Genomic DNA, 48,480 nt, shown 5'->3' with positions numbered 1-48,480 from the left:
TATTAGGTGATCGGCTTAGATAGTATTAGGTGATCGCGATGCATGAGAATATGCAGGTGTAATTTTATAGATATAAAAATAATTGTATGGCGAGGTTTTAAGAAGAAAATTACGGGTGAATTTGAATTCATAATAAAAGCCAGCGGTCACGTAAGTAACGGCTGGCTTTTCTGCCCACCCTTTCCCGTATCACATGTTATATTTCGGCTGATCAGAAGTACCTTTGGCCTAGCTTCTTTCAAAGCAATAACAATGTGCTCCTAAAATGTTCGAATAGCGGTGTGCTAGCAAACTGGCTAGTCACATGGCTTTACCAAATTGGTGCTTCAAACAGTTGTGGTTTCCCACATGTTTTGGCGTTGAGGTGCCAACTTCCTATTTGGGTTTCTTAAACTTACCAAACAGCAGGGTATTCAACAACCCCATCAACAGCAAAGCCATGATTTAGCAAAGCCTGTCTAGTAATGAATGGTAGAGTATTCGCGTCACTTGGGTATTCAGCTAGGGATTTTTCCGCATAGTTATCCATAATGCTTAATAATTCAGATAACTCATACTGTTTTGAAATGGTTGAATCCCATATTGCATCTTCAACCATTGATTCTAACTCTACATTGGAATTTTGAAATGCTAGGCGACTCTGATAAACAATTCTAAACTTGTTTTCACCTTGATGATGAACTACAAGTTTTTGCTGCGGGATCTTCTTAATTAGTTTGTACCCTGATCTTCTAGGGTCATAAAATACTTGATTTAAAACAACCTTCCCTTCAACTTTATGGAAAGTCTTTTTCTTGGTTTCTGGATCAATGCACCAATAAACTCGAAAAGAATTTCGTCTTAATTTATGACCGTAAATTTCAAGCAAAGGTTTTAACTGCTGCTCAGTGCCTTGTTTAGAGCCACTCTTCCACCCACTCACAATTGATTGTTGAACCCTACAGGCATCTTTAATTTCATTTTGAGTCCAACCATCATTTAGTGCCAGTCTTATTAGCTGCTTGGTTTGTTTGAATTTTCTCTTATTCTTTTTTGAGTTTGTTGTTGCTTCCATAAATATCCTTAAAATGAAGCAGATGATTAATCACCTGCTTCTCCATTCCTAGTTACTTTTTCTGGTTTGGATTCATCTGCTTACCTCGGTTACCATGTACTTTAGCATTAGCAGGGTTATTTCCTGAAGTGCCTTTATTATTATTTGCTTGATTCGCTTTGTGATTACTATTTTGATTAGACATTATTTTCTCCTCATTGATTGTCTGCCTAAATCATATGAAATTAGGAAAAAACAAAAACTGATAGTTTAATGATAATTAGTGATAACCAATGATATTTTTAAATCATCACACAATGCTTGCTTACTGATTTCTTGTTATTTCCTCAATTTTCTCATATTGTAATTAGGTTCCTTTTTGAGATGGTCCAATGACAGACGAAATATTAACGATTCAAGAGGTTGCAGCATACCTAAAGTTGAATGAAAAAACGGCTTATCGTCTTGTAAGTAAAGGTAAGCTTCCCGGCTTCAAAGTGGGTGGTTCATGGCGGTTTAAGCGTGTCGATTTAGATAAATGGATTGAAGAACAAAAACAATAAATAAGGATATGGTGTGATCCCCAATTACCAACAATTTATGCGTCCATTCTTACAAATAGCAAATGACGCTAACGGCAATGAAGTAAAACTCCGTAATGTAATTAATCAATTAGCAGATCAATTCGGTCTAACTGATGAAGAAAGATCAGAAACGTTACCTAGTGGTCGGCAAAGCATACTAGATAACCGAGTTGGTTGGGCACGTACTTATTTAACAAAAGCTGGTCTGTTAGAAGCCACCCGCAGAGCGCATTTTGTGATTACTTCTCGTGGTAAAGAGGCTTTGTCTGAAGATGTTGACATTAACAACGAATACCTGAAAAAGTTTGATGAATTCATCGTTTTTAAACAAAAAAGTAATGATGGAGTAGGTACAGAAAATAATTCAGACAACATAGAGCATGAAGAATTATCAACACCAGATGAAATATTAAGAGCTGCTTATAAAAAAGTTAATGAAGCGCTAGCCCAAGATATACTAGAACGCACCCGTAAAGTTACCCCTGATTTTTTTGAAGATTTATTGATCGAGCTTTTAATTGCTATGGGTTACGGTGGCGCTGGTGAAGGTGCTGCTCATGCGCTAGGTAAATCAGGAGACAATGGTGTCGATGGTGTTATTGATCAAGACCCTCTAGGTGTAGATCAAATATATATTCAAGCTAAGCGTTATGCCGAAGGCAATAACGTTGGTGCTGGCGATATCAGAGACTTTTTTGGAGCACTAAACCTTAAACGTGCGCAAAAAGGTATTTTTATCACAACGTCAGATTTCACTTCATCAGCACAAGACACGGCAAATAATCTTGGTACACGCATTGTTTTAATTAATGGTAAAGAGCTAGCTAAGCTCATGCTTCGCTATAACATCGGTAGTCGAGACGAAGATGTATTACATATTAAAAAAATTGATGAAGACTTTTTTGAAGGATTTTAAAGGAAGATTATGGAACACATCAGTAATTTTGATTTTTTAAAAAAGCACCAAGATTGGTTATATAAATTAGCCGAAAGCGCTGAACTCAATTTTTCTTCAGATCCAAACACTTCACTTATAAAAATACGACAATTAGGTGAAGCTATCGCGCAATCAATAGCTGCTCGTATAGGTGTCGAATCAGGTAACAATGTTAAACAAATAGATCTTCTCAAAGAGCTTGATTATAACTTACGCTTAGATGATAACGTCAGAGACGCTTTTCATACTATTAGAAAGCTAGGTAACACAGCTACTCATAATTTTGATAGCACGAGCCACCGCGATGCGTTAAAAGCAATAATGGTTGGGCACGCATTAGCTATGTGGTTTCATGTCACTTTTGGTGGTAGTGCTGCCAAAGGGTTTAAAATAAAGAAATTTTTAAAACCGCAAGACCCTTCCGAATATGTTCGCTCACTTGAAGAGCAAGTTGAACAATTAAAAACCGAATCTCAACGTAGTTCTGAACGAATAAAAACCGCAGAAAAACTTAGTCATATTGAAGCCGAAAAAGCTAAAGCGGAGCGTGAAAGAGCTGAAAGAATGGCAGCAGACCGAGTTGTGTGGGAGCAAATTGCAGAAGAACATGAAGTAAAGCTAGCTGAATATAGAGCCAAAATGGACGCAGCTAATATTGAATATTTCATGACGTTCCAAGCTAAACCTAAAGAAGAACAAGCCGAAGAACTAAAGCGTATTGAAAAATCACTGTTTGAGATGGATGAAGCGGAAACTCGTGTAATCATAGATCAGCAATTAGTTGATGCTGGCTGGGAGGCCGATACCGTAAATATCAGGTTTGCTGATAGAATTATTCACGGTAAAAAAATACCGGGTTCTAGACCTGAGCCAAATAAAAACAAAGCAATTGCAGAATGGCCTACTGCTTCAGGCCCTGCTGATTACGCCTTATTTATTGGCATGACCATTGTGGGTGTTATCGAGGCAAAAAAAAATGCTAAAAATGTGTATGGAGCCATTGATCAAGCCAAACGCTATGCAAGAGGTATTGATAATCTTCCTGAAGATATAGAAATCACTCAATATGGAGAATTTAATGTTCCTCTTACTTTTGCAACTAATGGCCGTAGTTATTTAAAGCAATTAGAACAAGAAAGTGGTATCTGGTTCTTAGATGTTCGAGATAATACTAATCGCCGTAAAGCACTCAAAGGTTGGTATTCACCTCAAGAAATAAAAACCTATTTACGCCAAACACCACAGCAAGCGAATGCTGAACTTGATGAAATGGGCTTTGACTATGAATTAAAACTTCGTGATTACCAGCAAAAAGCTATCTTACAAGTTGAAAAAGCGATTAAAGATGGCAAAGAACGAGCAATGGTTGCGATGGCAACAGGCACAGGTAAAACTAAAACTTGTATCGCTCTTGTTTACCGTTTATTAAAAGCTGAAAGATTTCGCCGTATCCTATTTCTTGTTGACCGAAGTGCATTAGGTGAGCAAGCGACTGTCGATTTTGGCGAAGTAAAAATGGAAAGTATCACCAACTCCTTTGCTGATACATTCGAAGTGTTAGGTATTGAACCAGACAAATCAGCTATACCATTTCCAGAGGATGATACAAAAGTTCATATCGCAACCGTTCAAGGGCTTGTAAAACGTATCATGTACCCGTCAGATAATGATGCAAAGCCGGGTGTAGGCCAATATGATTGTATAGTTGTTGATGAATGTCATCGCGGCTATCTGCTTGACCGAGAACTAAGTGATACGGAAATTAAATTCCGCGATCAAAAAGACTATATGTCAAAATATCGGGCAGTTATTGAATATTTTGATGCGTTCAAAGTTGGATTAACGGCTACACCAGCATTACATACTAAAGATATTTTTGGTGATCCAGTTTTTACTTACACATATACAGAAGCAGTAATAGATGGGCATTTAGTTGATCACCTTCCGCCAATACGAATCCATACAAAACTCAACACAGATGGCATTAAATATGAGATCAACGAAGAAGTTCAAGTGTATGATCCTCAAACTCAGCAACTAGAGCTGATCAATACACCAGATGAATTAAACTTTGACGTTGCACAGTTTAATCGTAAAGTCATAGCACCAGAGTTTACTAAAGAAATATGTCGCTGGCTTATCGAAAGTGATTCTTTAAATCCATACTCTCAAGAAAAATCCTTAATATTCTGTGTTACCGATAAACACGCAGATGACGTAGTTGAAGCGTTAAAAGATGCGTGTGAAAACTATTTAGGTGAAGTTGATGATGATGCTATTCAAAAAATCACAGGAGCATCCGACAAGCCTCTTGAAAAAATACGCCGATATAAAAACGACAGACTCCCTAATATTGCCGTTACGGTAGACTTGCTCACCACTGGGGTCGATGTTCCAAAGATATGTAACTTAGTCTTCTTGCGTCGTGTCAACAGCCGTATTCTATTTGAACAAATGTTAGGTCGTGCAACTCGAAAGTGTGATGAAATATCTAAAGAACGTTTTCGTATTTTTGATGCGGTAGATATCTACAAACAGCTCGAAAAAGTTAACAGCATGAAGCCTGTTGTTACTAAGGTTGATATCACCTTTACTGAACTGGAAAGTGAAATCAAAGACAGTCCAGATCCAAAACTTCAGCAACTAGCTAAAGACCAGTTTCTAGCCAAATTACAAAGTAAAAAGAAATACCTTTCAACTAACCAACATTCAGACTTTGAACGAATTGTAGGTAAGCCTCCTCAAGAATTTGCACAAGAATTGAAAAACATGACAGTGCAAGACGTTGCAGATTGGTTTGTGAATAACCCCGGCTTAGGTGAATTGCTAGATATGAAAGTTAAAGGCACGGGTGGTAACAATAAAGTGGTTATTTCCACACATGACGATAAAGTTACTGGCACCTCAACTGGTTACGGTAGTGGTCAAAAGCCTGAAGACTACCTTTTATCTTTTAACAAATTTATTAATGCTAATAGTAACCGAATGGTCGCCATTCAAACTGTTATTCAACGCCCGTGGGAATTAACCCGCGATAGCCTTAAACAGCTTGCGCTAGAGTTAGAGAAAAATGAATTCCGAGAAGAAGACCTTAAGGTAGCTTGGAAAGAAGTCAAAAACGAAGATATTGCCGCCCGTATTATCGGTTTTATTCGTCAAGCTGCATTAGGTGAGGCTCTTGTCCCTTATGAGCAACGTGTAGATAATGCACTGGCTAAAATACTTAACAGTAAGCCTTGGAAAACACCACAGCGAGAATGGTTAGAAACCATTGCAGGACAAATAAAGGCCAACATTGTTGTTGATGAAACTAACCTAAATGAAGGCATATTTAAACAAATAGGCGGTATAAAGCGGGCCTCTAAATTATTTGAACAACCTATTACCGATATTTTGAACCAATTTAATAGATCTATCTGGTCTGAGGGTGAACAACAATCGGCTTAATCCGATATAATAGCGTTTTATTATTTAAATATAGTTTTGGCGGCAGGTGGCTAAGTCTTAAAGCTTTCTAAAAAGAGAAGCGAGCCTGTTTAAAGTTAAGTAAAGCTAAATACAAATTAACGAATTTATAAGTAGAAACTAATGAGCACACAAGACCTAATTAACAAACTCTGGAATTTATGTAACCTGTTGCGAGATGACGGTGTAACTTACCACGAGTACTTAAACGAATTAACCTACTTAATATTCTTAAAAATGGTTGAAGAAACAGGGCAAGAAGAGCTTATCCCTGAGGGTTTTCGTTGGTCTGACATTGAAGAGTTTAATGCGGTAACTCGTTTAGAAGAATATAAAAAGTTACTTATCCATCTAGGTTCACACGGCTCACTAATAACCAAAGCAATTTTTGCTGATGCCTCAACCTGTATCAGAAAGCCAGCTACCTTAAACAAGCTAGTGACTGAAATTGATAATCTTGATTGGTACTCTGCTAAAGCGGAAGGCTTAGGCGACATGTACGAAGGCTTATTAGAAATAAATGCTAGTGAGAAAAAGTCAGGTGCAGGTCAATACTTTACCCCGCGAGTACTCATCGAAGCTATGGTTGAATTAATGAAACCGAATTTAGATGACGTTATAGTAGACCCGACAGCCGGAACAGGCGGCTTCTTAATTGCTGCACATCATGAGCTTAAAAAGCACCACGACATTAAAACCCTTGATGAAAATGCTTACGATAAATACCAGCACGGTACATTCTTTGGCATGGAATTAGTACCCGACACTCGGCGCTTAGCCATGATGAATCTAATGTTGCACGACTTGGCGATAGACGATGATAACGCAGGAGTGCTATATGGCGACACGCTTTCTAATGAAGGTAAAAATTTACTCCCTAAAGCGAGTTTAATTCTTGCTAATCCACCTTTCGGCACCAAACAGGGAGGTGGTATACCTACCCGTGATGATTTAGTACATTACACTTCAAATAAGCAACTCGCCTTTTTACATACCATGTATCACAGTATGTTAAAACCCGGTGGGCGTGCGGCAGTGGTATTGCCAGACAACGTTTTGTTTGAAGGTTCAACAGGCCGTAAAATTCGTAACGATTTAATGGAAAAATGTAACCTTCATACGATTCTTAGGCTACCTACGGGAATCTTTTACGCCGCTGGTGTAAAAACCAACGTACTGTTTTTTGATAAACCTACAGATATAAATCAAGATAAAGGCAACACCAAAAAAGTCTGGGTATATGACCTTCGTGTAAACATGCCGCAATTTGGTAAACGAAACGTTTTAACCAAAGACCACTTTAAAGAATTTTATCAAGCTGTAGGTAGTGATTTAACCGAGGTAGATGATGCTAAACGGCAAGCTTTTATTGATAACCACCAAGACGGCAGTGAAATTGGGAATGTGGATACGTGCCGACTAAGAGCGTTTACCCGTGAAGAAGTTGCAGCTAAAGAAGACTCCCTCGATTTAGCATGGATACGTGATGACAGTATCGAAGATGCAGCTAACCTGCCAGAGCCAGATGTATTGATCAACGAAGCCATTGAAGAACTAGCGGCAGCAATTACTGACCTAAAATCTATTTTAGTGGAATTAGATGCAGCGGTAGATACTGAAGAGGTTTTAGTATGAGTCAGTTACCTAAAAACTGGAAACCTATTCAATTAAAAAACTTACTCTCCTTTGTATTAGGTGGCGATTGGGGTAAAGATCCTGATTATCAGGATGATGATTTTGATACTGTTTTTTGTATCCGAGGAACAGAGTTTAAGAACTGGTCTAGAGAAAAAGGTATAACCAGCGTAGAGCGTAAAGTAAAAAAAACTAGTGCTCAAAAGAGAGAGCTTCAGCTTGGCGATATTTTGATAGAAATATCAGGCGGTGGCCCAGATCAACCAGTTGGAAGAACTGTATTAATCGATGAGGATGCCCTAAAACATAGCCCAGATTACCCAAAAGTTTGTACCAATTTTATACGATTAGCTAGGCCAAATGACACGATAGATTCAAGATACCTCAATTATTATTTAAGAAGTTTTTATGCTTCTGGCGAAGTAGTTAATTACCAAGGTGGAAGTAATAACCTACGTAATTTGAAGTTCAAAGAATATGAAACTATCAAGGTGCCTGTTGCACCACGATCAGAACAAAAGGATATAGCAGATAAGCTGGATTCAGTATTAGCCAAAGTTGAAACAGCGCAAGCACGTCTCGATAAAATCCCAACCATTTTAAAGCACTTCCGCCAATCCGTCCTTACAGCAGCCACCTCAGGTGAACTCACCAAAGACTGGCGTGAAGGAAAAAGATTTTGTTTTGACGAAGTATCATTAAAAGAAGTTACAGGTATAGATATTGGACACGCATTCAAAAGTAAAGAGTTCGAAAGTGATGGAGTTAGGTTACTTAGAGGACAAAATATTGAACCCGGATCTTTAAGGTGGTCTGAAACTAAATACTTTCCAGAAGAGAAATTGGAAAAATATGCTCATTTATTTATAAATAAAGGGGATATTATTTTAGCTATGGATCGGCCAATTGTTAGCGCAGGTTTAAAGTTAGCTAAAGCCAAAGCTAGTGACCTACCATGTGTTTTAGTGCAGCGAGTCGCTAGGTTTAAACCTAGCAGCAAGATATTAAATGACTTTTTGTACTACTCCCTTTTAGCTCCAAGTTTTAGTAATTATTTACTGCCAAATCAGACTGGTAGTGACATACCACATATTAGTGGAAAACAAATATTAGAATACAAGATAAAGTTACCAAAAACAGAGGAACAAATTGAAATAGCTAGGCGACTAGAAGAATTCATGATTTACGCTGCTGCAATTGAAAAGCAATACAGAGCAGCAAAGCTTCGTGTCGATAAAGTGACTCAATCAATACTAGCAAGAGCATTTAGCGGAAAGTTATTTTCACCTATATCTGAAGATGAAAGAGAAGAAGTTGAAGTACAAGCGCAGAATTCAAAGTCAAAGCAGACAAAGACTGAAAGAACAGAAATAGCTCAGGAAAATACGAAAGCCCAAGCTGACAAAATTGCGTATAACCTTAGATCAAAAATCAAAGTAGATTCCACTCCCATTATTGAGGATAACCCAGAACAAACTGGCGAAGTCTTCACGCTTCTAAAAAGTAAAAGCAAAGGCATATCTGCTCAGGCATTATTTGATGAGTTATCTGACAATACTTTCAGCGCTATTGATGATCTTTTCAGTGAGTTAAAAAAGCTTATTGAACAAAAAATGGTTATTCAAGCTGGTGAAGGTGACAACAGTACTTTTAAGGTGACTAACAAGTGAAGGTAGATTTTTTAAAAATCAGGGATGGCTTTAAAAATATCCACAACTTAGCAATAGATTTTGACGATAAAGAGCTATTAACGGTTCTTATCGGTAGAAACGGCTCAGGAAAATCGAATGTTATTGAAGCCTTAGTTCGTATTTTCAGGGCATTAGATCTTGGAGAAGAACTAGCGCCTTTTAGCTATAAATTAATCTATTCATTAGGCGCTAATAATGAAAAGCGCATTGAAGTTGATGCCTCACCAGATTATGGCACTACTCCTCATCAACAACACAAAATAAAGGTTTCGATTAAGCAAGCAGATAATAGCTATTCGAAACTTGAAACAGTGGCTCTGTCAAAGGTCAAGCGAGATAAAAATGGGGCTTCCGAGTACTTACCTCAACACCTTTTCGCTTATTACTCGGGGCCAAGTGATAGGTTAGAAGATTTGTTTAAAACACATAGAAACAAGTTTTATCATAAGCTTTTGTATAACAAAGTAAAAATTGAAGATGAAGTTCGCCCTTTATTTTATGCAAAACCCTATCACAGTCAGTATGTATTGCTTGCATTCTTCTTAAACCAACAGCAGCGTGTTGGCCGTGAATTCTTAGCTGAACAATTGGGTATAAAAGATTTTCATTCTGTTCATTTTGTATTTCGCAGGCCTGAATGGGGGAAAAATAATAAGAGAGATATCTTTTGGGGCGCTCGTGGCGTAGTTCGTGACTTTTTAGACAGGTTACTTCCTTATAGTTATGGACCAGTAAAGTCGACAAGAGAAGAAGCAACATCGTTAACAGGTAAAGGCGTTGCAAATGAATTCGTACATTTGTTTTTACCCGATATATACGGTTTAAAAAAAGTAGCTAAAGGCCTAAAGCCGAAAGACTTTTTTAAAATGCTAGAAAGTACATTACTTTCTGAGCTTATTGATAGCGTAAATATCAAAGTTAAATTACATAACGATGAAATTGTCAGCTTTAGTGAATTAAGTGAAGGTGAGCAACAGTTATTAACCGTATTAGGTCTTTTAGAATTTACTGTTGAAGATGATTCATTGTTTTTATTGGATGAACCAGATACTCACTTAAATCCAGCATGGGCGGCCAAGTATCATACTTTTCTTAAACGCTTTATACCGAATCAAAAATTCTGCCATATCTTAATGGTAACCCATCACCCACTAGCGATTGCTGAATTAGATAAAAAGCAAATACAAGTAATACGTAATAATACCGATGGCTTGTCGATAGCTGAAGTACCTGCTGAAAGCCCAATAGGAATGGGCGTTAATGGCATACTAACCAGTGACATGTTTGGTATGGCAACAACGCTAGATAGACACACAAGCGGTGTTATTGAGAAACGTAGAACGTTACTTGAAAAAGAGACTTTAAGTGAAAATGAAACCAAAGAATTAAGAAAACTAAATGGTTCGTTAGAGCGGTTAGGATACGGCTATACCCACCCAGATGAAGATTATAGGCAGTTCCTTATCGCTAGAAAAAGAGCAATGGACGATTTAGACTCGAAAGGTATAGATGATACGCAGTATCGTTTGAATATTATTGAAAATATATTAAAGACAAAAGGACTGGCTTAATTGCGACATATAGACATTAATTTAATTGATGCATGCAAACCTGTTAACTGGGATGTGGATGCTAGACAATGGTTAACTGAAGTTAGGAATGCACAGGACAAGTCAGCAGAATTTACGCGGCTTGGTAGTAAATGGTCACCATTTAAGGACAACTTTATTAATCAATTTGGTGATAAATGTTGGTATTCAGAAGTACCAAGGATTAACACTGATTTCAATGTTGATCACTTTCGCCCCAAGGGTGCTGTGAAGAAAGCCAAAAAGACTTATGCCATGAGAGTGGTAGGTGGACAATCACAAAAACATTCTGGCTATTGGTGGTTAGCATTCGAGCCAAAAAATTATCGATATTCATGTCAATACGCCAATCAACCAAGAGATAATGGTGGAAAACATGATTACTTCCCACTTCAAGATGAAAGCACCAGAGTATGGAGTCAATGTTCGCTAACAAACCATAATGCTGAAGTTCCTGTTCTTATCGATCCATGCGTACTTGCCGATGTTCAATTATTCTCATTTGAAAAATCTCCCGGTATGGCACACTCAAGATTCGACCAAGCAACTGATAAAACAAAATACGAAAGAGTACGGACGAGCGCCAAATGCTATAACCTAAATCACAAAACGGTGAAAGGTAAACGACTAGAAGTAATCACATCTGTTCAGCAAGACTTAAAGCTACTAGAAAGCATTCATGGATTACCGCAGGCGAGTAAACAAGCTATGCAGGTCCATGTAAACAACGCTGAAAATAGACTGGTTGATGCTTGTGATAGAAAATCCCCATTTTCAGCCGCCGCAGTAGCTTTTGTTAAGCCTAAAAAAGTAGAGCCTTGGTTGGCTAATATTTTAAATAGGTTAGATCTCAGTGATTGAGATCTAATAACAGGAAATAAAGAACCCAATTTTTAGCCTTGTTTGATTTAATGCTTAGTTTAAGTTGTGCGCGCCTTACTGCATTTGAGAATTGTAACTTAGCAAAAAGAATGATTAATAACTGTGTGAAGCTGGCGTCAACCAAGAGATTCACCCATTTGGAAAAAAATTCACTGAATCTGAAACCTACAACGGCATATAAGGCATTAATTTATATTTGCGATTTTTAAATAACTGTATATACTCACAGTTAATTGTACTGTATGGAAAACCAGTTGTATGCGACCATTAACGAAACGCCAAGCGCAAATACTCGAACTCATTAAAGTGTTTATTAAAGACACTGGTATGCCTCCTACACGTGCCGAAATTGCACAAACACTGGGTTTTAAAAGTGCAAATGCTGCAGAAGAACACTTAAAAGCATTGGCCAAAAAAGGTGTTATTAAAATGAAGCCAGGCGCGAGTCGCGGAATTCAGCTTGTTGAAGAAGAGGAGCCAGAGCAGTTAGGCTTACCTTTAATTGGCAGGGTGGCTGCCGGTGAGCCAATATTGGCGCAACAGCATGTAGAAAGCCACTGTAAAATTGACCCTTTAATGTTTAAACCTGCGGCCGATTTTTTATTGCGTGTTAACGGTATGAGTATGAAAGACATTGGTATTATGGATGGTGATTTACTTGCTGTGCATAAAACCCAAGTTGCCGAAAATGGACAAGTTATTGTTGCCCGTGTTGACGACGATGTAACCGTGAAGCGTTTAGAAAAAGCGGGCAGAAAAGTACTCTTACATGCTGAAAATGATGAGTTTTCAGCTATTGAGGTTGATTTAGAAAATGAGTCGTTCAATATTGAAGGCTTAGCGGTAGGTGTTATTCGTAACGCTGACTGGATGTAGTATTAAAGCATAATTTAGCGCTTAATGGTGATTAGGCGCTGGGTTTGTTAGCAGCACAATGTCTAACTTATCAAATGTATGACTATATGTTGTTAAGTGCTCCCCCTATCATAAATAAAATCACTAAATACTTTATAAATAAACAAATTTACTCTGCTTTTTTAAGTTAACAATTTTTTATATTTCTATCCTGTAATTTCAATACACCCCTTACTAAACCTGACTCTTAGATTAATTGCCTGACTAGTTGCTATTTTTTTAGCTGCGCATTTTAAAAAATTCACCTTGTCTATTTTTCATACTCACCTTGCTTATTGTTTATTTTTTAACTAGTTATTAAAGAGCTGGAATAAAAATAACTCACAGCTTAGTCGTTTTGAGAACACACATTTACTAAATCCAGCACCCTTATAAAAAATAAAAATAACGAATAGGCGTTTAAGCCGTATGCCTCTTCGCTTTGCGTCAGCAATAGCATCAAAGGAGCCGTCACATGGGTAAGCTGAGTTCTTCCTTGTGGCTTATATTGTTTGTTTTTTCGCAGAATGTGCTTGCTAATAGCCAATATAATATGCGTAAAGGCGTAACCGATATAAGTAATAATGTATACCAACTGCACATGACTATTTTTTTAATATGTTGTGTGATTGGGGTGATCGTGTTTGCCATTATGTTTTGGGCACTCATTCATCATCGCAAATCTAAAGGGGCTGTCCCTGCCCAATTCCATGAAAGCACCAAAGTAGAAATACTGTGGACTGCGATCCCTTTTGTCATCTTAATTGTTATGGCCATTCCTGCGACTAAAACTTTAATTGCCATGGAGGATGCCAGCAAAGCTGATCTCACCATTAAAATTACAGGCTCACAGTGGAAGTGGCATTACGAATATATGGGAGAGGACGTTGAGTTTTATTCCATGCTAGCTACCCCTCAAAATGAAATAACTAATCTTGCTGATAAAAACCCGAATTATTTACTCGAGGTCGATAAACCGCTGGTACTACCAATTAATCAAAAAGTACGTTTTTTAATGACTTCAGATGATGTTATTCACTCATGGTGGATGCCTGACTTTGCCGTTAAAAAAGATGCAAACCCTGGGTTTATTAACGAAACATGGACCAATATTAATGAGGTTGGTACTTACCGTGGGCAGTGTGCAGAGCTTTGCGGTAAAGATCATGGTTTTATGCCTGTTGTAGTAGAAGCTAAAACAGAAGAAGACTTCAAAACGTGGTTAGCAGAGGCTAAACAAGCCAAGCAAAAAGCAGCTGAAGCAGACGCTGCGTTATTAGACCAAGTTGTACCAAAAGAAGAGCTGATGGCGCTTGGTGAGCAGGTTTATATGGCGAGCTGCGCGGCGTGCCATCAGCCAACAGGATTAGGCTTGCCGGGTGTTTTTCCGGCTCTTAAAGGCAGCCCAATAGTCATAGGTGATATCAAAGGGCATATAGATATTTTGCTCCACGGTAAACCGGGTACGGCTATGCAGTCTTTCGCAAAGCAATTATCAATCAAGCAAATAGCAGCTGTTATTACCTATAAACGCAACGCGTGGGGTAATGACACTGGTGATGTAATTCAACCGAGCGAGATACAAGCGGCACTGGATGCTGATGGGGAGGCTAAATAATGAGTAGCATTGCAGAACAACCTAATACCAATGAGGCTCATCATGCCCATCAACCTGCCACAGGCTTTAAGCGCTGGTTATTTACAACCAACCATAAAGATATAGGTAGCTTATATTTAATTTTTTCACTCACCATGTTTTTGATTGGTGGAGCAATGGCCATGGTTATTCGGGCTGAGTTATTTCAGCCGGGTTTACAATTGGTTGATCCTCACTTTTTTAATCAAATGACCACAGTGCACGGTTTAATCATGGTGTTTGGTGCAGTAATGCCTGCATTTACTGGATTGGCAAACTGGATGATTCCGTTAATGATTGGTGCGCCAGATATGGCATTACCGAGAATGAACAACTGGAGCTTCTGGATTTTACCATTTGCGTTTTTGATTTTGTTAGCGTCATTGTTTATGCCTGGTGGCGGTCCTGCATTTGGTTGGACCTTTTACGCGCCGCTTTCCACCACTTATAGTAACGACAACACAGCAATGTTTGTATTTGCTGTGCATATTATGGGTATTAGTTCGATTATGGGGGCCATTAATGTGGTGGTCACCATAGTAAATATGCGTGCTCCGGGTATGACGTGGATGAAGCTGCCGTTATTTGTGTGGACATGGTTGATCACGGCGTTTTTACTTATTGCAGTTATGCCGGTACTTGCTGGTGCAGTTACTATGGTGCTCACCGATAAATACTTCGCGACCAGTTTCTTTGATGCCGCTGGTGGTGGCGATCCGGTGATGTTCCAACATATTTTTTGGTTTTTTGGTCACCCTGAAGTTTATATTATGATTTTGCCTGCCTTTGGCATTATTTCTACGATTGTTCCCACCTTTTCACGTAAAAAACTATTTGGTTATGCCTCTATGGTGTATGCCACCTCCTCCATTGCCTTGTTGAGCTTTATTGTGTGGGCGCATCATATGTTTACCACTGGTATGCCCGTGGCGGGTGAGTTGTTTTTTATGTACGCGACTATGCTGATATCGGTACCTACCGGCGTAAAAGTATTTAACTGGGTAGCGACTATGTGGCGCGGGTCTATTAGCTTTGAAGTGCCAATGCTGTTTAGTATCGCATTTATTGTGTTGTTTACTTTAGGTGGTTTTTCGGGGTTGATGCTAGCGATTACACCTGCCGATTTCCAATATCATGATACCTATTTTGTGGTTGCACACTTTCATTATGTACTCGTAACGGGCGCGGTGTTTTCTATTATGGCGGGGGCTTATTATTGGCTGCCAAAATGGACCGGAAACATGTTCAATATTACCTTAGCAAAATGGCATTTTTGGTTGTCGTTAATAAGTGTAAATGTGCTGTTTTTCCCAATGCATTTTGTTGGGTTAGCCGGTATGCCACGCCGTATTCCAGATTATGCGCTACAGTTTGCTGATTTTAACGCCATTATTAGTATAGGTGGGTTTGCCTTTGGTTTATCGCAATTATTATTTGTGGTGGTTGTGTATAAATGTGCAAAAGGGGGCGACAAAGTGCCTGCAAAAGTTTGGGATGGAGCTGAGGGGCTTGAATGGGAAGTTGATTCACCTGCGCCTTATCATACGTTCTCAACGCCGCCGGACATTAAATAATGACTCACTTGCCGTTATTAAAAAAGTTGGTGGTGATTTGCATTGCAATGTTTGCATTTGCATTTGCCATGGTCCCTTTGTATGACGTGTTTTGCGATATAACGGGGCTTAATGGTAAGCCCTCGTTAGAGCAGGCACAGCAAAGTACCTTGGTCACTGAAAATAGAGAAGTCAGCGTTAGTTTCACTACGCATGCGCAAAGTGGTGCGCCTTTTGAAGTTAAATCTAAAGAGTACAGTGTAGATGTAAAGCCTGGGGCCATGCGTGAAGTTAAGTTTAGCGCTAAAAATAATAGCAATGAAGATAAAGTAATGCAGGCTATACCGTCGGTAGCACCAGGAAAAGCGGCCAAGTATTTACACAAAATAGCGTGTTTTTGCTTTGATCAGCAACCGTTAAAGGCAGGTGAAGAGCTGGAGTTTACATTATTGTTTTATGTAGATACTGAATTACCCAGTGATGTAGAAGAGTTAACCCTGTCTTATACCGTATTTGATATTAGCGAGCGGCTAGTAGCCAGTAATAACTAGCTTATAAAACTAGTGAAAAACTAGGAGCAAATAAAATGAATCAAAAATATGAACATTATTATGTACCAGAGCAAAGTCCATGGCCCATTATAGGGGCGGTTGCGTTGTTTTTTATCGCGGTAGGCGCAGCCTTAACCGTAATGGATATGGGCAAAGAGGGTGGTAATGGCGTTTACTTGTTATACGTAGGTATAGCTGTACTACTTTACATGCTGTTTAGCTGGTTTAAAAATGTCATACACGAGTCTGATCAAGGGCTTTATTCTGCACAAATGGACCGTTCTTTTAGGCAAGGAATGAGTTGGTTTATTTTTTCAGAAGTGATGTTCTTCATGGCATTTTTTGGCGCATTATTTTATGCCCGCATGTTCTCTGTGCCTTGGTTAGGAGGTGCGGATAACAACGCCATGACAAATGAAGTATTGTGGCCGACGTTTGAATCCATGTGGCCATTGCTAAATACCCCAGGAGGCACTACGACCCAAGCGATGGGCTGGCAAGGGTTGCCGCTTATCAACACCCTTATTTTGCTGGCCTCGTCGGTAACTTTACATTTTGCCCATGTGGCGATGGAAAATAATAAACGTACCCTACTCAAAGTATGCTTGGGAGCGACCATTTTACTCGGAGTGTGCTTTTTAGGGCTGCAGGTAGAAGAGTATATATATGCTTATAACGATCTTAACTTAACCCTTGATGCGGGCATTTATGGCAATACCTTCTTTTTGTTAACCGGCTTTCACGGCATGCACGTCACCTTAGGAACAATTATTTTATTGGTGGTGTTTTTACGCATTATGAAAGGACATTTCACTAAAGATAAGCACTTTGCCTTTCAAGCTGCAGCTTGGTACTGGCATTTTGTTGATGTTGTTTGGCTGTGTTTGTTTGTATTTGTGTATGTGCTTTAGTGATTAAGGGGGACTGATTTGCCGTAATAAAACCAAGTTTTAGTGCGGCAATCACCATCACTAATACCACAACAGAAAATAACACCCGACGCCCTAAAAAGTGAGACATAGGGCGTCCATTGGTTTTCCCTGACACCATAATTAATAAAGCACGAAATAAATTAAATAATATAAATAATAACAGTAGAACAATAATAATTTTAATAATCACTGGATTTTACCCTTATGCAGTTAGTTGTATTTAACAAACAAAAGCTTAGCTCAATAATAACAATTTGCTTGGTTGTTATTGTGGTATTGGTTTGTGTGCGACTAGGGTTTTGGCAATTACAGCGAGCAGAACAAAAGCAACAGCAGCTTAGTGCCATTGAAAATATACAACAACATGGCGTAATGAGCTGGGCAGAGTTACAACAGCTGCCAAAAGAGTGGAACAAAACCGGTGTATTGGTTTCGTTAAATGGTTATTTTGACACTAATAATTATTGGTTGCTTGATAACCAAATCTATAATGGTCAGGTTGGTTACGACTTACTGGCATTATTAAAACTGTCTGATGAATCACGCTTTTTGTTAGTGAACTTAGGCTGGGTAAAAGCAGAACGTTCAAGAGAAATCCTACCAAACGTAACAATACCTAGTGGTAAATTTACGTTAACGGCACAAATTAAAGAAGATAATTTAAGTGGCTTTACCTTAGCCAATAACAATACTCAGTCGGATTTAGCCAAACGAATTCAAATCATTGATTTACAAGCATTGAGTAGCCAATCTAATCGCCCTTTAGTGAATTTTATGGCTTACCGCCAAGGTCAAGCTGATGAAATTGCTGCCCCTCATTATGAAGCCGTTGTTATGAGTCCAGAAAAACATTATGCCTACTCAGTACAGTGGTTTTTAATTGCGATTGCCTGTGTTGTAGTCGCTATTTTTGCAAGCAGGAAGAGGAGATAGATAATGAAAAATAAACCCCTGTTACTCTTTGCTGTGTGCTGCGCTATTCCCTTAGTGCTGGCTTACAGCGCGTTAAAACTTGATTGGCTACCTACAGCAATTACTAACCATGGTGAATTTTTAGAGCGTGAAATTAAGCTAGACAATTGGGCGCAGCATAACCCTAAGCAATGGACCATCGCTTTAAATTATTCAGCACAATGCAAAGCGTCTTGCACAGAGCAATTAGCCGCTTTAGACAATTTATATGTTGCCCTTGGCAAAAACCAACACAAAGTTGATATGGCTATTATGGGACAGCCTGAGCTAGTTACAACGCGTTGGCATGTTATTGATGAGCAACAGCAGTTAAAACCTGCCAGTTTGTATTTAATCGATCATATGGGGCTAATTGTACTGGAGTATCCATTTAGTTCTCAACCACAAGAAAACCGTTTGATCCAAAAAGGGTTATTAAAAGATCTAAAAAAATTACTCAATTACTCTCGTTCGAGCTAAGTAGAGGATGCTATGTATAAAAATTATAAAAATTTGGTATTAGCAACGAGTTTATTCGCATTAATTGTGGTGGCTCTGGGCGCATACACGCGTTTAAGTGACGCAGGGCTTGGGTGTCCCGATTGGCCTGGTTGTTATGGCTTTTTAACCGTGCCTAAACACGAAGCAGAGATTGCACAAGCGATTCAAAGTTATCCCGATATGATATTTGAAAAAGCAAAAGCATGGAAAGAAATGATCCATCGCTACTTTGCAGGCTCGCTTGGGGTATTAATTTTAGTGTTGTTTATTTTAGCTTTTCTAAAGCGTCAGTACCCAACCACGCCTGTAAGGTTGCCTATGATATTGCTGCTGCTTGTTATTTTTCAGGCCGCATTAGGTATGTGGACGGTTACTATGAACCTACAGCCGCTTATAGTTATGGGGCATTTGCTCGGAGGATTTAGTATTTTAGCGTTATTAACGCTATTGTATTTGCGTCTGACCAGCCAACCTATTACGGGTGGTGATGCGGGCGCAAAACCTCACTTTAAATTAAGCCTCGTGGCATTAACGGTACTGATTTTACAAATCGCCCTTGGTGGTTGGCTAGCGGCTAATTATGCGGCTCCACATTGTAATGGCTTACCGCTGTGTAGTTACGCTCAGCCTTTTTCATTCAGTAGTGTCTTTCAGCTCCCCCTTGAGCACAGTAATTATGAATTTGGTGTGTTGTCGCAACAGGCGCGTATGTCTATTCATTTACTGCATCGAATATGGGCCTTAGTTACTTGCATTGTTTTAGCCTTGGTGATGTGGCGTATATACAGTCATGCCTATTCGCAAAAAATTAAAAGCTGTACGGTGAGTGTGTTAGTGGCGTTATTCTGCCAGATAGCTTTAGGGTTAGCCGTGGTGCATTTTCATTTTCCGTTAGGCGTGGCACTGGCGCATAACTTAATGGCTGCCATACTGTTATTAACTATGGTTAGGTTATGTTATTACCTAAAAGTACGTATTTAGAGGGGAATGATTATGGCACTTACAATTAATAAAAAAGCAATGCAGCCCGTTTACAGCGCATCGTTATTGACTAAAAGTTACCACTTAATCCAAGATTATTTGGCAATAAGTAAATTTAAAGTAGTGGCTATGCTAGTGTTAACAGCATGGGTTGGCTTAGCGCTAGCCCCTGATGTTGGCAGAGGTGTTGGGGTTCAGTTCATCAGTTTATTAGGGATTGGATTACTCTCTGCGGCCGCCGCAGCCATTAATCATGTGGTTGATAGTGAAATTGATAGCAAAATGGCACGCACCCGCCATCGCCCTGTTGCTAAAGGGCGTTTAAGTAAATTACATGCACTGAGCTTTGCCACTGTGATTGGGGTTGCTGGGTTTATTATGCTAATGTTGTGGGCAAATACGCTCACAGCCATACTGACCTTATTTGCACTTGTTGGTTATGCGTTTATTTATACGTCATTTTTAAAACGTGCCACACCACAAAATATAGTTATAGGGGGATTAGCCGGTGCAATGCCTCCATTACTCGGTTGGGTGTCTGAAACAAATCAAATGGCGGCAGCCCCTTGGTTGCTGGTGATGATTATATTTACCTGGACCCCACCTCATTTTTGGGCGCTCGCCATCGCGCGTAAAAGTGATTATGAGCGGGCTAAAATCCCCATGTTACCGGTCACCCATGGTATCGATTTTTGTAAAACATGCGTGCTTGCATATTCGGTATTACTCGCCATTGTATGTGTGTTTCCTTATTTGATTGGCATGTCAGGGCTTATTTATCTAAGCGGGGCATGTCTTCTCAATATTGTATTTATATACAAAGCAATTAACTTAAAGTTTGCCGCCAAAGAAGACACTGCGATGGATTTATTTCGTTTTTCGATTATTCATTTGATGATACTATTTATCATCTTATTTATAGATAAATGGCTAGTTATATGAAGCAGTTATGGTGTGGTTTAGTTGTTTTTTCAGTACTCTTTTTATCAGCCTGTAGTGATAAAAATAATTTACAAGATCTTGATGCGTTAGTTTATGAAACCGCAAAGCCGTTATCTGATTTCTCGTTGAATGATCAACAAGGGAATTCAGTAACCAAACAGCAGTTTTTAGGTCAATGGAATTTAGTCTTTTTAGGTTACACAAGTTGCCCTGATATTTGCCCAATGACGCTAGCTAAGCTCAACAATGTCTATAAAAATTTGCAGGCTGAGTACCCACTACAAGTATGGTTTATATCTGTTGATCCTAAACGTGATATTGCCCAAAAACGTAAAGAGTACATAGATTACTTTAATCCAGATTTTTTAGCTGTGTCAGGTGAGCATAAAGACTTATTTCCATTTGTCCGCGAGCTTGGATTAATTTACGCAATTAGTGATAGTAATGAATCAGACTATGCGGTGGATCATAGTGCATCTGTTGCCCTTGTTGATGGCAGTGGCGCACTAAGAGCTATTTTTAAGCCTGAATTTAAACAAGGTGATGTGCCTTTGGTTAATACTACAAAATTAACCGCAGAATTTATTGAAATAGCCGAACACTACAAAAACTAGCTTTTAAAGGTTTTACGATTTTAAAGGGGCTTTATGCCCCTTTTCGCGTTTTTTATTAACGGTTTTTAATTGGCTGGTTGTTTTTTAGTCGTTTTTGTGGCGTTTTCATTATCTCGCTCTAAGCTTTTGTTATGGATTGAGTTGATAAGGAAAAGCTTAAAAAATGCTTAAACTACCAAACGAACTTTCAATTGTTCATGTTGAAGTTTTACATCAAGATAAAAAGTCGAATGAAATAACAACGTTACCAACACTTCTAGAGTTACTTGAGATAAAAGGGTGCTTAGTCACAATTGACGCCATGGGGTGTCAAAAATCAATTGCAGAAAAAATAGTGAGCAAAGAAGCTGATTACCTTCTTGCAGTGAAGGCAAATCATAAAGGACTCTTGTCGCAAATAGAGGGGGCTTTAATACCGGAGATAATACGAAAACGTCTAAAGGGGTTTTGTTTAATGAAGCAGATTATCAAAAAAACAGAGAGGAGTTTAGGTGTTGTGCAGTGCGCCATGACGTAAGTAATTTATCAGAAATGATACACTGGGAAGGGGCAAAAACAGTGGGTGTTATTGTTTCCTACAGAAAGGAAAAAGGTAAAATAAGCAATGAGTTATCTTATAGATATTATATCAGTTCAGCACATTTAACGGCGGAAGAATTGGCAAGGTCAGCGCGGCAACATTGGCAGATAGAGAACGGATTACATTGGCGTTTAGACGTAGGGTTTAAAGAAGATGAGTGCCGAATTAGGCGCGAAGGTGCAGCGTCTGTATTTGCAGGGCTGAGGCATATCGCCTTTAATCAATTAAAGGCAGAAACCAGTTTTAGTAAAGGGATGCCAGCAATGCAGAAGAAAGCGATGCGCAGTATAGCTTATCTTGAAAAGGTATTGAATTTATAGTGTTTTTTCATGCTCTTGTGGCCCCCGAGCGTTGGGTTGGTTACTTGGAGCGCGCGTCTGATTCTTTGAAAGTTACTCAATTGTCCTCATATGGCATCCGTGTTTCACAGGGGGCTTCTGCGAAAATTACAGTGAATGGCATAAAAGACATTAGAGATGATTTCAGCACTATCATTTCAGATAAGCGGTATTTGGTTGATAGCGTGAAATTTAAGGCTGAGTTTGGCAGTTTGGAGTTATTATGTGAGTTGACTAGGCTGGGTGTTTGTCGCTTAAAGTCTGCTAATGTCAACTTTGTGCTCGACAAGCTCAGAGAGGCTTTAGAAGGGGTATAAATTAGTCAGAAATCGCAGTGGCACAACAAAATAACAAGAGGGCAAGTTAAGCCCCTCTCCCTCATCCGAATAGAAAGTTCATGATTTCCAATTCACGAAAATTGCGGAATTTTTCAATTCTAACTTTTGAAATATGCACTTCGGGTATCCTAAGCATCTGGGTTGCTAGATCGCCAAAGGTTTATCTGATAAAAGTAAATAGACACCATATCCCTAGACTTAGGACAATCCAGTAATTAATCAACTGAGCATATACTGATTCATTATAAAAATTGGGGTAAGTAAGGTCTTTTGAAGGTGTAATAAGCATTAGCTCTAAATGATTTTTGGGCAGATATGAGTTAAACCGGAAAGGCAGCTTATGGCACTTTTGCGAAGTTCGGTTTGAGCGAAAACCAAGTATTAGGATAGGCTGGAATTCAGCCCTATAATCGTAAATACTGAAATTCTACCTATTCTTTATGTACGTACTGACGATAGCGATTTGCCAACGGCAGCCTTAAACACACATAATCCTTAACTTCTATGTCATCGTATGGTTGTATTTTATGTCGGGGAATGGTTGCAGGTTATTTTTAAGTGATTGATATGTATATTCGGTGTTTGTCACGCTTTGATTTCAGCGACAGCGCACCTGTACCATTAACGTAAAAGAGGCACAACAAGGCGATAAGCTGGTAGCAGGATGCGCTTATATAGCTCCCGGCGGGCTACATTTACGCATTAGCAAACAAGGTAGTGCATTATATTGTCAGCTTGATGATGGTGAGCCTGTAAATAGGCATAAGCCCGCAGTAGATCTACTGTTTAACTCATTACTTGAAATTGGTGCTAAGTATATTGTTGCCACACTATTAACCGGTATGGGAAGTGATGGCGCGAAAGGTTTACTGGCGTTAAAACAACAAGGGGCTTATACATTGGCACAAGATGAGTTTTCGTCTGTGGTATGGGGAATGCCCAAGGCTGCTATTGATATCGGGGCTGCAAATGAGGTCGTACCGCTGGATAAAATGACCCAGCGGTTATTAAATCAAGTGATTAAAAAATAGAATTTAATTGATCACCCAAGGCTGTGAAAACCAATAATAACTGCCTGCTTTTTTTATTGATGGGGCGGTGCAGTTAAAGCGAGAGCGTCCTTTATTAAGCTGCTTTGGCGAGGTCACCTCAACCGTATTATCGTTTAACCAATTTAAATTAGCTTGTCCAATGCTTGATACATAACAGGCAAATTGGCTTTTATGAAAGTCATCAGTCTCTAGATTTATAGTTAACGACGGTGGATTTTGTGTGGTTACACTATCTTTATAGGTTAGTTTATTAATAGTAAAAGCAGTTGAATTGAGTTTGGTAATTAACGTATCTAATTTGCTATAAAAACCAGATGCGGGAAAACGTGGTAAACGGCTAATATTAGAATGTTGATTAACTGCACCGGAGTGCTGACCAATGCCAATAAAGCCTAGTTCAGTAACGAGAGCTTGTAGCTGATTGTTAAACTCTCCGTATGGATAGGCAAGGTATTTATAATCGTGGCCTATTTCTTCTTTAATACGCTGCTGTGAACTAAGAATGTCGTTTTTAGTGCGTTCACGCCATTGGCTTTGTGTTTCATTTTCGCGCTTTTTATGCAGATAGTTATGCTCGGCACTATGGTTGGCAATAAGGGCGCCTTTTTTTGCAAGCTCTCTGAGCTTATCCCATCCCATCACATAACCCGCTTGTTCATCAATGAGTTTTGGGTTTACAAAAATAGTGTACGGATAGCCAAATTTCTCAAGAATAGGCGCAGCTTGTTCGTAGTTATTGCTGTATCCATCATCAAAAGTAATCGCGAGCGTTTTATCGTCTAAAGCCTTACCTTGTTTTAATGCGCTAATCAGCTCGTTTAGTGGAATAACGTTAAAGTTATGCTCTTTTAAATAATTTAAGTGTTTAGTAAAAGTGTTGGCGCTTACACTGGTCACCGCGGGAAGGGTTTCACTGACGTGATGATACTGTAGAATAACAGCTGCTTGCGCACGTAAAGAACCACAAATCAGGAACAATAATACTAAATGAAACAATTTCTTATACATAATAAAGCACACCATAAAAGCTTGTTGTTGTTAGCCGGTCCAATGATATTATCAAATATTACTGTGCCGTTGTTAGGAATTGTTGATACGGCAGTGATTGGTCACCTGGGGAGTGCGCATTATTTAGCGGGAATTGCCTTAGGTTCTACCGTGACCTCCATTTTATTTTGGCTTGCTGGTTTTTTAAGAATGAGCACCACTGGGCTGGTGGCACAGGCTTACGGTAAAAATGATTTAACTCAGCTGGCAGCTTTACTCAAACGCAGTTTGTTATTGGCCAGCAGCGTAGCTCTAATTCTGATTTTATTATCCCCCCTTATAAAACACGCCATTGCGTATTTATCTGCTGCCAATAGTGGTGTGCTCAATGAGGCCTATCGGTATTTTAGTATTCGTATTTTTAGCGCCCCAGCAGCGCTATGTAACTTAGTATTATTAGGCTGGATGCTCGGCGTTCATTATGGGCGAGGGCCATTTTATTTATTGTTAGTCACTAATATTACCAATATTGTACTCGACATTTATTTTGTAGTTTATCTTGATTGGGCGGTTGCAGGGGCGGCTTGGGCATCATTAATAGCGGATTACACGGCTTTAATTTTTGCTTTGCTGTTAGTGGTTCAGCTAGCTAAAAAACAGGGCATAAGTTTAGCGGTTGCAAATTGGTTTAGCATAGAAAAAATGGCAGGATTATTAAGTTTAAATCGCGATATTTTTATTCGCTCTTTAGTGTTGCAGTTATGCTTTAGCTTTATGACCTTTTATGCTGCACGTATAGGTGAAACTACATTAGCAGCCAATGCGGTACTACTCAACTTTTTAATGTTGGTCAGCTTTGCGCTTGATGGAATTGCCTATGCAAGCGAGGCAAAAGTAGGCCAAGCGAAAGGTCAACAAAGTGTTGAAAAGATAAGGCTATGGGTAAAAATAAGCGTATTTTGGGGCATGTTGTTTGGCATTTTGTATAGTGTATTTTTTATATTATTTGGCAGCTCCATTATAAAGCTGTTGACTAATGTACCTGAGGTTATTGAAGAAGCTACTCATTACTTACCGTGGGTAATTGTGCTGCCAATTTTAGCGATGAGTTGTTTTTTGTTTGATGGTATATTCGTTGGTTTAACACGTGCTAAAGCAATGCGAAATAGTATGCTGTTATCGGCGACAATAGGTTTTTTTGGGGTGTTTTGGCTATTTAAGGAGTGGCAAAATAATGGCTTATGGTTGGCAATGAGTTGCTTTATGTTAATGCGGGGTGTAACACTTATAATTAAATATCAGCAGCTAAAAACTAATAATCAATTACTTGATTAAACCGTTATTTCCACAGATCGGGGTCGTTATTTTTGGCAGGGATGTTTTTCAATACTTGTGAAAAACGATTGGCAAAAATACCCGCGTAGCCCCAAAATGCAAAAAACAATGCCGGCGCTAAAATTACTATGCCAATGACTTGTAAACTATAATGACTGTAATAACCCAAAGTGATAAATATCACGGCCAGCACAAACAGTGCTAGGCCGCGAAAAAAGCGCTTTAGACTCAACTTAGGGTCGCTCCCTAAGCGGTAAATGAGTGGCTTTAGCATATTGGGTTAATACTTAGTAATAAGAGTGCTCGCCAGCTTCGTGATCGGTTATGTCAGCCACACCGGTGATCTCATCAAACTTAGCAATCATTTCTTTTTCAATGCCTTCTTTTAGTGTGACATCAATCATAGAGCAACCATTACAACCACCACCAAATTGAAGCACAGCAACACCAGCAGCGGTGATCTCTACTAAGCTTACTTGACCGCCATGATTTGCAAGTTGTGGGTTAACTTCTGTTTCTAACATGTGTTGAACGCGTTCACTTAAACTAGCGTCTTCACCTAGCTTACGTGCTTTAGCATTAGGCGCTTTTAGAGTTAGCTGCGTGCCCATTTTGTCAGTAACAAAATCAATTTCAGCTTCGGCTAAAAAAGGCGCGCTTTCGGCATCAACAACAGCGTCAAAACCGTTAAAGTTTAGGCGAATATCGCTCTCTTCTACCGCGTCTTCTGGACAATAAGAAACACCACATTCAGCTTGTGATGTACCAGGATTAACAACAAACACACGAATATTCGTTTGTTGAGATTGATCTGCTAATAGCTTAGCAAAATGCGCTTGCGCTGTTTCGGAAATTGAAATCATAAAACCGTCTATACTTGACTAAATTACTCGGATACTGCATATCATACTCCGCTCATCGTGTTGCGGCTAGTGTTGAGCGTAAAAAGTTGGCATCTATTTTAAGCAATGGTAGCGTGCAATTAACAAACATTTTTAGAGTTATTTATATGCGGTTTATATTTACAGTAATGGTGATACTAGCCAGTTTTTCAAGTGCGGCAAAGCCCCTGTCGTATTATTTTGAGCAACAGGTTGAATTTGATCCCAGCATTCCAACACCTGAAAAAGTACTTGGTTATCAAGTGGGTGAATGGCATGTAAGGCATGATCAGCTTGTACGCTATATGGAAATTTTAGCTCAAAAAAGCGATCGAGTTAATTTTGAAGTAATAGGTCGTACCCACGAGCAGCGCCCACTAGTTATGCTCACTATTACCGCAGCTAACAAACTAAAAAATATAGAACAAACTCGCCAAGCACATTTAGCTCGTCTAAATAACTCAAACAATAAATTAGCAGAGCAGCCAAGCGTTGTGTGGATGGGTTATAGCGTTCATGGTAACGAATCGTCAGGGAGTAATGCTGCCTTGCTAGTGGCTTATTATTTAGCAGCCGCGCAAGGTGATGAAATAAATGAGCTACTTAACAACACGGTGATTTTACTCGACCCGTCGCTTAACCCAGACGGCTTAGCACGTTTTGCTAATTGGGCTAATAGTAATCGTGGAATGAACTTATCGTCAGATCCGCAAACGCGTGAGCATGTAGAGAGCTGGCCAAGTAGCCGTACCAATCATTACTGGTTTGATTTAAATCGTGATTGGCTTTTACTGCAGCACCCTGAGTCGCGAGCGCGTATAGCCAAGTTTCATTATTGGAAACCTAATATTTTAACTGACTTTCATGAAATGGGACCAAACAGTAGCTACTTTTTTCAACCAGGGATCCCAAGTCGTAAACACCCCATTACCCCTGAAGAAAATGTGAGCCTAACCAAAGCAATTGCAAATTATCATGCAAAAACTTTAGATGAAAACAACGCACTGTATTTTACAGAAGAAAGCTTTGATGACTTTTATTATGGCAAAGGTTCAACTTACCCTGATGTAAATGGTGGTGTCGGCATTTTATTTGAACAAGCAAGTTCTCGTGGCCATATTCAAGAAACGATCAATGGCCCGCTAACTTTTGCGCGTACGATTAAAAACCAACTTTTAACGAGTTTATCAACGTTTAAAGCAGCGATTGATAACCGCCAAGCTCTACTTGAGTATCAGGCTAACTTTTATAACAAAGCGGTTGAGCTTGCCAAAGATGAAGACTATCAAGGTTATATTGTTCAAGGTGGGGAAGACAAAACACGTACTAACGATTTTTTAAGCATACTTAAACAGCACCAAATTAATGCTTATCCAGTTAAAGAGGGACTAAAAGCTGAAGGTAAAAACTTTACCGCTAATAGCTATTTTGTGCCGCTTGCGCAACCACAATACCGATTAGTTAAAGCTATTTTTAGTGAACAGCAAAACTTTGCCGATAACACTTTTTACGATGTATCAGGTTGGACATTAGCGCATGCGTTTAATTTACCATTTGCTAAAGTAAACAGCCGCTGGGGATTAGAGGTTGATACTACGGCTTGGCAAAAAGCAAAACAGCCTGTTTTAACGCCGCTAACTAAAAACTATGCCTATGGATTTGCTTGGGACGACATGCTTGCCCCAAAAATGCTCAATAGTCTGTTACAGCAAGGTATTAAAGCACGTGTTGCATTAAAACCATTAACCGCAACATCAACGAGTAATGAGATAAATTTTGATGCTGGCAGTATTATTATCCCTGCAGGACTGCAAACAGAGACTGATTGGGTGGCAAAGCTAAATCAAGCACAAAGCCAATTTGATATTGAAATTAAGCCAATTACCACAGGCTTAACCAGTAAAGGTGCCGACTTAGGCTCGCGCTCTATGGCGGTTGTTTCTGCGCCTAAGGTGTTATTAGTTGGCGGTAAAGGGGTTAGCCAATATGAAGCAGGTGAAGTGTGGTATTACCTAGATCGCTTTGTAGGCGTAGCGCCTACCATTGTTGAAATGAACCGTTTAGCGTCTTTAGAGCTCAGTAATTACAGCCATATTGTTTTGGCGCATGGCGATTATTCGACGTTATCTGATACCGACAAAGTGGCAATTAAAAGCTGGGTGAGAAAAGGAGGCGTTATTTGGGGTCATAAAGGCGGGGCAAAGTTCTTAGCTGATCAGCAGTTATTAAAAGCAAACTACTTATCACGTAAAGATGTTGCCAGCGCATTTGATACTCAAGGTTTAAAATATGCAGACAAAGACCATCTAGCGGGTCGCCAGCGTATTGCAGGCGCTATATTTAATACTGATGTAGATACAACGCACCCACTGACGTTTTCATTTAAGCGTGACACACTGCCAGTATTTAAAAACAGTACCTGGTTACTTGAAGCCTCTCAAGCGCCGTTTGTAAATATACTCACCTATACACAACAGCCGTTACTTGCTGGTTTTACTGATGCAGTTAATGTAGAGCAAGTGGCCGGCGGTGCTGCGCTAGTGGCTCACTCTTATGGTCGAGGTAGTGTGATTGCGATGACAGACAACCCTGTATTTAGAGGTTACTGGTATGGCACCAGCCGATTATTAAGTAACGCTTTATTTTTCGGTCATACCTTTCGTGTCAGTGGTAACTAAATCTAAAGTGGCGTTAAACAGGTCGTAAAAGCCCAGACTTGTTTAGCGCCCGCTTCTTTTAGCGACAAGGTGGCTGCATTGAGTGTTGCACCTGTGGTCATAATATCATCAATAATGACCACCGTTTTACCCTCTAAATTGGTAGTACATGAAAAAGCCTGCTGTAAATTTTTTATCCGCTTTGTTTTGCTCAGTTGTGACTGTGCCGAGGTGTTTTTATTGCGTATTAAAACATTATTCAAGACCTTAAAGGATGACAAACAAGGCTGCCATACTTGGGTAACCTGATTAAATCCTCGACTAAAAAAACGCGACTTGTGCAAAGGTAAAATAATAAATACAGCAGCAGCTAAATGCTGTTTATTAGTAAAAATAGTAAGTTGTTTTTTGATGACTTGCTGCAGTGCTTTTTTGTAATGAATTTGATTATTAAATTTGAGTTGTTTTAGCCATAAATCAAAAGGGGGTTGATAAAAAGCGCAGGCAAATAATTTCTCAAAGCTGCAGTTAGGAAACATTTCTACAATATCTGGGCGGTAAAATAAATTGTCATACTCAGCCAAATCTAGCAAAGGCAGGTCATCTAAACAAAACTGACATAGTCCCAGTGAGCTGTGTATCTGATTCTGACACAACACGCAATACGAGGGAAACAGCCAATCAGTTAGGCTAAGTTTCATTCGCTGATTCTCCTCATTACAAACTCCCCCTAAAACGCTATCATAGATTTAAGTTTGGTTAAGGTTAGGCAAATATGCAAAATGAATGTGTGTTGTTGCATGGTTGGGGAATGAACCAAGGCGTGTGGCAGTTAATAAAACCAGAATTAGAATTTTTATATTCTGGTAAAGTACGTTGTTTAGACTTACCTGGTTACGGTGGTCATGATGTCTCTTTGGTTCCGTATACTTTACATGATGCAGCTCAGCTGGTGAGTGAGCAGTTAACACCGCAATCGGTGCTAATGGGATGGTCTTTAGGTGGGTTGTTTGCTATTTATATTGCCAAACATTGGCCAGAAAAAGTATCAAAAGTCATTTTAGTTGCCTCAACGCCCTTTTTTGCAGAGCAATTACCATGGGCTGGCATTAAGCCTAAAGTATTAAAACAGTTCAAAGAGCAGTTGTTGCAAGAGCGTTCAAAAACGATAGAGCGCTTTTTGGCGATTCAAGCGATGGGCAGTGAGTCGGCGCGAGATGATGTAAAACAGCTAAAACAACTATTGAGTCAGTCACCGCCGCTGAGTAACCAAGCATTAAGTGCGGGGTTAGATATACTGCAAAGTGAAGACTTACGTGAATTATTTTCTCACTGTCCCGTCGCGATTAGTGGAATTTTTGGGCGTTTAGACTCTCTCGTTCCTTATCGAGCAATTGAAAAAATGGTCGCACTTAATTCTGGCTTTGAGTACGAAGTGATAGACAAAGCATCCCATGCGCCATTTATTTCTCATAAAAATGAATTTTTATCTGCCGTTAAATCAATGCTTTGAAGCAAAGCCATGAATACAGCGGTTTAAAGCTTTATTTTGCGTGATTTTTGAGCGATAATTAGACAATATTTATTTGGTGGAGGTTTATTATTATGCCGATTGGATCTGTATTTAATAGCGGTGTTGAAGGGTTTAATAGAGCCAGCCAAGGTATTGAAAAGGCCAGCGCTGAGATTAACCGTGCCAGCATAGAGCAGCAAGATGATTCTCAATTAGCGCAGCAACGTCAATTAACGGCTGCTCGCCCTGTAGAAGCCGTAACCGCGCCGGTATCTCAACCTGCACGAATTGATGATGCATTAGTAAACTTAAAAGTTGAAGAGTTTAATGCCAAGGCTAACACGCAATCAATTCAAACTGCAGATGATGTACTAGGCACTTTAGTTGATATTAAAGTGTAATTCCTCATGAATATCGTCACGCCGTTTCCGTCTATCAATATAAACACTGCAAATGTTTATACGGAGACTGCTCGGCGTGACAATCAGTTACGTGAAGTCATTCCCCCAGCCGCTGCAAATACCGCCGGTAGTACTGAAAACAAAGCTCAAAGTGATGCAGAAAAAGCCAAACTACCTGGTAACAGCGATAGTTCAACTTATACTGCAAGCGGCAAAATTGCAGACAACAAAACTATTGAACAACGCGAAGGCAATGCTGATAGTGATCAAGATGATGCCGAGCAAGAAAAACAGCAAGCTGCCGAAGAAGTTAGTGAGCAAGAAGAGCTTCAACTTGAGCAAGAACAGCAACAAATTAAAGAGCTCAAAGCTCGCGATACCGAAGTGCGAACCCACGAGCAAGCGCATGCCGCTGTTGGTGGACAATATGCCGGTTCACCCAGTTACGAATACCAAAGAGGCCCCGATGGCACTAATTATGCCGTAGGTGGTGAAGTACCGATTGATGTTGGGGTTATCAATGGCGATCCGCAAGCAACCATCGATAAAATGCAAACGGTACGTGCTGCTGCACTAGCACCAGCAGAACCCTCAGGTGCCGACAGAGCGATTGCGGCAGACGCCACACAGAAAATGGCTGCCGCACAAGCTGAGTTAGCTTCAGCTGATGACGAAGACAGCAGCGAAGATAAAAGCAGAGTCAGTGCGTCGTTTTCTAATAGTGAAAGTTCAGAAGTAAAAACCGCTAAAAGCGAAGAACAATCGCGTGATATTGAAGTTGAAGCGCGTGCAGGACGCATTGCTAGCTTTTATCAACTGGCCACATCCCCCGCGATTCAGAGCGAATTTTCAGCGCAAATTTAGCTGATTAAAAATAAAAAAAACCGCCTAGGCGGTTTTTTTTATTTTTAAATATATCGTTTAAATTACTTTTTCACTTTTGCGTTAGCAAAGGCGTCAGCAAAGGCATTCCCCATCATCGCATTGCCTGTATCGCGTTTAGGTTTAGGCGCTCGTGCTTGGTTGGTATTATTGCTGCGAGGCTTTTGCGGTGCCGCAGCTGCTGCTTTATTGCTGGTGTCTATGTCGTCATCTAGGCGCATAGTAAAACTAATGCGTTTACGGGTAGCATCGACTTCAACCACTTTTACTTTAACAATGTCACCTGCTTTAACCACCTCGCGTGGGTCTGAAATAAACTTGTTAGTAATAGCTGAAATATGTACGAGTCCATCTTGATGAACACCCACATCAACAAATGCACCAAAATTAGCAACGTTAGAAACCACACCTTCTAAAATCATACCAGGCTTAAGGTCACTAATTTTTTCAACACCGGCTTTAAACTCCGCGGTTTTGAATTCAGGACGTGGATCGCGACCTGGTTTATCAAGCTCGCTAATAATGTCAGTCACGGTTGGTAAGCCAAATTTATCGTCAATATAGTCGTTTGCAGCGAGTTTACTTAAAAATTCACTGTTACCAATTAAGTTATTTACGTCTACCTGATTATGTTCACAAATACGCTTAACGATTGGGTATGCTTCAGGGTGAACTGATGAGTTATCTAGCGGATCGCTGCCATTATTAATGCGTAAAAACCCGGCCGCTTGTTCGAATGCTTTTGGCCCTAAGCGTTCTACTTTTTTCAACTGACTACGTTTTGTAAATGACCCATTCGTGTCACGGTAGTTTACAATGTTTTGAGCCAACGTTTTGTTTAAGCCAGAAACACGTGCAAGCAAAGGCACTGAGGCCATATTTAAATCAACCCCAACACTGTTTACACAGTCTTCTACTACAGAAATTAGGCTTTGCCCAAGTTGGCTTTGTGATACATCGTGTTGATATTGGCCTACACCGATAGACTTAGGCTCTATTTTAACTAGTTCAGCTAATGGATCTTGGAGGCGACGTGCAATAGATACTGCACCGCGTAAAGATACATCTAAATCTGGGAACTCATTAGCGGCAAATTCAGACGCAGAATACACCGAAGCGCCGGCTTCACTGACCATAATTTTATTCAGTTTAAGCTCGGCATTGGCTTTGATAAGTTCGCCAACCAGTTTATCTGATTCGCGAGAAGCAGTGCCGTTACCAATCGCAATAAGCTCAACTTTATGTTGGCGACATAATTGCTCGAGCGTACGCAGTGATTTATCCCAATGATTTTGGGGTGCATGTGGGAAGATTGTTTGTGTAGCGAGCAGTTTTCCTGTGCTATCGACTACCGCAATTTTACAACCAGTACGCAAGCCAGGATCTAAACCAAGTGTCGTGCGAGGGCCTGCAGGCGCTGCCATTAATAAATCTTTTAAATTTTTAGCAAATACGTCAATGGCACCGGTTTCGGCTTTTTCACGCATTGCGGCTAAAAACTCGTTTTCTAAGTGTAGCCCAAGCTTAATTTTCCATGCCCACTGCACCACAGTTAATAACCATGCACTAGCAGGTTTGTTTTTAATATCTAGGCGGTAATGATCACTGATCATTTGGGCACATAACTGGGCTGGATTTTCAACACTTGGCTCAGGATTAATCGTTAACTGTAAAATGCCTTCATTACGTGCTCTTAGCATGGCTAACGCACGGTGCGAGGGCACTTTTTTTAACGGTTCTTGATGCTCAAAGTAGTCTCTGTATTTAGCACCTGCTTGTTCTTGCCCATCAATTAACTTACTCTCAATCGCCCCATTTTGACTAATATGGCTTCTAAACTTAGCGAGTAATTTAGCGTCTTCAGCAAAACGCTCCATTAGAATAAATTTGGCACCATCAAGGGCTGATTTTGTATCAATAATGGCTTTATCGGCATTAATATAGTGAGCAGCTTCAGCTTCTGGGTCGAGCATTGGGTCGTTAAATAACGCATTAGCAAGAGGTTCTAAACCGGCCTCAATAGCGATTTGACCTTTAGTGCGACGCTTTGCCTTATAAGGCAAGTATAAATCTTCAAGCTCGGTTTTACTTTGCGCTGCTTTTATATCAGCTGCTAATTCCCCGGTAAGCTTATTTTGAGATTCTATCGTCGATAGAATAAAGCCACGACGCTCTTCAAGTTCACGTAAATAAGATAAACGTTGTTCTAGAAGGCGTAGTTGGGTGTCATCTAATCCACCGGTCACTTCTTTTCTGTAACGGGCAATAAAGGGGACGGTTGCGCCTTCATCAAGTAACTTTGTTGCTGCAACCACTTGTTGCTGCTGTGCATTTAGCTCAGTTGCTAAACGTGCAGAGATATCGCTCATGCAAAAACCTTTTAATACAAAAAATAAGACCAGCTAAGAAGTTAACTGATGCGTCAATGTCTTGAATAATATCACAGGGGAAGGTAATAAAAAGCTCTTAAAGCAAGCTATTTTACTTGCTTTAAGATGCCATTACTGGGGTTGGAACTATACTAATAAAAAGCTGATTTAGTGAGGGTGCTCTATACTTTCGAGTACTTCACTAAATGTGTGCGCTATTGGACTAATATGAACAGGAATTTGCAGCTTACGTGCTATATCGCGTGCTGAAATTAAACCACTTATTTCATTATTAGCCGCAGTGACTAATAAAAACATAGCGCCATGATGCTCCATAGTTTGCAGTGCATCACCAATGCATGAGTAGCTTAAGCTTTTCATACTTACACCCATTAAATTACTTAGCGGTGTCATTAAATAGCGCAAGCTAATTTCACTACGAGGCAAGCCTAAACGCTGTGCTAAAATCATGATTTTTGAGCTTTGTAAATCAGCACTCGCCACTATACCTATTAGCTTTTGCTGCTCATCAGTTACCAAAATAAAATCAGAGCGTTGAGTCGTTAACTGTTTTGACGCTTGTTCAATTGTCATATCAAACGATGCACGCATCGGGCTTGTATCAGTAAAACTAGTCACCACTTGTGTAGCAGGTGAAGTTAAATCAATGACAGCTTCATTAGTAAATGTATTCGCAATAGTGCCATGAGAAATATCTTGGGTACGGAGTTCTTTAAAGTTAGACATAATATCCACCTAATTAGTTATAAAATTTAATAATGTTTAAAAGCAAGTTATTAAACTAAATAACGGGTGGCGCTCGCGGGTGTGCATGGCTGTAAGGTGTGACTAAAAGGCTGCTTTCATAATGAAAGTAAAACGCTAAAGGAAGTGGTTGAATTTCTCTAAGCGCAATAACACCGACATGAGAGTCTATATCGGTGTCGAGGTTTGCTTGGTCAGGAGAGTCGCAAACAATAAATTCTGCAGGTGTAAAACCAGCATCAATTTGCGTATTTTTGGGTGTTGCATGCAATGTCAAACTTACACTCATAAAGAGTGTAAACAATAGGGCATTTTGTAATATGCGCGCTGTAATGTTTGACATAGTGACGACCTTAATTAACTACTCTCAAATTAATACATCATAACTTGAGTTACTTTAGTTATAGCGTACTCAGATAATATAAACAATAAAAAGTTAATATGATCTGAATCAAGACTAAGCCGTTTTATTTTTGGTAGGAAATATTATTTACATACCATTGCTTAGCACCTTGAGGGGTCATGACCTCAAAATCATCGTCTACTTGTTTTTTTAATAGTGCTCGCGCCATCGGTGAGTCAATAGAAATGTAATCGTTGCGATCATAAATTTCATCGGGACCGACAATTCTAAAATTTTTACACTCACCGGCCTCGTTTTCTATTTCTACCCACGCTCCAAAAAAAACTTTGCCGTCTTGTACGGGTGAGTAGTCAACAATTTTTAAATCGGGGATGCGCTTACGTAGATAGCGCACTCGGCGGTCTATTTGGCGTAATAGACGCTTGTTATACTGATATTAGTACTACTGTGTTTCGCATACTAATTATCATTAAGTAAGTAATATAATTTGCTAAATCAATATAAATACTCTAAACCTAGTTATCTTAGTGTCACTAACTATATACTTAATAGTACAACTTATTGGATTAGTATTTTGGCTTATATTCTAAAACGGCGTGTCGATTATAAAGCAAATCAATCTGTCTTGGCTGTTAGCTTGCCAGTACTCATAACAGATAAAGGTATATTAGTTTCACATCTTAGATTTCTTTATACAAAACGTAATAAATCTCAGTCTTGGCTTGAACGAAATGTGTTTGCGGTTGAGCAACTGCTTAAGTTTATGAATGCTCATTCAAGTACATTCACATCAGCAACTGAGCTATTACGTTCGTTTGTTGACGTTCTTTGCTTTGGCTCAATAGATGATTCTCAGAATGATCCCTCGAATTTGTATTGGTCCCCGCGAAAGGTTGAAGATGTTAATGTGTTATTGAGTCATATTAATTGTTATTGTGACTATCTTGATGAAATCTATGGATATGATCTTCCTAACCTAAACCCATTAAGAAAAGCTACTAGAGCTGAAGAACGAATGCGCTGGTGTGCTTATTATAAACGTGAATCGAATTGCTTTTTAAATCATCTGAGTAACCCATCTAAAAATAGATTCGAAATGATACGAAGCATTCAAGGGCCAATGAATCATTTACTATCTATTGAGTCTGTAAATCGATTTCCAGAAGAGCACTTTCAGCGCTTCTTGAAGTATGGGTTTCTTAATCATCGAACACGAGAAGTTGATTTTGGCTGCGTCTTAATAGTTATGTTAATGCATTATGGTGGACTAAGATTATCTGAATGCTTTCACATATATATTCGAGATATTACTATTGATGTTAAAAATAGTACGGCAATTTTTTCTGTTTTTCACCCAAGCGATGGAGCTAGTCCAGAGCTAGGTTTCTCCAATCGACGCGAGTATCTAAATACTCGCTTTCGACAAAAACCACGCAATGAATATCAACGCTCTCATAGGCTTTATTCAGGATGGAAGCAGCCTCTATTAACGAATAAAAATCTTTCTTTCGATGTCATGATATTTCCAAATAACAAGGCTAAAGAACTGGCTTGGTTACTGGAACAATATCTAGCAGTAAGAATTACTGGAAATCATCCATACCTTTTCACTAACTCAAATGGAGACCCTGAATCTAAAAAGAACTTTATCCAAAAGTACAAACGTGGAGTCGAGCGAATTGGACTTGATGCTGGAAAGTGCTTCGGTACTAGCCCACATTCTCATCGGCATTCTTATGGATATAGTTTAAACCAAGCAGGCTTCAATCAGCTAGAGATACAAAAAGCTATGCACCATAAAAGTAATTTCAGTTGTTTGGTTTATTTGAAACCTAATGATACCGATATTCGTAATATAATGAGAAAGAATGATATATGAAAAAGTACTTTTATCCAGAATACGCACTAGCCAAAAAACATGCACAATTGCTTGGTGTAAAAACCTCCAAAGAATATAAACTAAGATATAAAGAAGATCCGCTGCTATTTAATACGCCCAATAAAATCTATAAAAATGAATGGGAAGGTTGGGAGAGCTTTCTTGGCACAAAAAAAGAATTTTACGCTACATTATCTGATGCTAAAAAAGCAATACAAGCACTAGGCGTTACTACAAGGCGAGAGTATAAGAGGCAATATAAATCAGACCCTTTACTAATTAGTGCACCAAATATTTACTATGAAGATGACTGGAAAGGTTGGAGAGATTTTTTTGATACTAATCAAAACTTTTATAGCTCTATTGATCTCGCGGAAAAAGCAGTGAGTGTATTGGGTATCACGACAAGTACTCAATATATGGCACAATATAAACAAGACCCACAGTTGCCATCGGTCCCAGGAATAACTTATTCAAGCGAATGGAAAGGGTGGAAATCTTTTTTAGGTAAGGAAAAAGAAGTATATACTTCGTATAGCTTAGCTCAAAAAGCTGTTATAGATCTTGGAATTAAGACCCAAAAAGCCTACATTTCGTGTCGTAGGAATGATCCCCTACTACCTTTCTCCCCTGACAAGGTGTTTTTTAAAGAGTGGGAGGGTTGGCAGCATTTTTTAAATACATTTGATGAATCCTACTTTGATTTAAGCTCTGCAAAAAAAGCAGTTATATCTTTAGGGATTCAATCTAGTAGTGAATATGTTAAACGCTATAAAGAAGACCCCAGGCTACCAGCGAAACCAACTAGAAAATATAAAGATGAATGGCCTGGCTGGTTTAGTTTTCTAGGAAAAGATATAAAATTTTATGAGAGCTATGAGCTTGCTCAAAAAGCTGCTCTAAAACTAGGTATAACTTCGGTAACTGAATACCGTGAGAACTATCACAACGATCCAATGCTTCCTAGTATGCCTAATAAAAAGTATGCCAAAAGTTGGCGTGGTTGGCCCCACTTTTTAAATAAGACTTACAAATTTTATACTTCTTACGCAGATGCTAAGAGCGCCACTCAAGCATTAGGAATTAAATCTAGCGTCGAATATAAGAAACGTTTTAAAGAAGATTTTCAACTACCATCACAACCAGATAATGTATATGAAGAAGACTGGATAAACTGGGGGGATTTTTTAGGTAAAAAGCTTATACAGTTTTATCTGACATATGAGGAAGCTAAAGTTGCTGTAAAAAAACTAGGGGCCACCACATTAGTTCAATACAAACAAAAACGTTTAGATGATCCAAAACTCCCATCTTGTCCAGACCAAGTTTACTTAAAAGACTGGCTTGGCTGGAAAATTTTTTTAAATACTCCAAAGAAAGAAAAATATTTAACTCTTATTGAAGCTATGCAAGCCACGCAGGCAATGAATATCACTTCCCTGAAAGAGTACAAAAGTAAATATCACTTAGATCCTAACTTACCAGCAAAGCCCGATGGAAAATATTGCAAAGAATGGATTAATTGGCATACTTTTCTAGGAAAATCGCCTAAATTTCATAGCTATGACGAGGCACAGCAGTCAGCTATTAAATTAGGTATCAAAACAGCTGCTGAATATCGAGAAAACTATAAAAAAGACTTGAAGTTACCATCAGTTCCACGACAAATCTATACCCATAGATGGGAGTCTTGGCAAGACTTTCTTAAAGTAGCGAGCAAGTTTTATCCCACTTATACAGAAGCTCATAATGCAGCGAAAGCACTAAAAGTATCCTCTTTGCTAGAATACAAGGCCAGATATAAAGAAGATCCACGTTTAGCTGTAAAACCTTTTGCTTTATACGCAGATGATTGGATAAATTGGATAGAGTTTCTTGGATTGAAAAAGAAAAGTTTTAAGTCTTATGAAGATGCTAAGAAAATTATCCAAACTTTAAATATTATTAGTTTTGCCGATTATAAAAACTGTCCTTTAGCTGATTTGTACTTACCTAAGAATCCTGACAGCTATTACTCTGCTAGTTGGACAAATTGGAAAGATTTTGTCTTACCTGAAATCGTTGATAACTTAGAAATACTCAAAAAAGCATGCAAAATACTTAATATTAGTAACTCGAAGCAGTATCGGGAGGTACAAAAAAAATATAAACAATTACCTTCCAAGCCAGATAAAAAGTTTGAAGATTGGGTTGATTGGTATGATTTATTAAATATCCCCCGGCCATATTCATATGAAGAACTACGTTTAATAGTATTAAAATATAAATGTAAGACTTTAAAAGATTATAAAGATATGCGCACCAAACTACATGATCCGCGAATTCCTTCGTCGCCAGAAGAGACTTATAAAACATGTGGCTGGACAAACGCATATAATTTTCTTGGAACAAATAGACCATATCAAATTAAATATTTTGATCCAAAATGGAAATTTTGGGCAGATTTCATAGTTGAATTTTTGAAATCTGCTAAAGCTGGTGATACAAAGGTCAAAGATTTATGTGAGTTTGTTCGTGAATATATTGAACCTAACAATTATGAAGTATCCCCTTTAGAATTCCTTATAAGAGAAAAAACTAATATACAACCAATGTTAGATTTATTTGAAGAGGAATCTGTTTTACGTAAGAAAAAGTGGTTATTTTCAGTTAATGTGTTTTTAAATTGGACTATTGTTAACTTTTTAACTGTTGAAGACCCTGAAACGGGAGAAATTTCTAGAATTAAAGGAGCAAGAAACCCCTTTGCCCGAATTAACTTTGATGATGAAATAGCACCAGTTTTACTCAATGAAACAAATAAATTAGCTTTGCCTTATCAGTTTGTAAAAAGTGCTAGAGAGTGGATATTTCCTCCTAATGAGATTCAAAATAAGACTAACTATTCAGATCTCAAACACCTCCACAGAACCTCAGCAGATTGGATTCAAATCAATGACCTATCCCTTATTGACACTACAGATCCTGATTGTATTATCAGGCAGGAAGGAGATAAAACATTCCTTTGGCTGCCAATATACTGGACTTATACATATGCATTAATGCAGTTACCTGCAAGAGGAAGACAAATTGTTTATTGTGACTCGGGTGAGGCAGATGCAGAAGTGCCGGATATAAAAAATGGATCAATTATCTGGAAACCAAATCGGAATAAGTTAACGGGTCTAACAAAACAACAAGGTATGATAAACAAAACCAAAGATAATGACTTTGGTGTCCATTATACTTCGAATAAAACTCACTTTAGTGGTGAAGGTTATACCATAGCATTTATGCCAATCGAATTAGCTTATTGGCTCATTAAGTTGAGAAAGTGGCAAGAAAAGTATAACCCCATTTCAAAACCAACAAAGTGGTTTGATTGTAGGCGAACTAATTTAAATGAGGTACAGAGAAAACAAAAAGGGATTAATTGTTTTTTGTTCAGAGGTTATCAAAATGAAGAGCCTGGTTTGTTTGGCTCTCGTTTAGCAAGCCGCCTTGCAGCAGCACTATTTTTTGCTTCGAAAGACCAACTCACTTCTGCAACTTATGCTGGAAAAAGTTTCAAAGAATGTCATCTTCAACTTGAGCAGCAAGAGGGCATTGCTCTTAGCTTATTTAAATCTGAATATACTCCTCACTCTATGCGTGTGAGTTTAATTAATGCATACGTTTATGAGTTTGGTATGCCACTCGAAGTCATCATGAAGCTAGTTGGCCACTCATCTGTTGTGATGTCGATTTACTACTTAAAAAGTGATAAAACGGGAGCTAATATTCGCGAAAAACTGAAACTTGGTGAGAAACAAGCCTTAAGCAATGGGTCGGATACTTTAAAAAGCTTTATTGAATCCCAACGAATTGAAGAATGTAAAAAGCAATTACTTGGAAACAACCCTGAATTTCTGCAGACTTTAAACAATAGTAGACCTGCTTCTAGCTATCTGTTTAAAGACTTTGGAATCTGCCCTGTTGGCGGTGCGTTCTGTAGAGAAGGCGGTGATGCAGTTGCGACAAAGGCAAATATATATCACCCTGTGAATGCAGGTTACCTAGGTGAACAAAATTGTATTCAATGCAGGTTTTTTGTCACAGGTCCAGCTTTTATGATGGGTCTTTCAGCACTTTTTAATGAGGTTAGTCTAGCCGTTAACACTCAATCATATCGCTTTACAAGCTTAGAAGAAGAGCTAAATAATGCAGCTAGTAGAGTAGATGTTATTTCACATGAGTTGTATAAACAAAAAAATCAGCAATTAGAAGATGAAAAGCAACAACTTCAAGCTCTCAGACGCAAATTAAATTCGGAAATTGAAACTAGAGCTAAAAAGTTAGATTTATATATGGCTGATATGAACTCGCTTCATAAGCACCTGACTAATTGTCAAAAGGTAATAAATAACGATAAGCAACAAGGGGATTCAAAGCTTCAGCTAATAGTACCTAATGAGTTTGAAATTAGCTTTGAACTCGATGATGTTAGCAGTTTTCAGCAACTTTCAGAAGTATGTGAGAATGCTGAACTTTATCATAGCTGTAGTGATGAACTAGCAGTTACACGGAGAAGCCAGGCTCTTGATAGGATGTTGCTGAACAATGGAATGAATCCTCAATTTATCTTTCTAACAGAGAAGCAGCAGCTTGCGGTTGGCAACCAAATGACACAGCTTATGCTGTCAAGACTTCAAAGCTGGGAGAAGCTTGATAAGCTAATAAACGGTACTTTAGCTTTAAACGACTTTTTAGAAAAAGAAAGGTTGACCTTGATGGATATTAAATCATTATTCGCAAGTTCAACACCACTAAAACAGGTAGATTAACATGACTGAATTATCGCCTAAAACAGTACATGAACAACTTAAAAAGCAAACATCTTCACGTGTCCAAAGCTCATTAGATGCAATTTTTCAAGTCTGTACAGAACAAAAAGAACGCGGCTTAAATGAATTTGGTTACTCTATTATTGCACGTCTTGGCAAAGGTCGTGGTGTTCCAGCAGCTCAAAGTATACGTAACAAGACAGGAGAACCATACCGAACCTTGATAGCGAGTTTTGCAAACTCAAGCTTACAACCTGATAAGTCAACTATTAGTTTAAATAAAGGAAAAAGCTTCACTTGGATAGAAAAATTAAAAGACCCTGTAGTTAGGCTGCAAGCTAACATTCTCTACTCTCAAAAATTAGCAGCTGAAAAATTAGTAAAGGAGATCGTACCGATTGATCAAGTCATAGAATTTTATGACGGTGGGTCGTCTTCGTCACCAAACTTAAAATTGACTGACTTAGAAAGAGAAGCTCTTGAATACCTCATATCTAAAGAGTTTATGCGCCGAGCAGGTTTGGAAGTGGGGCCAAACGGTAGTATATTATCAAGTAATGATAAAGATAATTTTCTCCCGGTTGCAACTTTAGATGCTGTTAAAAAAGCATTGCAGTATTTGTAATAGTGGGATGGGGCAAACTAATTGTATACCGATCTAATAACGCGTGAAGGATTAGACAAGCTAAATAAAGAGCTTAATTATCTTTGGCGCGACTACAGACCTGAAATAACAAAAAAAGTAGCTTGGGCTGCTAGCCTTGGCGATCGTTCAGATAATGCCGATTATAAAGAAAATAAAAGATTACTTAGACAGATAGATTCTCGAATTAGGTTCCTTAGAAAGCGCATCGAAGCCGTCAAAGTTATTGACTACTCTCCTCAGCAAGCCGGCAAGGTTTTCTTTGGGGCATGGGTAGAGATTGAAAATGATGATGGTGAAACAAAAGCTTTTCGCATAGTTGGCCCTGATGAGATCTATGGTCGTAACGATTACATTTCTATTGACTCTCCTATGGCCAGAGCGATGCTAAAAAAGGAAGTTGATGATGAGTTTCAAGTGAAAACGCCAGTTGGGGTAAAAGAGTGGTTTATTAATAAAATTGAGTATAAGTAAAGAGCTAGTGCAGCTTATGCTATAAAGAGAGTGCTTATATTCCTGCATTACCGCTGAACTTTAGTCATCAAAATCTCCTCTGGAATATAGCTGTTAGTCTGCTTTGAGCGAGTTACGGACATTGAACATATGCTGGTGAACGTGGATATTCTAATATTTTACAGTTAAAAAAAAATGTCTCAACAAAACTAATGGACTTGTAGCCATTAAAGTATGATGAAATCTACCCGAGAAAAGAGTCCTAATATTCAGAGTAATATTGCGTGTAGTGCTGTAAATCATTTTTTCAGTTTTTCTTAAGTAAATCTTAAGGTTTGCCTGATATTTTATTAAGACACTTTTTATTTAGCCGATAGGTTTCTTTAATTGCTTGACTTATCGGTGATTAATTTGCAAATTTATTATCGCTAATAACTAAAAAACAGGGATTTATATATGTTATCAGTTGTACTTCCTGCCAAAGACGAAGCCGAAAATATTGGCCATCTTATTGAAGAAATTCATACCAGCCTTGCTGATTTATACCCGTTTGAGATTATCGTTGTCGATGATGGCTGTAGTGATAGTACCTTTGAAACCGCCCTCGAAACTGGAAGAACATTAGGCTGTGATGTAAAAGCTATCAAACATGCCTACAGTGTCGGACAAAGCACAGCGATTGTGTCGGGTGTGTTACAGGCGAAATACACCTTGATGGCGACCCTTGATGCCGACGGACAAAACGATCCGGCTGATTTGCCTAAATTAGTTGAGCGCGCTCAACAAATAGAAGCCGCTAATTTTTGCGTAATTGGCTACCGTAAAAACCGAAAAGACACGCCTTGGAAACGTTTTCAGTCGCGTTTTGCTAATAAATTCCGCGATGCTATTTTACATGATGGTGTGCCAGATACCGGCTGTGGTTTGAAAGTAGTGCCCACAGCCACATACCTAAGGCTACCACACTTTAACCATATGCACCGTTATATTCCTGCTTTGGTCAAACGTATGGGAGGCGAAGTGCAAGTGCAAGAAGTGAACCACCGCGATCGTGAACATGGTCTATCAAAATACACGGCTTGGAATCGAGCTTGGGTCGGTATTGTTGATGTATTAGGCATGATGTGGCTTATTCGTCGTGGCAAAGTGCCAATGGTTAATGAAATTCAAACGAGTAACACTAGTGACGATTAACAGGCTCGCTAAATTTATTGTTAGTTTGTCGTTATTTATTGCGATAGCGTTTGCAGTTCAACAAGGTTTTTTTGAACATATCGCTGACAGTAACTGGGTCGCTAAGTTTGTTAAAGAACAAGGCAAACAAGCCGTTGTTGTATTGATGGCGATGGGGGCTGCCTATGCCGCTCTTGGTGCGCCACGCCAATTGTTAGCGTTTGCGTTTGGTTTTGCTTTTGGGGCTGTTGAAGGGGCACTTTTAGCGTTAGTAGCAACAGAGCTCGGTTGTATTTTGTCATTTTACGCCGCCAAATGGTTGTTTCGCTCAAGCTTGCAACGCAAATTTAATAAAAGTTTAATGAAATTTGAACGCTTGGTTAAAGACAATACCACCTTAAAGGTATTGATGATTCGGTTGTTACCTATCGGCAGTAACTTGTTTACTAATGTCGCAGCTGGAGCAACTACAGTACCGGCTCAGGGGTTTTTTCTTGGTAGCTTTATTGGCTACATTCCACAAACCTTAATTTTTGCCTACGCTGGCGCTGGAATTGGTTTATCAGAGCACGAAAAAATACTCATCAGTATTGCGCTGTTTATTGTTTCATCGGTAATTGGCTCACTGCTTTATCGCAGTCAATTTCGTCGTAAAGTAAAAGAACTATAAAGAAGTTAGGTTATGAAAAATATAATAAAAACCTTCGAACAAGATGATTATTACGCCGTCTTAAAAATCTTACTGGCCTTTGCCGCTGTTATTATTTTATTAGGTATTGGTATTCGTTCACCGTGGCCTGCTGATGAACCTCGATTTGTTGAAGTAGCCAGAGAAATGGTTGCCACTGGCAATTGGCTATTTCCAATGCGTGGCGGTGAATTTTATCCTGATAAACCACCAGTTTTTATGTGGTCAATCGCTCTTTTTTATTCACTTATTGGCAACCTAAAACTGGCATTTTTACTGCCAAACGCCATCTGTGGCTTGATCACTTTATTTTTGGTGTATGATCTTGGGGCAAAACTCCATAGTGTTCGCGTGGGTCGCAATGCCGCTTTACTTTTATTAATTACACCACAATTTTTGATCCAAGCTAAAGCTGCCCAAATTGATGCGATGGTGATGTGTTGGATAACGATTGGTTGTTATGGCTTTATCCGTCATTTCATTTTAGGGCCCAATTGGCGCTGGTATTTTATTTCGTGGGCATTTATGGCGCTCGGCATTATTACTAAAGGGGTAGGTTTTTTACCTGTACTCATGTTTATTCCCATCATTGCTTATCGCTTGGCGAATAAAGACTATTTTAAAGGCAGGCTCACCTTCGCTTGTTGGTTAGGTTTTGTGCCCTTTTTCTTGGTGTTGGCGGCTTGGTTTGTACCGATGATGATTACGGTGGCAGAGCAAGCGACCCCTGAATTAATTCAGTACAAAAACAATATTCTGTTCAAGCAAACGGGCGAACGGTACGCCAATGCCTGGCATCACCTTGAGCCTTGGTATTATTTTATTGTTAGTGTAATTCCCGTGATGTGGTTTCCATTACCAATTTTATTGTTGAGCTCGCTAAAGCATGTTTATCACAAATTAAAAACAGATCCAGTATTGATGATATTGTTTGCTTGGGTTGTGCTTGTGGTGTGTTTTTTCAGTATTAGTCCGGGCAAGCGCGGGGTTTATGTGTTACCTGCATTGCCGATGTTGTCGCTGTTTACCACCATTGCTTACCATGAAGTTAAACTACCGTTATGGTTTAACCGCATCAGCAAAAGCATTTTATGGTTAATTGCTATTGTGCTTGTTGTCGCTTGCATTGGTTTATTAACGGGTCATAAAAAATTAGTGAAACCATTAACCGCATACCCTGAAATGATCCCGTGGGCGGCAGGTTTAGCGTTTATTTTAGCAGCGATATGGTTAGTTAGTTTATGGCGATTACGGTCGAAAAACGCCTTTTTTAATTTAGGAATGGTAATTGTCGCTTCTTGGTTAATAGTGAGTACCTTAGGATATTGGCTAGCCGAGCCCCTGCGCACACCCAAACATGTTATTGAAGAAGTGGAAAACACCTTAGGTCAGCATGGTGAGCGCGGTGAACTTGGGTTAGTGAAATTTAAAGAGCAATTTTTATTGTTTTCACAATTACCAATAACGCATTTTAGTTACCTAGCAACGGATGAAGAAGAAGAGCGTAACGCATGGCTATGGATGGGCGAGAAGGCGGGTCGATTTATTTTAGTGCCAGATGATGCCAACTTAACGTGTTTCGATGTGTCTAACGGGCAAGATATGGGCTACGCTCACAGGCAGCACTGGTTATTATTAAGTGCTAAGCAAATGGCAGAAAACTGCCAAGCGCCAAAAGTTATTAAGCGTTTTAGTGTTCCTAGAGAAGCGTATTAATGAAAATAGCTGTAGTAGGAGCAGGTTTTGTTGGTTTGTCTAATGCCATTTTACTTGCTCAGCATAATAAGGTGGTTATCTACGATATCGTTCCAGCGAAAGTAGATTTAATTAATAGTCGTAAATCTCCCTTTGTCGATAAAGAAATAGAAGCTTTTTTATTTAAAGATGATCTCGATTTTGTTCAGTCACTTGAAAGCGCGTTAGGAATTAAAGCCAAGAAAAATTTTATGCCGATGCAAGCGGGCGATGTTTACCAAACCTTTGCAGATATTGATGACTTATTTAATGTTACTGGCTATAAGCCTAAAATGAGTGTTGAACAGGGCGTTAATAACTTTGTTGACTGGTATCGTGAATTTTATGGTTAAGTGATTTATCTATCCATTTTTGCATAATAGTGACATCTAGAGATGTCCGCCTATATTTCTAATATCAGTAATTATCTGCTGTAATCAAACAGGACACTTTGATAATGGAATATTATCCAATACTATTCATCAAGGTCCGTTCATGGCACAGAGCCGTCATTCGGCTCTGAAACGTTTTTGTCCAAAAACGAGTTTACCCGACCGACCGCTTATCGCTCAAAGCCGACCTATAGGGTATTTGCGTTAACTCATAAAGGGGCAAAAGCTTGTTAGAACAAAAGGCAGACTGCGACAAATAGCATCGAAAAGTTTCGAACTTTATTGTCATGGTTTTAGTATTTATTGTCGAGTTTCATAATTATTGTCCTCCGACACTTATATCTATTTTGAACTTCAATTATAGATTGGCAATCACAGCAGTTTTCTGCCGTTGGCACTGTTACTAATCTTTTAAACTGAATTTCAATACCGCATGTTTCACAATACCCGTATTCGCCAGGTTCTTTTTGAAGCCTAAATTTAACTCGTTGCAATGCCTTCAGCTGCAGACCTTTTCTATAACGTGAAATGTATTGTTGCTTACGCTCTTCTTCTAGTGCCGCTCGATCTAAAATATCTGCAAGTACATTGCTTTCAACATTCTTATTTATTGGTTCATTCAGAGCATTCTTAAGCATAGAAATTTCATCATTAACTTGGTTTATTATATGCCCTAATTGGTCTGTTTTTAAAAATTCATGCATTCCTTATATCCTATACTAAACATCAAAAAGGTATTTAAACTGTAAGCGTCTAGCGAACCACACCTAGCATCGATGTTCTGATTATCTAAAAATACCTGCTCAATGATAAATTCGGAGCAGGTGATGCATATTCTCTCCAGCTTTGATCACCCAATTGCATTAACTTTGATCGCTTATTC

General features: G+C 39.0%; 41 protein-coding genes and 5 pseudogenes. 34 read left to right on the top strand and 12 right to left on the bottom strand.

Annotated elements, in window-relative coordinates; genetic code table 11:
* Positions 1 to 394 precede the first annotated feature (394 nt).
* Together QMA00_RS11825 and QMA00_RS11820 are read right to left on the bottom strand one after the other, a co-directional pair.
* A complete protein-coding gene (locus QMA00_RS11825; RefSeq protein ID WP_290157374.1) occupies positions 395 to 1,054 on the bottom strand; it encodes a hypothetical protein in 660 nt (219 codons plus the stop codon).
* A 52-nt stretch (positions 1,055 to 1,106) separates the two neighbouring features.
* Positions 1,107 to 1,238, bottom strand: coding sequence for a hypothetical protein (locus QMA00_RS11820; RefSeq protein WP_055014250.1), 132 nt, complete (start codon positions 1,236 to 1,238; stop codon positions 1,107 to 1,109).
* 187 nt (positions 1,239 to 1,425) lie between these two features.
* On the opposite strand from QMA00_RS11820, the gene QMA00_RS11815 reads away from it, so the two are divergent.
* From QMA00_RS11815 to QMA00_RS11760, 12 genes are all read left to right on the top strand, one after another.
* Positions 1,426 to 1,596: a helix-turn-helix domain-containing protein gene (locus tag QMA00_RS11815; protein ID WP_290157370.1), complete on the top strand. Its 171-nt coding sequence runs from the start codon at positions 1,426 to 1,428 to the stop codon at positions 1,594 to 1,596.
* Between the two features lie 13 nt (positions 1,597 to 1,609).
* Positions 1,610 to 2,533 carry a restriction endonuclease gene (locus tag QMA00_RS11810; protein WP_290157367.1) on the top strand — a complete coding sequence of 308 codons (924 nt, stop codon included), beginning with the start codon at positions 1,610 to 1,612 and terminating at the stop codon, positions 2,531 to 2,533.
* Between the two features lie 9 nt (positions 2,534 to 2,542).
* Positions 2,543 to 6,001, top strand: coding sequence for a type I restriction-modification system endonuclease (hsdR, locus tag QMA00_RS11805; protein WP_290157366.1), 3,459 nt, complete (start codon positions 2,543 to 2,545; stop codon positions 5,999 to 6,001).
* 141 nt (positions 6,002 to 6,142) lie between these two features.
* A complete protein-coding gene (locus tag QMA00_RS11800; RefSeq protein ID WP_290157364.1) occupies positions 6,143 to 7,654 on the top strand; it encodes an N-6 DNA methylase in 1,512 nt (503 codons plus the stop codon).
* Positions 7,651 to 9,324, top strand: coding sequence for a restriction endonuclease subunit S (locus tag QMA00_RS11795; RefSeq protein ID WP_290157362.1), 1,674 nt, complete (start codon positions 7,651 to 7,653; stop codon positions 9,322 to 9,324). Before QMA00_RS11800 ends, QMA00_RS11795 begins: the two co-directional genes overlap by 4 nt.
* Positions 9,321 to 10,916: an AAA family ATPase gene (locus QMA00_RS11790; RefSeq protein WP_290157361.1), complete on the top strand. Its 1,596-nt coding sequence runs from the start codon at positions 9,321 to 9,323 to the stop codon at positions 10,914 to 10,916. The genes QMA00_RS11795 and QMA00_RS11790 overlap by 4 nt, the downstream gene beginning before the upstream one ends.
* Complete coding sequence (locus tag QMA00_RS11785) at positions 10,917 to 11,795, top strand: hypothetical protein (RefSeq protein ID WP_290157359.1); 879 nt, start codon at positions 10,917 to 10,919, stop codon at positions 11,793 to 11,795.
* Positions 11,796 to 12,074: 279 nt separating this feature from the next.
* A complete protein-coding gene (gene lexA / locus QMA00_RS11780) occupies positions 12,075 to 12,692 on the top strand; it encodes a transcriptional repressor LexA (protein WP_008114166.1) in 618 nt (205 codons plus the stop codon).
* Between the two features lie 493 nt (positions 12,693 to 13,185).
* A complete protein-coding gene (gene coxB / locus QMA00_RS11775) occupies positions 13,186 to 14,328 on the top strand; it encodes a cytochrome c oxidase subunit II (RefSeq protein ID WP_290157351.1) in 1,143 nt (380 codons plus the stop codon).
* The gene (gene ctaD, locus QMA00_RS11770; RefSeq protein WP_028834828.1) at positions 14,328 to 15,920 is read left to right on the top strand and encodes a cytochrome c oxidase subunit I; all 1,593 of its coding nucleotides are present in this window, start codon (positions 14,328 to 14,330) and stop codon (positions 15,918 to 15,920) included. The genes coxB and ctaD overlap by 1 nt, the downstream gene beginning before the upstream one ends.
* Positions 15,920 to 16,450: a cytochrome c oxidase assembly protein gene (locus tag QMA00_RS11765; protein WP_013466139.1), complete on the top strand. Its 531-nt coding sequence runs from the start codon at positions 15,920 to 15,922 to the stop codon at positions 16,448 to 16,450. The genes ctaD and QMA00_RS11765 overlap by 1 nt, the downstream gene beginning before the upstream one ends.
* A 35-nt stretch (positions 16,451 to 16,485) precedes the next feature.
* Entirely contained in the window at positions 16,486 to 17,361 is an 876-nt protein-coding gene (locus QMA00_RS11760; protein WP_138626739.1) for a cytochrome c oxidase subunit 3, read from the top strand.
* Here the strand turns inward: QMA00_RS11760 and QMA00_RS18960 are convergent.
* Positions 17,264 to 17,572 (bottom strand): DUF2909 family protein, encoded by a 309-nt coding sequence (locus tag QMA00_RS18960; RefSeq protein ID WP_081485455.1) that lies wholly within the window; start codon positions 17,570 to 17,572, stop codon positions 17,264 to 17,266. The two genes, QMA00_RS11760 and QMA00_RS18960, sit on opposite strands and share 98 nt — an antisense overlap.
* Before the next feature lie 14 nt (positions 17,573 to 17,586).
* Here QMA00_RS18960 and QMA00_RS11750 point away from each other — a divergent pair, with 14 nt between their 5' ends.
* From QMA00_RS11750 to QMA00_RS11710, 8 genes and pseudogenes are all read left to right on the top strand, one after another.
* On the top strand, positions 17,587 to 18,315 hold the full coding sequence (locus tag QMA00_RS11750) for an SURF1 family protein (protein ID WP_262976918.1): 729 nt from the start codon (positions 17,587 to 17,589) through the stop codon (positions 18,313 to 18,315).
* Positions 18,316 to 18,318: 3 nt separating this feature from the next.
* Positions 18,319 to 18,813 carry a hypothetical protein gene (locus QMA00_RS11745; protein ID WP_013466136.1) on the top strand — a complete coding sequence of 165 codons (495 nt, stop codon included), beginning with the start codon at positions 18,319 to 18,321 and terminating at the stop codon, positions 18,811 to 18,813.
* Positions 18,814 to 18,825: 12 nt separating this feature from the next.
* Positions 18,826 to 19,815: a COX15/CtaA family protein gene (locus tag QMA00_RS11740; RefSeq protein ID WP_290157347.1), complete on the top strand. Its 990-nt coding sequence runs from the start codon at positions 18,826 to 18,828 to the stop codon at positions 19,813 to 19,815.
* A 12-nt stretch (positions 19,816 to 19,827) separates the two neighbouring features.
* A complete protein-coding gene (cyoE, locus tag QMA00_RS11735) occupies positions 19,828 to 20,757 on the top strand; it encodes a heme o synthase (RefSeq protein WP_290157346.1) in 930 nt (309 codons plus the stop codon).
* A complete protein-coding gene (locus tag QMA00_RS11730; protein ID WP_138626736.1) occupies positions 20,754 to 21,371 on the top strand; it encodes an SCO family protein in 618 nt (205 codons plus the stop codon). Before cyoE ends, QMA00_RS11730 begins: the two co-directional genes overlap by 4 nt.
* Before the next feature lie 217 nt (positions 21,372 to 21,588).
* Positions 21,589 to 22,193 (top strand): annotated as a pseudogene (locus QMA00_RS18955) (ISAs1 family transposase); the annotation flags it as partial.
* A gap of 77 nt (positions 22,194 to 22,270) precedes the next feature.
* Complete coding sequence (locus tag QMA00_RS11715) at positions 22,271 to 22,606, top strand: hypothetical protein (protein WP_212746075.1); 336 nt, start codon at positions 22,271 to 22,273, stop codon at positions 22,604 to 22,606.
* Between the two features lie 620 nt (positions 22,607 to 23,226).
* Positions 23,227 to 23,658: pseudogene (locus tag QMA00_RS11710) on the top strand (CheB methylesterase domain-containing protein); the annotation flags it as partial.
* Positions 23,659 to 23,661: 3 nt separating this feature from the next.
* Here QMA00_RS11710 and QMA00_RS11705 read toward each other — a convergent pair.
* Positions 23,662 to 24,687, bottom strand: coding sequence for a polysaccharide deacetylase family protein (locus QMA00_RS11705; protein WP_076922641.1), 1,026 nt, complete (start codon positions 24,685 to 24,687; stop codon positions 23,662 to 23,664).
* Here QMA00_RS11705 and dinF point away from each other — a divergent pair.
* Positions 24,667 to 26,001 (top strand): MATE family efflux transporter DinF, encoded by a 1,335-nt coding sequence (gene dinF / locus QMA00_RS11700; RefSeq protein WP_076922642.1) that lies wholly within the window; start codon positions 24,667 to 24,669, stop codon positions 25,999 to 26,001. The genes QMA00_RS11705 and dinF overlap by 21 nt on opposite strands.
* A gap of 4 nt (positions 26,002 to 26,005) precedes the next feature.
* On the opposite strand, the gene QMA00_RS11695 is transcribed toward dinF, so the two are convergent.
* Together QMA00_RS11695 and nfuA are read right to left on the bottom strand one after the other, a co-directional pair.
* Positions 26,006 to 26,275 carry a hypothetical protein gene (locus tag QMA00_RS11695; protein WP_016900082.1) on the bottom strand — a complete coding sequence of 90 codons (270 nt, stop codon included), beginning with the start codon at positions 26,273 to 26,275 and terminating at the stop codon, positions 26,006 to 26,008.
* A gap of 13 nt (positions 26,276 to 26,288) precedes the next feature.
* A complete protein-coding gene (gene nfuA / locus QMA00_RS11690) occupies positions 26,289 to 26,864 on the bottom strand; it encodes a Fe-S biogenesis protein NfuA (RefSeq protein ID WP_076922643.1) in 576 nt (191 codons plus the stop codon).
* A 146-nt stretch (positions 26,865 to 27,010) separates the two neighbouring features.
* Between nfuA and QMA00_RS11685 the strand changes: the two genes are divergently transcribed.
* On the top strand, positions 27,011 to 29,560 hold the full coding sequence (locus tag QMA00_RS11685) for a M14 metallopeptidase family protein (protein WP_175610055.1): 2,550 nt from the start codon (positions 27,011 to 27,013) through the stop codon (positions 29,558 to 29,560).
* A 2-nt stretch (positions 29,561 to 29,562) separates the two neighbouring features.
* Here QMA00_RS11685 and QMA00_RS11680 read toward each other — a convergent pair whose 3' ends face one another.
* On the bottom strand, positions 29,563 to 30,240 hold the full coding sequence (locus QMA00_RS11680; protein ID WP_076922644.1) for a phosphoribosyltransferase family protein: 678 nt from the start codon (positions 30,238 to 30,240) through the stop codon (positions 29,563 to 29,565).
* Between the two features lie 74 nt (positions 30,241 to 30,314).
* Here QMA00_RS11680 and bioH point away from each other — a divergent pair, with 74 nt between their 5' ends.
* From bioH to QMA00_RS11665, 3 genes are all read left to right on the top strand, one after another.
* On the top strand, positions 30,315 to 31,052 hold the full coding sequence (bioH, locus tag QMA00_RS11675) for a pimeloyl-ACP methyl ester esterase BioH (protein ID WP_076922645.1): 738 nt from the start codon (positions 30,315 to 30,317) through the stop codon (positions 31,050 to 31,052).
* Positions 31,053 to 31,144: 92 nt separating this feature from the next.
* On the top strand, positions 31,145 to 31,453 hold the full coding sequence (locus tag QMA00_RS11670; RefSeq protein WP_076922646.1) for a hypothetical protein: 309 nt from the start codon (positions 31,145 to 31,147) through the stop codon (positions 31,451 to 31,453).
* Between the two features lie 6 nt (positions 31,454 to 31,459).
* On the top strand, positions 31,460 to 32,317 hold the full coding sequence (locus QMA00_RS11665; protein WP_076922647.1) for a putative metalloprotease CJM1_0395 family protein: 858 nt from the start codon (positions 31,460 to 31,462) through the stop codon (positions 32,315 to 32,317).
* Positions 32,318 to 32,379: 62 nt separating this feature from the next.
* On the opposite strand, the gene QMA00_RS11660 is transcribed toward QMA00_RS11665, so the two are convergent.
* From QMA00_RS11660 to QMA00_RS11645, 4 genes and pseudogenes are all read right to left on the bottom strand, one after another.
* Positions 32,380 to 34,704 (bottom strand): Tex family protein, encoded by a 2,325-nt coding sequence (locus tag QMA00_RS11660; RefSeq protein ID WP_076922648.1) that lies wholly within the window; start codon positions 34,702 to 34,704, stop codon positions 32,380 to 32,382.
* A gap of 168 nt (positions 34,705 to 34,872) precedes the next feature.
* Positions 34,873 to 35,451, bottom strand: coding sequence for a CBS domain-containing protein (locus QMA00_RS11655; protein ID WP_076922649.1), 579 nt, complete (start codon positions 35,449 to 35,451; stop codon positions 34,873 to 34,875).
* Positions 35,452 to 35,506: 55 nt separating this feature from the next.
* A complete protein-coding gene (locus QMA00_RS11650; protein WP_024602195.1) occupies positions 35,507 to 35,812 on the bottom strand; it encodes a hypothetical protein in 306 nt (101 codons plus the stop codon).
* Positions 35,813 to 35,936: 124 nt separating this feature from the next.
* Positions 35,937 to 36,269: pseudogene (locus QMA00_RS11645) on the bottom strand (GreA/GreB family elongation factor); the annotation flags it as partial.
* 138 nt (positions 36,270 to 36,407) lie between these two features.
* Here QMA00_RS11645 and gmtY point away from each other — a divergent pair.
* The 9 genes and pseudogenes from gmtY to QMA00_RS11600 all read left to right on the top strand — a co-directional run.
* The gene (gene gmtY / locus QMA00_RS11640; protein WP_016900090.1) at positions 36,408 to 37,712 is read left to right on the top strand and encodes a gamma-mobile-trio recombinase GmtY; all 1,305 of its coding nucleotides are present in this window, start codon (positions 36,408 to 36,410) and stop codon (positions 37,710 to 37,712) included.
* Positions 37,709 to 42,514, top strand: coding sequence for a VPA1269 family protein (locus QMA00_RS11635; protein ID WP_076922651.1), 4,806 nt, complete (start codon positions 37,709 to 37,711; stop codon positions 42,512 to 42,514). The genes gmtY and QMA00_RS11635 overlap by 4 nt, the downstream gene beginning before the upstream one ends.
* Before the next feature lies 1 nt (position 42,515).
* Entirely contained in the window at positions 42,516 to 43,139 is a 624-nt protein-coding gene (gene gmtX / locus QMA00_RS11630; protein ID WP_013466106.1) for a gamma-mobile-trio protein GmtX, read from the top strand.
* A gap of 21 nt (positions 43,140 to 43,160) precedes the next feature.
* Positions 43,161 to 43,631, top strand: coding sequence for a transcription elongation factor GreB (gene greB / locus QMA00_RS11625; RefSeq protein ID WP_013466105.1), 471 nt, complete (start codon positions 43,161 to 43,163; stop codon positions 43,629 to 43,631).
* A gap of 435 nt (positions 43,632 to 44,066) precedes the next feature.
* Complete coding sequence (locus tag QMA00_RS11620) at positions 44,067 to 44,804, top strand: glycosyltransferase family 2 protein (protein ID WP_024603948.1); 738 nt, start codon at positions 44,067 to 44,069, stop codon at positions 44,802 to 44,804.
* Complete coding sequence (locus QMA00_RS11615) at positions 44,800 to 45,453, top strand: VTT domain-containing protein (protein WP_083703535.1); 654 nt, start codon at positions 44,800 to 44,802, stop codon at positions 45,451 to 45,453. Before QMA00_RS11620 ends, QMA00_RS11615 begins: the two co-directional genes overlap by 5 nt.
* Positions 45,454 to 45,465: 12 nt before the next feature.
* A complete protein-coding gene (locus QMA00_RS11610) occupies positions 45,466 to 47,187 on the top strand; it encodes a glycosyltransferase family 39 protein (RefSeq protein ID WP_024603946.1) in 1,722 nt (573 codons plus the stop codon).
* Positions 47,187 to 47,345: pseudogene (locus QMA00_RS11605) on the top strand (UDP-glucose 6-dehydrogenase); the annotation flags it as partial. The gene QMA00_RS11610 and the pseudogene QMA00_RS11605, both read left to right, overlap by 1 nt.
* 15 nt (positions 47,346 to 47,360) lie before the next feature.
* A pseudogene (locus QMA00_RS11600) lies at positions 47,361 to 47,558 on the top strand (protein CapI); the annotation flags it as partial.
* Positions 47,559 to 47,890: 332 nt separating this feature from the next.
* On the opposite strand, the gene QMA00_RS11595 reads toward QMA00_RS11600, so the two are convergent.
* Entirely contained in the window at positions 47,891 to 48,301 is a 411-nt protein-coding gene (locus QMA00_RS11595; RefSeq protein ID WP_016899346.1) for a TraR/DksA C4-type zinc finger protein, read from the bottom strand.
* Positions 48,302 to 48,480 lie beyond the last annotated feature (179 nt).

The organism is Pseudoalteromonas sp. APC 3694, from assembly GCF_030407565.1.
In the GTDB taxonomy this organism is placed as follows: domain Bacteria; phylum Pseudomonadota; class Gammaproteobacteria; order Enterobacterales; family Alteromonadaceae; genus Pseudoalteromonas; species Pseudoalteromonas tetraodonis.
This window is presented reverse-complemented; position numbering and strand designations above follow the sequence as displayed.

Excerpts from the sequence above, each read along its gene's own strand:
- QMA00_RS11825 (WP_290157374.1), bottom strand. The coding sequence starts at position 1,054 with ATGGAAGCAACAACAAACTCAAAAAAGAATAAGAGAAAATTCAAACAA.
- QMA00_RS11820 (WP_055014250.1), bottom strand. The coding sequence starts at position 1,238 with ATGTCTAATCAAAATAGTAATCACAAAGCGAATCAAGCAAATAATAAT.
- QMA00_RS11815 (WP_290157370.1), top strand. The coding sequence starts at position 1,426 with ATGACAGACGAAATATTAACGATTCAAGAGGTTGCAGCATACCTAAAG.
- hsdR (WP_290157366.1), top strand. The coding sequence starts at position 2,543 with ATGGAACACATCAGTAATTTTGATTTTTTAAAAAAGCACCAAGATTGG.
- QMA00_RS11800 (WP_290157364.1), top strand. The coding sequence starts at position 6,143 with ATGAGCACACAAGACCTAATTAACAAACTCTGGAATTTATGTAACCTG.
- QMA00_RS11795 (WP_290157362.1), top strand. The coding sequence starts at position 7,651 with ATGAGTCAGTTACCTAAAAACTGGAAACCTATTCAATTAAAAAACTTA.
- lexA (WP_008114166.1), top strand. The coding sequence starts at position 12,075 with ATGCGACCATTAACGAAACGCCAAGCGCAAATACTCGAACTCATTAAA.
- coxB (WP_290157351.1), top strand. The coding sequence starts at position 13,186 with ATGGGTAAGCTGAGTTCTTCCTTGTGGCTTATATTGTTTGTTTTTTCG.
- ctaD (WP_028834828.1), top strand. The coding sequence starts at position 14,328 with ATGAGTAGCATTGCAGAACAACCTAATACCAATGAGGCTCATCATGCC.
- QMA00_RS11765 (WP_013466139.1), top strand. The coding sequence starts at position 15,920 with ATGACTCACTTGCCGTTATTAAAAAAGTTGGTGGTGATTTGCATTGCA.
- QMA00_RS11760 (WP_138626739.1), top strand. The coding sequence starts at position 16,486 with ATGAATCAAAAATATGAACATTATTATGTACCAGAGCAAAGTCCATGG.
- QMA00_RS11750 (WP_262976918.1), top strand. The coding sequence starts at position 17,587 with ATGCAGTTAGTTGTATTTAACAAACAAAAGCTTAGCTCAATAATAACA.
- QMA00_RS11745 (WP_013466136.1), top strand. The coding sequence starts at position 18,319 with ATGAAAAATAAACCCCTGTTACTCTTTGCTGTGTGCTGCGCTATTCCC.
- QMA00_RS11740 (WP_290157347.1), top strand. The coding sequence starts at position 18,826 with ATGTATAAAAATTATAAAAATTTGGTATTAGCAACGAGTTTATTCGCA.
- cyoE (WP_290157346.1), top strand. The coding sequence starts at position 19,828 with ATGGCACTTACAATTAATAAAAAAGCAATGCAGCCCGTTTACAGCGCA.
- QMA00_RS11730 (WP_138626736.1), top strand. The coding sequence starts at position 20,754 with ATGAAGCAGTTATGGTGTGGTTTAGTTGTTTTTTCAGTACTCTTTTTA.
- dinF (WP_076922642.1), top strand. The coding sequence starts at position 24,667 with ATGAAACAATTTCTTATACATAATAAAGCACACCATAAAAGCTTGTTG.
- QMA00_RS11705 (WP_076922641.1), bottom strand. The coding sequence starts at position 24,687 with ATGTATAAGAAATTGTTTCATTTAGTATTATTGTTCCTGATTTGTGGT.
- QMA00_RS11695 (WP_016900082.1), bottom strand. The coding sequence starts at position 26,275 with ATGCTAAAGCCACTCATTTACCGCTTAGGGAGCGACCCTAAGTTGAGT.
- nfuA (WP_076922643.1), bottom strand. The coding sequence starts at position 26,864 with ATGATTTCAATTTCCGAAACAGCGCAAGCGCATTTTGCTAAGCTATTA.
- QMA00_RS11685 (WP_175610055.1), top strand. The coding sequence starts at position 27,011 with ATGCGGTTTATATTTACAGTAATGGTGATACTAGCCAGTTTTTCAAGT.
- QMA00_RS11680 (WP_076922644.1), bottom strand. The coding sequence starts at position 30,240 with ATGAAACTTAGCCTAACTGATTGGCTGTTTCCCTCGTATTGCGTGTTG.
- bioH (WP_076922645.1), top strand. The coding sequence starts at position 30,315 with ATGCAAAATGAATGTGTGTTGTTGCATGGTTGGGGAATGAACCAAGGC.
- QMA00_RS11670 (WP_076922646.1), top strand. The coding sequence starts at position 31,145 with ATGCCGATTGGATCTGTATTTAATAGCGGTGTTGAAGGGTTTAATAGA.
- QMA00_RS11665 (WP_076922647.1), top strand. The coding sequence starts at position 31,460 with ATGAATATCGTCACGCCGTTTCCGTCTATCAATATAAACACTGCAAAT.
- QMA00_RS11660 (WP_076922648.1), bottom strand. The coding sequence starts at position 34,704 with ATGAGCGATATCTCTGCACGTTTAGCAACTGAGCTAAATGCACAGCAG.
- QMA00_RS11655 (WP_076922649.1), bottom strand. The coding sequence starts at position 35,451 with ATGTCTAACTTTAAAGAACTCCGTACCCAAGATATTTCTCATGGCACT.
- QMA00_RS11650 (WP_024602195.1), bottom strand. The coding sequence starts at position 35,812 with ATGTCAAACATTACAGCGCGCATATTACAAAATGCCCTATTGTTTACA.
- QMA00_RS11635 (WP_076922651.1), top strand. The coding sequence starts at position 37,709 with ATGAAAAAGTACTTTTATCCAGAATACGCACTAGCCAAAAAACATGCA.
- gmtX (WP_013466106.1), top strand. The coding sequence starts at position 42,516 with ATGACTGAATTATCGCCTAAAACAGTACATGAACAACTTAAAAAGCAA.
- QMA00_RS11620 (WP_024603948.1), top strand. The coding sequence starts at position 44,067 with ATGTTATCAGTTGTACTTCCTGCCAAAGACGAAGCCGAAAATATTGGC.
- QMA00_RS11610 (WP_024603946.1), top strand. The coding sequence starts at position 45,466 with ATGAAAAATATAATAAAAACCTTCGAACAAGATGATTATTACGCCGTC.
- QMA00_RS11595 (WP_016899346.1), bottom strand. The coding sequence starts at position 48,301 with ATGCATGAATTTTTAAAAACAGACCAATTAGGGCATATAATAAACCAA.